At 72.0% G+C, this 54,671-nt stretch carries 57 protein-coding genes (2 of these 57 running past the window's edge); 42 read left to right on the forward strand and 15 right to left on the reverse strand.

The window, feature by feature from the left end; genetic code table 11:
* The 8 genes from dnaK to ACIQ6R_RS21970 form a co-directional block, all read left to right on the forward strand.
* Positions 1-1,181 carry the 3' portion of a molecular chaperone DnaK gene (dnaK, locus tag ACIQ6R_RS21935; protein WP_404173366.1) on the forward strand. It extends 673 nt beyond the left edge of the window, so the window shows 1,181 of its 1,854 coding nt (coding positions 674-1,854); the start codon falls outside the window, past its left edge; the stop codon is at positions 1,179-1,181.
* The gene (gene grpE / locus ACIQ6R_RS21940; RefSeq protein WP_404173369.1) at positions 1,178-1,846 is read left to right on the forward strand and encodes a nucleotide exchange factor GrpE; all 669 of its coding nucleotides are present in this window, start codon (positions 1,178-1,180) and stop codon (positions 1,844-1,846) included. Before dnaK ends, grpE begins: the two co-directional genes overlap by 4 nt.
* A 45-nt stretch (positions 1,847-1,891) precedes the next feature.
* Entirely contained in the window at positions 1,892-3,091 is a 1,200-nt protein-coding gene (dnaJ, locus tag ACIQ6R_RS21945; RefSeq protein WP_404173372.1) for a molecular chaperone DnaJ, read from the forward strand.
* 5 nt (positions 3,092-3,096) lie between these two features.
* Positions 3,097-3,552: a heat shock protein transcriptional repressor HspR gene (locus ACIQ6R_RS21950; protein ID WP_121748168.1), complete on the forward strand. Its 456-nt coding sequence runs from the start codon at positions 3,097-3,099 to the stop codon at positions 3,550-3,552.
* 184 nt (positions 3,553-3,736) lie between these two features.
* Positions 3,737-4,855 (forward strand): sugar ABC transporter substrate-binding protein, encoded by a 1,119-nt coding sequence (locus ACIQ6R_RS21955; protein ID WP_404222930.1) that lies wholly within the window; start codon positions 3,737-3,739, stop codon positions 4,853-4,855.
* 180 nt (positions 4,856-5,035) lie between these two features.
* Entirely contained in the window at positions 5,036-5,416 is a 381-nt protein-coding gene (locus ACIQ6R_RS21960) for a hypothetical protein (protein ID WP_404222932.1), read from the forward strand.
* Positions 5,417-5,535: 119 nt separating this feature from the next.
* The gene (locus ACIQ6R_RS21965; protein WP_404222933.1) at positions 5,536-6,222 is read left to right on the forward strand and encodes an ABC transporter ATP-binding protein; all 687 of its coding nucleotides are present in this window, start codon (positions 5,536-5,538) and stop codon (positions 6,220-6,222) included.
* Positions 6,219-8,384, forward strand: coding sequence for a hypothetical protein (locus ACIQ6R_RS21970; protein WP_404222934.1), 2,166 nt, complete (start codon positions 6,219-6,221; stop codon positions 8,382-8,384). Before ACIQ6R_RS21965 ends, ACIQ6R_RS21970 begins: the two co-directional genes overlap by 4 nt.
* 68 nt (positions 8,385-8,452) lie before the next feature.
* Here ACIQ6R_RS21970 and ACIQ6R_RS21975 read toward each other — a convergent pair whose 3' ends face one another.
* Positions 8,453-8,659, reverse strand: a complete 207-nt coding sequence (locus ACIQ6R_RS21975) for a GntR family transcriptional regulator (RefSeq protein ID WP_404222935.1) — start codon at positions 8,657-8,659, stop codon at positions 8,453-8,455.
* Here ACIQ6R_RS21975 and ACIQ6R_RS21980 point away from each other — a divergent pair.
* Complete coding sequence (locus ACIQ6R_RS21980) at positions 8,642-8,938, forward strand: hypothetical protein (RefSeq protein ID WP_404222936.1); 297 nt, start codon at positions 8,642-8,644, stop codon at positions 8,936-8,938. The two genes, ACIQ6R_RS21975 and ACIQ6R_RS21980, sit on opposite strands and share 18 nt — an antisense overlap.
* Before the next feature lie 62 nt (positions 8,939-9,000).
* On the opposite strand, the gene ACIQ6R_RS21985 is transcribed toward ACIQ6R_RS21980, so the two are convergent.
* Complete coding sequence (locus ACIQ6R_RS21985; protein ID WP_404222937.1) at positions 9,001-9,729, reverse strand: LuxR C-terminal-related transcriptional regulator; 729 nt, start codon at positions 9,727-9,729, stop codon at positions 9,001-9,003.
* A gap of 309 nt (positions 9,730-10,038) precedes the next feature.
* Here ACIQ6R_RS21985 and ACIQ6R_RS21990 point away from each other — a divergent pair, with 309 nt between their 5' ends.
* Positions 10,039-11,085 (forward strand): LuxR C-terminal-related transcriptional regulator, encoded by a 1,047-nt coding sequence (locus tag ACIQ6R_RS21990; protein ID WP_404222938.1) that lies wholly within the window; start codon positions 10,039-10,041, stop codon positions 11,083-11,085.
* On the opposite strand, the gene ACIQ6R_RS21995 is transcribed toward ACIQ6R_RS21990, so the two are convergent.
* Positions 11,036-12,031 carry a LuxR C-terminal-related transcriptional regulator gene (locus ACIQ6R_RS21995; protein ID WP_404222939.1) on the reverse strand — a complete coding sequence of 332 codons (996 nt, stop codon included), beginning with the start codon at positions 12,029-12,031 and terminating at the stop codon, positions 11,036-11,038. The genes ACIQ6R_RS21990 and ACIQ6R_RS21995 overlap by 50 nt on opposite strands.
* Before the next feature lie 21 nt (positions 12,032-12,052).
* On the reverse strand, positions 12,053-13,066 hold the full coding sequence (locus ACIQ6R_RS22000; RefSeq protein ID WP_404222940.1) for a helix-turn-helix transcriptional regulator: 1,014 nt from the start codon (positions 13,064-13,066) through the stop codon (positions 12,053-12,055).
* Between the two features lie 295 nt (positions 13,067-13,361).
* Between ACIQ6R_RS22000 and ACIQ6R_RS22005 the strand changes: the two genes are divergently transcribed.
* Entirely contained in the window at positions 13,362-13,697 is a 336-nt protein-coding gene (locus ACIQ6R_RS22005; protein WP_055419013.1) for a hypothetical protein, read from the forward strand.
* Between the two features lie 299 nt (positions 13,698-13,996).
* Positions 13,997-16,621 (forward strand): ATP-dependent chaperone ClpB, encoded by a 2,625-nt coding sequence (clpB, locus tag ACIQ6R_RS22010; protein WP_404222941.1) that lies wholly within the window; start codon positions 13,997-13,999, stop codon positions 16,619-16,621.
* A 119-nt stretch (positions 16,622-16,740) separates the two neighbouring features.
* Here clpB and ACIQ6R_RS22015 read toward each other — a convergent pair whose 3' ends face one another.
* Entirely contained in the window at positions 16,741-17,268 is a 528-nt protein-coding gene (locus ACIQ6R_RS22015; RefSeq protein ID WP_404222942.1) for a hypothetical protein, read from the reverse strand.
* 137 nt (positions 17,269-17,405) lie between these two features.
* Here ACIQ6R_RS22015 and ACIQ6R_RS22020 point away from each other — a divergent pair, with 137 nt between their 5' ends.
* Positions 17,406-17,942, forward strand: coding sequence for a YbjN domain-containing protein (locus ACIQ6R_RS22020; protein ID WP_404173399.1), 537 nt, complete (start codon positions 17,406-17,408; stop codon positions 17,940-17,942).
* 59 nt (positions 17,943-18,001) lie between these two features.
* Here ACIQ6R_RS22020 and ACIQ6R_RS22025 read toward each other — a convergent pair whose 3' ends face one another.
* Positions 18,002-19,192, reverse strand: coding sequence for a pyridoxal phosphate-dependent aminotransferase (locus ACIQ6R_RS22025; RefSeq protein ID WP_404222943.1), 1,191 nt, complete (start codon positions 19,190-19,192; stop codon positions 18,002-18,004).
* Positions 19,193-20,053: 861 nt separating this feature from the next.
* On the opposite strand from ACIQ6R_RS22025, the gene ACIQ6R_RS22030 reads away from it, so the two are divergent.
* Both ACIQ6R_RS22030 and ACIQ6R_RS22035 read left to right on the forward strand, forming a co-directional pair.
* On the forward strand, positions 20,054-20,590 hold the full coding sequence (locus ACIQ6R_RS22030; RefSeq protein WP_404173413.1) for a DUF2617 family protein: 537 nt from the start codon (positions 20,054-20,056) through the stop codon (positions 20,588-20,590).
* 398 nt (positions 20,591-20,988) lie between these two features.
* Positions 20,989-22,530, forward strand: a complete 1,542-nt coding sequence (locus tag ACIQ6R_RS22035) for a polyamine aminopropyltransferase (protein WP_404223028.1) — start codon at positions 20,989-20,991, stop codon at positions 22,528-22,530.
* Between the two features lie 131 nt (positions 22,531-22,661).
* On the opposite strand, the gene ACIQ6R_RS22040 is transcribed toward ACIQ6R_RS22035, so the two are convergent.
* The gene (locus tag ACIQ6R_RS22040) at positions 22,662-22,925 is read right to left on the reverse strand and encodes a hypothetical protein (protein ID WP_404223034.1); all 264 of its coding nucleotides are present in this window, start codon (positions 22,923-22,925) and stop codon (positions 22,662-22,664) included.
* Between ACIQ6R_RS22040 and ACIQ6R_RS22045 the strand changes: the two genes are divergently transcribed.
* The 16 genes from ACIQ6R_RS22045 (at position 22,863) to ACIQ6R_RS22120 (ending at position 38,800) form a co-directional block, all read left to right on the forward strand.
* On the forward strand, positions 22,863-22,994 hold the full coding sequence (locus ACIQ6R_RS22045; RefSeq protein ID WP_404222944.1) for a hypothetical protein: 132 nt from the start codon (positions 22,863-22,865) through the stop codon (positions 22,992-22,994). The genes ACIQ6R_RS22040 and ACIQ6R_RS22045 overlap by 63 nt on opposite strands.
* 11 nt (positions 22,995-23,005) lie before the next feature.
* Positions 23,006-23,878, forward strand: coding sequence for an SRPBCC domain-containing protein (locus ACIQ6R_RS22050; protein ID WP_404222945.1), 873 nt, complete (start codon positions 23,006-23,008; stop codon positions 23,876-23,878).
* 249 nt (positions 23,879-24,127) lie between these two features.
* A complete protein-coding gene (locus ACIQ6R_RS22055) occupies positions 24,128-24,916 on the forward strand; it encodes an aldose 1-epimerase (protein WP_404222946.1) in 789 nt (262 codons plus the stop codon).
* A gap of 10 nt (positions 24,917-24,926) precedes the next feature.
* The gene (gene pyrE / locus ACIQ6R_RS22060; RefSeq protein ID WP_404222947.1) at positions 24,927-25,499 is read left to right on the forward strand and encodes an orotate phosphoribosyltransferase; all 573 of its coding nucleotides are present in this window, start codon (positions 24,927-24,929) and stop codon (positions 25,497-25,499) included.
* A gap of 134 nt (positions 25,500-25,633) precedes the next feature.
* A complete protein-coding gene (gene fbaA / locus ACIQ6R_RS22065) occupies positions 25,634-26,665 on the forward strand; it encodes a class II fructose-bisphosphate aldolase (RefSeq protein WP_404222948.1) in 1,032 nt (343 codons plus the stop codon).
* Between the two features lie 150 nt (positions 26,666-26,815).
* Complete coding sequence (locus ACIQ6R_RS22070; protein ID WP_404222949.1) at positions 26,816-27,229, forward strand: DUF3151 domain-containing protein; 414 nt, start codon at positions 26,816-26,818, stop codon at positions 27,227-27,229.
* A 153-nt stretch (positions 27,230-27,382) separates the two neighbouring features.
* Positions 27,383-28,198: a tryptophan 2,3-dioxygenase gene (locus ACIQ6R_RS22075; RefSeq protein WP_404173429.1), complete on the forward strand. Its 816-nt coding sequence runs from the start codon at positions 27,383-27,385 to the stop codon at positions 28,196-28,198.
* On the forward strand, positions 28,191-29,477 hold the full coding sequence (gene kynU / locus ACIQ6R_RS22080) for a kynureninase (RefSeq protein WP_404222950.1): 1,287 nt from the start codon (positions 28,191-28,193) through the stop codon (positions 29,475-29,477). The genes ACIQ6R_RS22075 and kynU overlap by 8 nt, the downstream gene beginning before the upstream one ends.
* Positions 29,478-29,626: 149 nt before the next feature.
* Entirely contained in the window at positions 29,627-30,634 is a 1,008-nt protein-coding gene (locus tag ACIQ6R_RS22085) for an alpha/beta hydrolase (RefSeq protein ID WP_404222951.1), read from the forward strand.
* A 195-nt stretch (positions 30,635-30,829) separates the two neighbouring features.
* The gene (locus ACIQ6R_RS22090) at positions 30,830-31,819 is read left to right on the forward strand and encodes an alpha/beta hydrolase (protein ID WP_404222952.1); all 990 of its coding nucleotides are present in this window, start codon (positions 30,830-30,832) and stop codon (positions 31,817-31,819) included.
* Positions 31,812-33,170 carry an acyltransferase gene (locus ACIQ6R_RS22095; protein WP_404222953.1) on the forward strand — a complete coding sequence of 453 codons (1,359 nt, stop codon included), beginning with the start codon at positions 31,812-31,814 and terminating at the stop codon, positions 33,168-33,170. Before ACIQ6R_RS22090 ends, ACIQ6R_RS22095 begins: the two co-directional genes overlap by 8 nt.
* On the forward strand, positions 33,163-34,680 hold the full coding sequence (locus ACIQ6R_RS22100; RefSeq protein WP_404222954.1) for a sensor histidine kinase: 1,518 nt from the start codon (positions 33,163-33,165) through the stop codon (positions 34,678-34,680). Before ACIQ6R_RS22095 ends, ACIQ6R_RS22100 begins: the two co-directional genes overlap by 8 nt.
* Entirely contained in the window at positions 34,677-35,363 is a 687-nt protein-coding gene (locus tag ACIQ6R_RS22105; protein ID WP_404222955.1) for a response regulator, read from the forward strand. Before ACIQ6R_RS22100 ends, ACIQ6R_RS22105 begins: the two co-directional genes overlap by 4 nt.
* A 92-nt stretch (positions 35,364-35,455) precedes the next feature.
* Complete coding sequence (locus tag ACIQ6R_RS22110) at positions 35,456-36,796, forward strand: sensor histidine kinase (protein ID WP_404222956.1); 1,341 nt, start codon at positions 35,456-35,458, stop codon at positions 36,794-36,796.
* Complete coding sequence (locus tag ACIQ6R_RS22115) at positions 36,793-37,458, forward strand: response regulator (protein ID WP_404173448.1); 666 nt, start codon at positions 36,793-36,795, stop codon at positions 37,456-37,458. The genes ACIQ6R_RS22110 and ACIQ6R_RS22115 overlap by 4 nt, the downstream gene beginning before the upstream one ends.
* Positions 37,459-37,579: 121 nt before the next feature.
* Positions 37,580-38,800, forward strand: coding sequence for a cytochrome P450 (locus tag ACIQ6R_RS22120; RefSeq protein ID WP_404222957.1), 1,221 nt, complete (start codon positions 37,580-37,582; stop codon positions 38,798-38,800).
* On the opposite strand, the gene ACIQ6R_RS22125 is transcribed toward ACIQ6R_RS22120, so the two are convergent.
* The 3 genes from ACIQ6R_RS22125 to ACIQ6R_RS22135 form a co-directional block, all read right to left on the reverse strand.
* On the reverse strand, positions 38,783-38,962 hold the full coding sequence (locus tag ACIQ6R_RS22125) for a hypothetical protein (RefSeq protein ID WP_404173454.1): 180 nt from the start codon (positions 38,960-38,962) through the stop codon (positions 38,783-38,785). The two genes, ACIQ6R_RS22120 and ACIQ6R_RS22125, sit on opposite strands and share 18 nt — an antisense overlap.
* A gap of 181 nt (positions 38,963-39,143) precedes the next feature.
* The gene (locus tag ACIQ6R_RS22130) at positions 39,144-40,751 is read right to left on the reverse strand and encodes an ABC transporter permease (protein WP_404222958.1); all 1,608 of its coding nucleotides are present in this window, start codon (positions 40,749-40,751) and stop codon (positions 39,144-39,146) included.
* A complete protein-coding gene (locus tag ACIQ6R_RS22135; RefSeq protein WP_404222959.1) occupies positions 40,748-41,674 on the reverse strand; it encodes an ATP-binding cassette domain-containing protein in 927 nt (308 codons plus the stop codon). The genes ACIQ6R_RS22130 and ACIQ6R_RS22135 overlap by 4 nt, the downstream gene beginning before the upstream one ends.
* A gap of 73 nt (positions 41,675-41,747) precedes the next feature.
* Here ACIQ6R_RS22135 and ACIQ6R_RS22140 point away from each other — a divergent pair, with 73 nt between their 5' ends.
* Positions 41,748-42,263, forward strand: coding sequence for a GbsR/MarR family transcriptional regulator (locus ACIQ6R_RS22140; RefSeq protein WP_404173462.1), 516 nt, complete (start codon positions 41,748-41,750; stop codon positions 42,261-42,263).
* A 40-nt stretch (positions 42,264-42,303) separates the two neighbouring features.
* The gene (locus ACIQ6R_RS22145) at positions 42,304-42,594 is read left to right on the forward strand and encodes a Uma2 family endonuclease (protein ID WP_404222960.1); all 291 of its coding nucleotides are present in this window, start codon (positions 42,304-42,306) and stop codon (positions 42,592-42,594) included.
* Positions 42,595-42,603: 9 nt separating this feature from the next.
* Here the strand turns inward: ACIQ6R_RS22145 and ACIQ6R_RS22150 are convergent, their stop codons facing one another.
* The gene (locus ACIQ6R_RS22150; RefSeq protein ID WP_404222961.1) at positions 42,604-43,557 is read right to left on the reverse strand and encodes a diacylglycerol kinase; all 954 of its coding nucleotides are present in this window, start codon (positions 43,555-43,557) and stop codon (positions 42,604-42,606) included.
* 185 nt (positions 43,558-43,742) lie between these two features.
* Here ACIQ6R_RS22150 and ACIQ6R_RS22155 point away from each other — a divergent pair, with 185 nt between their 5' ends.
* From ACIQ6R_RS22155 to ACIQ6R_RS22175, 5 genes are all read left to right on the forward strand, one after another.
* Positions 43,743-45,026 carry an adenylosuccinate synthase gene (locus ACIQ6R_RS22155; RefSeq protein WP_310872154.1) on the forward strand — a complete coding sequence of 428 codons (1,284 nt, stop codon included), beginning with the start codon at positions 43,743-43,745 and terminating at the stop codon, positions 45,024-45,026.
* A 122-nt stretch (positions 45,027-45,148) separates the two neighbouring features.
* The gene (locus tag ACIQ6R_RS22160; RefSeq protein ID WP_404222962.1) at positions 45,149-45,640 is read left to right on the forward strand and encodes a DUF3515 family protein; all 492 of its coding nucleotides are present in this window, start codon (positions 45,149-45,151) and stop codon (positions 45,638-45,640) included.
* A 54-nt stretch (positions 45,641-45,694) separates the two neighbouring features.
* A complete protein-coding gene (locus tag ACIQ6R_RS22165; protein WP_404173471.1) occupies positions 45,695-45,913 on the forward strand; it encodes a hypothetical protein in 219 nt (72 codons plus the stop codon).
* A gap of 104 nt (positions 45,914-46,017) precedes the next feature.
* Positions 46,018-46,896: a sigma-70 family RNA polymerase sigma factor gene (locus tag ACIQ6R_RS22170; RefSeq protein WP_404223029.1), complete on the forward strand. Its 879-nt coding sequence runs from the start codon at positions 46,018-46,020 to the stop codon at positions 46,894-46,896.
* Positions 46,897-46,934: 38 nt separating this feature from the next.
* Positions 46,935-47,225, forward strand: a complete 291-nt coding sequence (locus ACIQ6R_RS22175) for a hypothetical protein (protein ID WP_404222963.1) — start codon at positions 46,935-46,937, stop codon at positions 47,223-47,225.
* A gap of 11 nt (positions 47,226-47,236) precedes the next feature.
* On the opposite strand, the gene ACIQ6R_RS22180 is transcribed toward ACIQ6R_RS22175, so the two are convergent.
* The 3 genes from ACIQ6R_RS22180 to ACIQ6R_RS22190 form a co-directional block, all read right to left on the reverse strand.
* Positions 47,237-47,887: a hypothetical protein gene (locus ACIQ6R_RS22180; RefSeq protein WP_404173477.1), complete on the reverse strand. Its 651-nt coding sequence runs from the start codon at positions 47,885-47,887 to the stop codon at positions 47,237-47,239.
* 106 nt (positions 47,888-47,993) lie between these two features.
* Complete coding sequence (locus ACIQ6R_RS22185) at positions 47,994-48,695, reverse strand: GntR family transcriptional regulator (RefSeq protein ID WP_404173480.1); 702 nt, start codon at positions 48,693-48,695, stop codon at positions 47,994-47,996.
* Positions 48,696-48,815: 120 nt separating this feature from the next.
* Positions 48,816-50,171: an aspartate aminotransferase family protein gene (locus ACIQ6R_RS22190; RefSeq protein WP_404222964.1), complete on the reverse strand. Its 1,356-nt coding sequence runs from the start codon at positions 50,169-50,171 to the stop codon at positions 48,816-48,818.
* 286 nt (positions 50,172-50,457) lie between these two features.
* On the opposite strand from ACIQ6R_RS22190, the gene ACIQ6R_RS22195 reads away from it, so the two are divergent.
* The 3 genes from ACIQ6R_RS22195 (at position 50,458) to ACIQ6R_RS22205 (ending at position 53,530) form a co-directional block, all read left to right on the forward strand.
* The gene (locus ACIQ6R_RS22195) at positions 50,458-51,069 is read left to right on the forward strand and encodes a DJ-1/PfpI family protein (protein WP_404173486.1); all 612 of its coding nucleotides are present in this window, start codon (positions 50,458-50,460) and stop codon (positions 51,067-51,069) included.
* Positions 51,066-51,551 carry a MarR family winged helix-turn-helix transcriptional regulator gene (locus ACIQ6R_RS22200; RefSeq protein ID WP_404222965.1) on the forward strand — a complete coding sequence of 162 codons (486 nt, stop codon included), beginning with the start codon at positions 51,066-51,068 and terminating at the stop codon, positions 51,549-51,551. The genes ACIQ6R_RS22195 and ACIQ6R_RS22200 overlap by 4 nt, the downstream gene beginning before the upstream one ends.
* 86 nt (positions 51,552-51,637) lie before the next feature.
* Entirely contained in the window at positions 51,638-53,530 is a 1,893-nt protein-coding gene (locus ACIQ6R_RS22205) for a protein kinase (protein WP_404222966.1), read from the forward strand.
* A 102-nt stretch (positions 53,531-53,632) separates the two neighbouring features.
* Here the strand turns inward: ACIQ6R_RS22205 and ACIQ6R_RS22210 are convergent, their stop codons facing one another.
* Positions 53,633-54,388 carry an SLATT domain-containing protein gene (locus ACIQ6R_RS22210; RefSeq protein ID WP_404173495.1) on the reverse strand — a complete coding sequence of 252 codons (756 nt, stop codon included), beginning with the start codon at positions 54,386-54,388 and terminating at the stop codon, positions 53,633-53,635.
* Positions 54,389-54,658: 270 nt separating this feature from the next.
* Between ACIQ6R_RS22210 and ACIQ6R_RS22215 the strand changes: the two genes are divergently transcribed.
* A protein-coding gene (locus ACIQ6R_RS22215) for a YbaB/EbfC family nucleoid-associated protein (RefSeq protein ID WP_121748203.1) crosses the window boundary here: on the forward strand, positions 54,659-54,671 show its start. 332 nt of this gene lie beyond the right edge of the window; only the first 13 of its 345 coding nucleotides appear in the window; its start codon is at positions 54,659-54,661; its stop codon lies beyond the right edge, outside the window.

Here is a 54,671-nt window from a genome sequence, read left to right on the forward strand (position 1 = left end):
ACAAGATGGCCCTCCAGCGCCTGCGCGAGGCCGCCGAGAAGGCCAAGATCGAGCTGTCCTCGTCCACCGAGACCTCGATCAACCTGCCCTACATCACGGCCTCCGCCGAGGGCCCGCTGCACCTGGACGAGAAGCTCACCCGCGCCCAGTTCCAGCAGCTGACGTCCGACCTGCTGGAGCGCTGCAAGACGCCGTTCCACAACGTCATCAAGGACGCCGGCATCCAGCTGTCCGAGATCGACCACGTCGTGCTCGTCGGTGGCTCCACCCGTATGCCCGCCGTCGCCGAGCTCGTCAAGGAGCTGACCGGCGGCAAGGACGCCAACAAGGGCGTCAACCCGGACGAGGTCGTCGCCATCGGCGCCGCCCTGCAGGCCGGTGTCCTCAAGGGCGAGGTCAAGGACGTCCTGCTCCTCGACGTCACCCCGCTGTCCCTCGGTATCGAGACCAAGGGCGGCATCATGACCAAGCTCATCGAGCGGAACACGACGATCCCGACGAAGCGTTCGGAGATCTTCACCACCGCCGAGGACAACCAGCCCTCCGTGCAGATCCAGGTCTACCAGGGCGAGCGCGAGATCGCGGCGTACAACAAGAAGCTCGGTATGTTCGAGCTGACCGGTCTGCCCCCGGCGCCCCGCGGCGTCCCGCAGATCGAGGTCGCCTTCGACATCGACGCCAACGGCATCATGCACGTCACGGCGAAGGACCTCGGCACCGGCAAGGAGCAGAAGATGACCGTCACCGGCGGCTCCTCGCTGCCGAAGGACGAGGTCGACCGGATGCGCCAGGAGGCCGAGAAGTACGCGGAGGAGGACCACGCCCGCCGCGAGGCCGCCGAGTCCCGCAACCAGGGCGAGCAGCTCGTCTACCAGACGGAGAAGTTCCTCAAGGACAACGAGGACAAGGTCCCGGGCGAGATCAAGACGGAGGTCGAGGAGGCCGTCGCCGAGCTGAAGGAGAAGCTCAAGGGCGAGGACACCGCCGAGATCCGCACCGCCACGGAGAAGGTCGCCGCCGTCTCGCAGAAGCTGGGCTCGGCCATGTACGCCGACGCCCAGGGCGCGCAGGCCGCCGGCGGCGAGGCCCCGGGTGCCGGTGCCGACGCCGGTGACAAGGCCGACGACGATGTGGTCGACGCCGAGATCGTCGACGACGAGCGCAAGGACGGTGCCGCGTGACGGAGGAGACCCCGGGTTTCGAGGAGAAGCCCGACGTCCCCTCCGGCGCCACCCCTGACGACGCCGAGCCGAAGGCCGCCGCTCCCTCTTCGGAGGAGGGCGCGGCCCCGGCCGGGGACGCGAGTGAGAACGCGGGCCTGGTGGCCCAGCTGGACCAGGTGCGCACGGCGCTGAACGAGCGCACGGCGGACCTCCAGCGACTCCAGGCCGAGTACCAGAACTACCGCCGCCGCGTCGAGCGGGACCGCGTCGCGGTCAAGGAGGTCGCCGTCGCGAACCTCCTGTCCGAGCTGCTTCCCGTACTCGACGACATCGGCCGCGCGCGGGAGCACGGCGAACTCGTCGGCGGCTTCAAGTCGGTCGCGGAGTCGCTGGAGACGACCATCGCCAAGATGGGCCTCCAGCAGTTCGGCAAGGAGGGCGAGCCCTTCGACCCGACGATCCACGAGGCCCTGATGCACTCGTACGCGCCGGACGTCACCGAGACGACGTGCGTGGCGATTCTGCAGCCGGGGTACCGGATCGGCGAGCGCACCATCCGCCCCGCGCGGGTGGCGGTGGCCGAGCCGCAGCCGGGTGCGCAGGCGGCCAAGCCGGAGGAGAACACCGAGGCGCAGGCCGACTCCGCGGAGAACAAGGAGAGCGGTGGCCCGGAGGAGGGCTGACGTCACGGGTAAGCACACGTACGCAGGAGAGGAGGGACGTCGGGGATGAGCACCAAGGACTTCATCGAGAAGGATTACTACAAGGTCCTCGGCGTCCCCAAGGACGCCACCGAGGCCGAGATCAAGAAGGCGTACCGGAAGCTCGCCCGCGAGTACCACCCGGACGCCAACAAGGGAAACGTCAAGGCGGAGGAGCGCTTCAAGGAGATCTCCGAGGCCAACGACATCCTCGGTGACGCCAAGAAGCGCAAGGAGTACGACGAGGCCCGCAGCCTCTTCGGCAACGGCGGTTTCCGTCCGGGGCCGGGCGCGGGCGGCGGCGGCACCTTCAACTTCGACCTGGGCGACCTCTTCGGAGGCGGTGCCCCGGGCGGCGGCCAGGGAGGGGCCGGCGGCTTCGGCGGCGGGCTCGGCGACGTCTTCGGCGGCCTGTTCAACCGCACCGGCGCCGGCGGCCCCGGCACCGGCACGCGGACCCAGCCGAGGCGCGGCCAGGACATCGAGTCCGAGGTCACCCTGAGCTTCACCGAGGCCATCGAGGGCGCGACGGTCCCGCTGCGGATGTCCTCGCAGGCACCCTGCAAGGCCTGTTCGGGCACCGGCGACAAGAACGGCACACCGCGCGTGTGCCCGACCTGCGTCGGCACCGGGCAGGTCGCCCGGGGCTCGGGCGGTGGCTTCTCGCTCACCGACCCGTGCCCGGACTGCAAGGGCCGCGGCCTGATCGCGGAGGACCCCTGCGACGTCTGCAAGGGCTCCGGGCGGGCCAAGTCCTCCCGGACGATGCAGGTCCGCATCCCGGCCGGGGTGTCGGACGGGCAGCGCATCCGGCTGCGAGGCAAGGGCACGCCGGGTGAGCGGGGCGGTCCGGCGGGCGACCTGTACGTGGTCGTGCACGTCAAGGAACACCCCGTCTTCGGCCGCAAGGGCGACAACCTCACCGTCACCGTCCCGGTGACGTACGCCGAGGCAGCCCTCGGCGGCGAGGTCCGGGTCCCGACGCTGGGCGGCCCGCCCGTCACGCTGAAGCTGCCGGCCGGCACCCCGGGCGGCCGCACCATGCGCGCCAGGGGCAAGGGCGCGGTCCGCAAGGACGGCACCCGCGGCGACCTCCTGGTCACCGTCGAGGTGAGTGTTCCGAAGGACCTGACGGGGAAGGCTCGTGATGCGCTGGAGGCGTATCGCGAGGCGACCGCGGACGAGGATCCGCGGGCGGAGCTGTTCCAGGCCGCGAAGGGAGCTTGACGGAGATGGACGGTCGTCGACGCAATCCGTATGAACTGACCGAGGACACCCCGGTCTACGTCATCTCGGTGGCGGCCCAGCTCTCCGGCCTGCACCCGCAGACCCTGCGCCAGTACGACCGCCTCGGCCTGGTCTCCCCGGACCGCACGGCCGGCCGCGGCCGGCGCTACTCGGCCCGTGACATCGAACTGCTCCGCACGGTGCAGCAGTTGTCGCAGGACGAGGGCATCAACCTGGCCGGAATCAAGCGCATCATCGAACTGGAGAACCAGGTCGCCGCGCTCCAGGCCCGCATGGCGGAGCTGCAGGACGCCCTCGACGGCGCGGCCACGGCGATGCGCCAGCGGGAGGCGGCGGTACACGCCTCGTACCGCCGCGACCTGGTCCCGTACCAGGAGGTACAGCAGACCAGCGCCCTGGTGGTGTGGCGGCCCAAGCGGCACGGCCAGTCCTCGGACTGACCGGCCGCCCCAGGCAGAACGGCGACGACGGGCCCGGAGGTTCCTCCGATTCCACCCGACCCTCCGGGCCGGTTCGCAACGTTGCTGTCTCATTGGTCTAGTACTTCTTGACGATTTCGTGAAGACAGCGTTGGCTTCCCTCACCTGGGTCACCACAACACCCGTGTGTCGGAAGGTAAGCGCAGTGAACAGCCGTGCCCGTCGTATCGCCATATCCGTGGCCGCGTCCATGATGACCTTCTCGCTGGCCTCCTGTGGTGTGCTGGGCGCGTCGGAGAGCAGTGACGAGGCGAGTCCGACCAAGGGCAACGACATCACTGTCGGGCTGCTCCTGCCGGAGAAGGCGAACACGCGCTACGAGCAGTTCGACTACCCCTACTTCAAGGCGAAGGTCGCCGACCTCACGCGCGACCAGGGCAACGTCAAGTACGCCAACGCCGAGGCGAACGCCTCGAAGCAGACCGACCAGATGCAGCAGATGATCGACGACCAGGTCGACGTGATCGTCCTGGACGCGGTCGACGCGAAGTCCATCGGCGACAGCGTGCGGCAGGCCAAGGACGCCGGCATCCCCGTCATCGCCTACGACCGGCTGGCCGAGGGCCCGATCGACGCCTACATCTCCTTCGACAACGAACTGGTCGGCGAGGTCCAGGGCCGCTCCCTCATCGAGGCGCTCGGCGGCGACGCGGACAGCTCCGACAAGATCGTCATGATAAACGGCTCGCCCACCGACCCGAACGCGAAGCAGTTCAAGGCGGGCGCGACGTCCGAGCTGAACGGCAAGGTGACCATCGCCCAGTCCTTCGACACCAAGGACTGGAAGCCGGAGAACGCCGAGGCGAACATGGCCGAGGCGATCGGGAAGATCGGCAAGGACAACATCGCGGGCGTCTACTCCGCCAACGACGGCATGGCGGGCGGCGTCATCAAGGCCCTGGAGGACGCGGGCGTCACCGACCTGCCGCCGATCACCGGCCAGGACGCGGAGCTCGCGGCGGTGCAGCGCATCGTCACCGGCGAGCAGTACATGAGCGTGTACAAGTCCTACCCGCAGGAGGCCGAGAACGCCGCGGAGCTGGCCGTGGCGCGGGTCCAGGGCCGGGACATCCAGTTCGACGCGCTCGCCCGCGACAAGGTCGACAGCCCCACCCACAAGGGCATCCCCGCGCAGCTCGTCCCCGTCGTCGCCCTGACCCAGGACAACATCGAGCAGACCGTCATCGAGGACGGCTTCTACAAGGTCTCCGACATCTGCACGGCCAAGTACGCGGCGGCCTGCGCGGAGATCGGGCTGAAGTAGCCCGGTCCCTCCCCCGACAGGGCGGGGGACGCCGGCATACCCCCCGACGGGTGGATTCTCCGATCGATCGCCCCAGAGCAGTCTTGGAGTCACCGGAACCGCGCAGTTCTCTCCCGCGCGGTTCCCTCCCGGCTGCCCACCGCGGTCCGGGAACTCCGTCAGACGAGGGGACGCAGTTAAGTGAACGTCAGAATCGCACGACGGCTGGGGGTCGGGGCCATCGCCGCTCTGGCCCTGAGCACGGCGACGCCTGCCTTCGCATACGAGATCGGCCCGCACTCCTACAGCGGCGAGCTCCGGTTCTGGACCGAGGGCAACCGGTCGATCATGAACATCAAGGACACGGGTTCGAGCCACTGGGTGAAAGCGGAGTACTACCGCGTGGCCCACTCGGGCACCAAGCTGACGCTGTGGAACAAGAACGGCCCGAACGGCCCGTCCGACAACGACGGCAACAGGGGCACCGTCGAGAGCGGTAAGCACTCAGAGATCTACAAGGCCCGTGGCACGGTCGCGCGCAATAACCTGCCTGACTGGCACACCAGTTGGTACTCCGACTGACGAGATTCGCTCGCGCAGTTCGACCACAGCCTGACCGAGAGGCCCACCGGCCTCTCGGTCAGGCATGCGTTGTCCACGTCGTCCACATCGAGTGATCCCCCCGACCAAGGGAGCTCCGCGTGACCTCAACCCCCGCCCCACCCGTCCTGCGGCTGAGCGAGGTGGTCTACGGCGTGTCAGGCCGAAGCCTGCTCGCCGGTGCCGATCTCACCGTCCCGGCGGGGACTTCCGTCTCCGTGATGGGACCCTCCGGAAGCGGCAAGTCCACCCTCTTGATGTGCGTCATGGGGCTGCTCCGCCCACAGTCGGGGCGCGTCGAGGTCGTGGGACAGGACGTGACCCGGCTGTCCGCGCGGGCCCTCGCCGCCCACCGGCGGCGGCACGTCGGCATGGTCTTCCAGTTCGGCGAGCTCCTCCCCGAGCTCACCCCGGTGGAGAACGTGATGATCGCGAGCCTGCTGGCCGGCGAAGCGGTCGCCGAGGCCCGCTCCCGGGCCGAGTCGCTGCTCACCCGCCTCGGGGTCCCCGGGGCCACTGCCACGGGGGACCTGTCCGGCGGAGAGAGGCAGCGCCTTGCCGTGGGCCGTGCCCTTATCAACACGCCTGAACTACTGCTGGCGGACGAGCCGACAGGAGCACTGGACGGCGAGCAGCGGGAAGCCGTGGCCGACCTGCTGTTCAGCACTCCGCAGGAACACGGGTGCGCCCTGGTGGTGGTGACGCACGACCCGATGGTGGCCGGCCGCGCCGACGTGCGGCTGCATCTGCATGAGGGCCGCTTGGTCCAGTCCCAGGAGGCGCGGTGAACGGCGGCAGCCTGCGGTCGCGGCTCCTGCGCATGGGACGGGCCGCGTCCCGGTCGGCCGAAGCAGGCCGCATCCGCTACTTCGCGTTGTTCACCGCGACCACCGTGGCGGTCCTCGCCGTCTGCGGGTTCCTGCTCGCCGTGTCCTCTTTCGACGGGCGCACCGAGCGCAGTCAGGCCCGTTGGCCGCAAGTCACCGACACCGGCTCCGCCACACTGCTGTGGCGGGCGACGCTGGCGAATGTCGACGACCGCCAGTACGACGTGATTTACATAGAGCCTCTCACCGCTGACGCACCTCTGCCGCCCGGTCTGAGCCAGTGGCCGAGTCCCGGTGAGGCCGTGCTCTCCCCAGCGCTGGAGGCAGTCGGACCTCAGGTGCGCGGCGAGTACGGACGCGCGGTGGGCACCATTGCCCCGGACGGCCTGGAGTCGCCGAGCGAGTACTTCGCGTACGTACGGCCTACGGCCGAACGGCTGGACCCGGAGGGGATGACCAAGGCGTCGGGATTCGGCGTCTCCTGGACGCCGTCGCTCGGGGAGCACATGTACAACTTCGGGCCGAAGGAGTTCCACTGGGCCTACCTGGCGCTGGTGGGTCTCCCGGCCGGACTGTTCGTCGTGATCGCCGCCCGGGTCGGCGCCGCGCCCCGGGACCGCCGGACCGCGATCCTGACCGCGCTGGGCGCATCAGGAGGGGCCCGGGCCTGGTTCACGGTGGGCGAGGCGTTCCTGCCCGTGACCCTCGGCGCGTCGACGGCGGCGGTGGCCGTTGCTCCCGTACTCCTCACCGACGTACCGCTGCCGGTCGTCGACTTCGTGCTGTACGCCCCCGACGCCCGCGCCGCGATCCCCGCCCTCGGGGGCGCCGTGCTGGGCGTACCGCTCGCCGTGCTGGCCGCTGTCGTACTGCTCCAGCCGCGGTACCGACCGGGCACCTCGACCCGGCCGGTGACCGCCAAACGGCGCCGCGAGTGGATGCTGTGGCTGTTTCCCGTGGCTCTCTTCGGCACGGTCCGGGGCACCGACCTGGCGCCGTACGACCTGCGCCTGCCCGTCCTGGCGGCCGGTAGCGTGATCACCATCGCGCTGCTGCCCGGGGTGGCCGGTGCGGTGGTGTCGGCGGCCGGGCCGGCGCTGGCCAGGTTCGGTGCCGCGCGCGGCCGGGTGGGCATGCTGGTCGCGGGTCGACGGCTGGCGGTGGGCGCGCGCCCGGTCGCGCGGCTGGTGGCCGCGGTGGTCGTCGCGGTAGGTCTGGCTGCTCAGGGGCAGATCGCGATCAGTCTGTTCACGGATATGAGTGACCGGGTCCACGCCGTGGAGGACCACATCGGCACCAGCGTGGTACGGGTGTCGACAACCCTGTCCACGGCCAGTGCCGACGTGACGTCCTTCGAACGGGACCTGGGGACGGGAGTGCACGCCCTGGCCGTGACGAGGGATTCCCGATCGGGGCGGACCGACCTCGTCGCGGACTGCCGGGTATGGCAGGACCTGGGCGTCAAGTGCCCGACGGCGTCCCCTGTCGAACTGCGCACCGGGCACGCCGGTCTGGCCCAAGCCGCGGAGTTGGAGCGGTCGGTCGGGGCACGCCTGTACGCCCGCACGGGCAACGTCACCGAGACCGTGCGTACGGCCGAGGAATCGTCCCTGGTGGTGCTGGCGAAGGACGGACGGCAGTTGTCGCTGTCGCGGGTGCACCGAGCCGCCAACGCGCATGTGGCGATGGCGACGAACGTTCAGGTGTTCGCGATGGCCGGCGCCTTCGGCGGCAGCGGTGAGGGCATCGCGGCACAGCGGTGGCTGGAGCTGCTCTCTGTGGCAGGCGTACTGGTGATCGTGGTGGTGGCCGGAATCGGCTCGGTGGCCCAGTTCGTCCGGACGGGCCGTGAACTGGGCCCGGTCTCGGTGCTGAGTGGCAACGGGCGTGTGTACTACGCGGTCTCCGTCTGGTCGCTTCTGGCGCCCACCGCCTTCGCTGTGTGTGCGGCCGTCGCCGTGACCTGGTACGTGACCACGCCGTTGATGGCCGACTCCGCCGACCGGTTGTCCTCGCTGTCGGCGGTGGGCGCGGCCGGGTTGGCGTGCGCCGCGGTGATGGCCTGGTGGGGTGCGCGTTCGGCGTCCGCAGCGGGACTGGTGTGGCGTCCGCGCAACGATTGACGCGAGGCCTATGCCCCGCCGGAGGGGTGTGGACGCGCGGTCCACACCCTGTTGTCACTTCTCCAGTGTCACTTCTCCGCGACGAACGAGCCTTGTCCGAGAACGGTGTAGAGCCGCCCCTCCGTCCGGAGCGCGGCCACGGCCTTCTGCACCGTGCTCGGTGCCGCGTCCAGTTCGGCAGCGAGTCCGTTCACAGCGGGGAAGCGTGTACCGGGCGCGTACTGGCCGGCATCGAGGCGTCGCCGTAGCTCGACGACATGAGCCACACCAGCCACGTCCGCCTACTGCCCTGGAGCGGACCGGAGGGCAAGCGCGCGATCCTGGTCACCGACGGCACGGTCGGCCCGCTCTCTCTACTGGCTGACAGAATCGAGAACCAGCAGATCGAATCGGCGGCCTTCATCGTGGAGCTGGCGCGACCCATGGTCGAGGCCGCGCCTGACCTCACGGCAGATGAACTCCGTTGGGTCACCCGCCGTCTCAGCGAGAGCCTGACGAACGTACTCATCATCGCCGAGAGTCGCGCGCAGCGCATCCTGCCCTACGACGAGTGACGCCTTCGCTCCAGGTGCTGCGCGTCGCGCCGACCGTCTGTGAACGTTGCGACGCGGGGTGCCTACGGCGCCTGCGAACCGTCATCCGCGACGCAGGGACGTATCTCCGGACTCCCCGGCTGAGCGTGGACCTGCGCCTGCCAAACGATCCGGGAAGCCTGGACGCGGTTGTCGACACCGAGCTTCGAGTAGGCCCTGCGGATATGGTCCTTGACCGTGTGAGCGCTGATTCCCAGCGTCTCGGCCATGGCAGGGTTCGAGGCGCCGTCCGCCAGTAGTTGCACGATCTCCCGCTCACGAGAGCTGAGCCTCTCCAGCATCCTGCGCGCGGTGGCCACCGCATCGGCCGCGCGGCCGGGCCGGACGTACTGATCGACCAGGAACTGGGCGGCGACAGGCCCGAGAGCGACCGTGCCTGCGGCTGCTGCCCTTACCGCCCATGGCAGGTGCCGCACGGAGTTGCCGCGCAGCAGGATCCCGCGGGCTCCATAGCGCAGCAGCGTGCGAGTGGTGTGTTCCGACAAGTTGTCGACCAGTACGACGTGTGCCGGAGCGGAGACCTGGGAGCCTGCCCCTCTCGGTGCGGTCGCACTGGGCAACCGGAGGACGTCGAGCGCCTCGTTGGGACTGTGGTGGCTGCTGACCAGGACGTCCAGGCGTACCGCCCGCATCAGGGGTGACTCCGCCTCCGAGACCTCGCCGACGATCCGGATCCGGGCGTCTTCCTCCAGGACGCGCCTGACTCCGGCCCGTTCCAGCGGCTCCCGGCCGAGAATGCCTACGCGTATCACGATCTCTGTCCTCCCCCGACTGCCTACCGACTCGCCGTGTCGGCGCGCTTGGCATGTGCCGACGCCACGACAGCCGACGCCCGGCTTGACAGGCGGAGTCGGTCAGGCCCCGCCGTCACCCAGCATGCACGCTGCGTACATCTCTCCAACACCTTCAGCTTGTTGCAACAAGGGGGAGTGGGGGGTGCGCGTAAGGGCTGATTCCGTCATATGTCCGCTGCCCGTGGGAGAGGAGCCGTGTTGCGGACCCGGTCCCGGCCGCGCATAGTTGCGCTGCGGAAAGAGCCGGAACCGGGGGTGGGATGGGCGATGGCCGGGCACGGGGCGGATGAGCATCCACACGGTGCCGACCGGCTGTGCGCGGCCGGGGACCGCGTGTACTCCCGGGCCGTACGACGCGGCCGGGTGCCTCGCCTGGACGCCGAGCCGGTGCCCTGCCTCCTGGAACTGGCTCTGCTGCACCCCGACCCCGACGACATGGACTGGCTGGTGCCGACCTCGCCGCAGGAGGTCATGACCCGGCTGCTGCGCGGGGTCCACGACGAGGTCAACGCCAGTCAGCGGCGGGTGGGTTCCGCGGTGGAGGCCTTCGAGCGGTACGCGGGTCTCGGCCGCCAACTCCAGACCCCGGCCGGCACGGAGGGCACGGCGATCCGCGTTCTGGACGGCCTGGCCCGCATCCAGGCCGCGATGGACGAGGCGACGCAGGCGTGCACGACCGAGGTGCTCACCGTCCAGCCCGGCGGCATCCGGCGCGAGCACGAACTGTCGGAGGGACTGCACCGGGCGCTGGCGCTGCGCGGGCGCGGGGTGCGGATGCGGGACCTGTACACGCACGTGGCCCGGCACGGCCAGGGCCTGCTCAACTACCTGGAGCTGATGGGCGACGCGGTGGAGGCCCGCACCCTCGACGAGGTCATCGACCGCCTCATCCTCTTCGACCGCACGGTCGCCTTCATCCCCGCCAACACCGACCGCACGATGGCCCTGGAGCTCCGCCATCCCGGCCTGGTCGCCTACCTGGTCACGGTCTTCGAACGCCTCTGGCGCCTCGCGATCCCGCTGACCGCCCCCCTCCCCGACACCGGCATCGAGGGCATCTCCCACCGCGAGCAGTCCATCGCGGCGCTGCTGGCGGAGGGCCACCAGGACGCGGTGATCGCGGAACGCCTGGGCATAAGCGTCCGCACGGCGCGGGCCCACATCGCCCGCCTCTCGGAGACCCTGGGCGCGGCCAGCCGCACGCAGCTGGGGGTGCGCATCGCCCAGGCCGGCCTGGACGGTTCCCCGCGCCTGCCCGCCGCCATCACCCTGCCCGATCAGGCTCCTGGTCGAGAATCCCCGACTGGCCGATGAGATAGCCGAGTTGGGCCCGGCTCTCGCTGCCGAGGGTGGCGGCGAGTTTGGCGATGTGGACACGGGCGGTGCGCACGTTCATGCCGAGGCGGACGGCTATGTCGGCGTCGGTGTGACCTTCGATGAGGAGGGCGGCTATGGCTCGCTGGCGGGGGGTGATGCCGTTGAGGGTGGGTTGCCGGACGGCTTGGGGGTGCATGGGTGTGGCGAGGTGCCAGAGGCGGTCGAAGGTGTTGATGAAGTAGGAGATCAGGGCTGGGTGGCGGACTTCGAGGGCGAGTGAGCGGTCGGCGCTGGCGGGGATGAAGGCGACGGTGCGGTCGACGATGATGAGGCGGTCGGTGACCTCGTCGAGGGTGCGGGCCTCCACATCGCCCGTCAGGCGTTCGTAACGCCCGATGATCAGAGGAGAGTGACGGACGGTGTGTTGGTACAGGGCGCGCACGCGCCCCCCGCCGTCGAGGAACGCCTGGTCCCGTTCCATGGCGGCTTCGTGGTAGTGAAAGGGCCCGGTGATGAGGCCATCGTGCGGTTGGATGGCCAGGAGTTGCTCTCTGCCCTCGGCCATGGCCTCGGCGATGGCCTGGCCTGCTCGCTTCTTGCTGCTGAGGAGTCGGAGCGGCGGAGCGTCCTTGCTCGCATCGGCCGTTCCCTCGAGCCGCATGAGGGGTTCGAAGGCATCGGCGAGTCGTTGCCCGCGTCGACGTTCGCCGACGATGCGCTCCTCCGAGGAGCGAAGCAGTCGTTGTAGGGCGACCGTCGGAGGTACGGGCTCCAGCCTGCTCAGATCCTCGATGGTGGGGTGGAGCATGCCATGGTCGACGAGGCAGGGCGCTGCCGTTGCCTCGTGGCTGGACACATGCCCTTCGCGCAGTGCGCGGGCGTAGAGGTCCAGACCGGCCTCACACAACTCCTCCGGTCCGTGACGGTGTGCCTCGGCGGTCACGCGTGCTTTCCTCCTCGCGGCTCAGTGATCCTTCGTCAAAATCCCGGACTGGGCGATGAGGTAGCCGAGCTGGGCGCGGCTGCCACTGCCGAGGGCCTGTGCGAGTCTCGCGATGTGTGCCCGGCAGGTCCGCACGTTCATTCCCAGACGGCGGGCTATGGCCTCGTCCACGTGGCCCTCGACCAGAAGCTTCGCGATCGAATGCTGGATCTCCGTGATGCCACCCGAGTCTGTTTCGTAGGGGGCGCCGGCACTCAGCGGTACAGCCCGGTTCCAGATGAATTCGAACACCCGCACCAGGTACTGGACGAGGCCGGGATGGCGGAGCTCGAGGGCGACCTGCCGGTCTTCGCGGACGGGAATGAACGCCACGGTCTCGTCACAGATGATGAGCCGTTCCACGAGCTCGTCGATGGTCCGATACTCCACCTTTCCATCCGTGAACTGATCCGCGTAGGCGAGCCGGTCCGGACTGTACCGAGCGGTGTGCTGGTAGAGGGTGCGGATCCGTACACCCCGCTCGATCAGGGGCTTGTCTCGCTCCAACCCCTCCAGTAGCCGCTTCTCGGGGCGCCGGTGGCCGCTGGGCTGAACCGTGAGCACCTCGGTGTGACACTGCGCCGTCGCCAGATCGAGTGCGGCATTGATGCGATCAAGGCCTTCCAGGACCGTTATGGAGTGAGCCGGGCTCGTTTCCTGGGCGCTGATGTCCATGAACGGCTCGAAGAGCTCGGACAGGGCTATGGACTGTCGTCGCTGCTCGGTGATCTGACGTTCGATCGGATTGAGCCGTTGGGCCAGCGCGACGGACGGCGGCACCGGCCGCATCCACTCGTCGTCGTCGGGATCGAGATGGAGCAGTGCCAGGTCAGTCAGGCATGGAACGGATTCGACGTCGGCCCTGAGCACCCGACCAGCCCTGAGGGCATCTGCGTAGAGGCGACGCCCTTCCGTGCACAGCTCGGATGGCGAATGGGGATGCTCCGGATTGGTCCCTTTTATCACTGAATATCCACCCCCCAGGGTCCTGAACATGCAGGAACATGATGCACCGATTGTGTGGCCATGACGTGCCTGAATGAGCCATCGTCTTATCGGACGGGGGAACGAGGGACCATCAAGTGAGGACGAAGCCGACTATGCGTATGAGAATGCTTCGCTCGGTGCTTGTTGCTGCCTTCTCCACCGTTGTGGCCTTCGGCGCGCTGGCCGGCCTCTCTGGTGGGACGAGCGGCGAGCATGAGGCGGGTGGCACTCGCTCTGCGGCGGTTGTGACCATGGGCGACAAGCCCGTAGCTCTTCCGGCCGACACCGTGTGGGACTGATCGCGATGACTACTCCACCCGACGACCGCTCCTTCCGTCGCGAAATGGCCACCGCCTACCGCTCCGGCTGGCACTTCATCGACCTGGTCACCGCGATCCCCCACCCCGGTGACTCCCTGATGGTGACCGTCTTCGGCGAGCCGGTCGTCGTCACGCTGGACGAGGACGGCGACGTACGGGCGTACCGGTGTCTGCGGCGGCCTCGGGGTGCGCCGCAGCCCGTGCGGTGTGCCATTCGGTACGGAATGATCTTTGTGAACCTGGACCAGAGGGACCACCGGCTCGCGCAGCCGGAGATCCCCGAAGTGAGGACCATCTCGGCCACCCCCCGCAGTGCCTGACGCGATTCCCCCGTCGTTACAGATCGCTCAGGTACTTCCCCCCGGCAGCGGCGTCACCGTGACCTGAACACGGTGACGCCGCTGTCGTTTGCGGCGACATTTCGGGGTATCGGCCTGCCTCCAGGCTGGCTGGAAAGGCTCTCGTGCGGGCGGAGTGGGCACCCGGGTGTCACCGGGCGGCAGCCGGAGCCCGTTTCTTCCTTGAGTGGAATAGACTCAACTTTGTGTACGTTGTCTGAGTCAGCACTGGGAGACATGGCCGGACCGCCGACGGCCGACACGAGGAGGAGAGCCAGAACGTGGACGCCGAGCTGACCAACCGGAGCCGGGACGCGATCAACGCGGCCAGCAACCGGGCCGTGACCGAGGGGAACGCCGACCTCACCCCCGCCCACCTGCTTCTGGCTCTGCTCCAGGGGCAGGACAACGAGAACATCACCGACCTGCTCGCCGCCGTCGAGGCCGACCTCGCCGCCGTGCGCACCGGCGCCGAGCGCATCGTCGCCGGGCTGCCCAGCGTGACCGGGTCCACGGTCGCGCCGCCGCAGCCCAGCCGTGAGATGCTCGCCGTGGTCGCCGACGCCCAGGCCCGCGCCAAGGATCTCGGGGACGAGTACCTCTCCACCGAGCACCTGCTCCTCGGCATCGCCGCGAAGGGCGGCGCGGCCGGTGAGGTACTGGAGGGGCAGGGAGCCAGTGCGAAGAAGCTGCAGGAGGCCTTCCGCAAGGCGAGGGGAGGGCGCCGCGTGACCACCGCGGACCCCGAGGGCCAGTACAAGGCGCTGGAGAAGTTCGGCACCGACCTCACCGCTTCCGCCCGGGAGGGCAGGCTCGACCCGGTCATCGGGCGGGACCAGGAGATCCGGCGGGTCGTGCAGGTGCTCAGCCGGCGCACCAAGAACAACCCCGTCCTCATCGGCGAGCCCGGCGTCGGCAAGACCGCCGTCGTGGAAGGGCTCGCCCAGCGGATCGTCAAGGGGGACGTGCCCGAGTCGCTGAAGAACAAGCGGCTGGTCGCGCTGGACCTGGGCGCGATGGTCGCCGGGGCCAAGTACCGGGGCGAGTTCGAGGAGCGGTTGAAGACCGTGCTCGCCGAGATCAAGGACTCCGACGGGCAGATCATCACCTTTATCGACGAGTTGCACACCGTGGTGGGCGCCGGGGCCGGCGGGGACTCCGCCATGGACGCCGGGAACATGCTCAAGCCCATGCTGGCGCGTGGCGAGCTGCGCATGGTGGGCGCCACGACGCTGGACGAGTACCGGGAGCGGATCGAGAAGGACCCGGCGCTGGAGCGCAGGTTCCAGCAGGTGCTGGTCGCCGAGCCGACCGTCGAGGACTCCATCGCGATCCTGCGCGGGCTCAAGGGGCGGTACGAGGCGCACCACAAGGTGCAGATCGCGGACAGCGCGCTGGTGGCCGCCGCCAGTCTCTCCGACCGGTACATCACCTCCCGCTTCCTGCCCGACAAGGCCATCGACCTCGTCGACGAGGCCGCCTCGCGGCTGCGCATGGAGATCGACTCGTCCCCCGTCGAGATCGACGAACTCCAGCGCGCCGTCGACCGGCTGAAGATGGAGGAGCTGGCGATCGGCAGGGAGACGGACGCCGCCTCGCTCGAACGGCTGGAGCGGCTGCGGCGCGACCTCGCCGACAAGGAGGAGGAGCTGCGCGGGCTCACCGCCCGCTGGGAGAAGGAGAAGCAGTCCCTCAACCGGGTCGGTGAGCTGAAGGAGAAGCTCGACGAGTTGCGCGGGCAGGCCGAACGGGCCCAGCGCGACGGTGACTTCGACACCGCCAGCAAGCTGCTGTACGGCGAGATCCCGACCCTCGAAAGGGACCTGGAGGCCGCCTCCGAGGCCGAGGAGGAGGTCGCCCGGGACACCATGGTCAAGGAGGAGGTCGGCGCCGACGACATCGCGGACGTCGTCGCTTCCTGGACCGGCATCCCCGCCGGGCGGCTGCTGGAGGGCGAGACGCAGAAGCTGCTGCGGATGGAGGACGAGCTGGGCAAGCGGCTCATCGGCCAGGGGGAGGCCGTGCGGGCCGTCTCCGACGCCGTACGGCGGAGCAGGGCGGGGATCGCCGATCCCGACCGGCCCACCGGCTCCTTCCTCTTCCTCGGCCCGACCGGTGTCGGCAAGACCGAGCTGGCCAAGGCGCTGGCCGACTTCCTCTTCGACGACGAGCGGGCGATGGTCCGCATCGACATGAGCGAGTACAGCGAGAAGCACAGTGTGGCGCGGCTGGTGGGCGCGCCGCCCGGATACGTCGGGTACGAGGAGGGCGGCCAGCTCACCGAGGCCGTGCGGCGGCGGCCGTACACCGTCGTGCTGCTCGACGAGGTGGAGAAGGCGCACCCCGAGGTCTTCGACATCCTGCTCCAGGTGCTGGACGACGGGCGCCTCACCGACGGGCAGGGCCGCACCGTCGACTTCCGCAACACCATCCTGGTCCTCACCTCCAACCTGGGCAGCCAGTACCTGGTCGACCCGGTCAGCAGCGATATCGAGAAGAAGCAGCAGGTCCTGGAGGTGGTCCGGGCGTCCTTCAAGCCGGAGTTCCTCAACCGGCTCGACGACCTCGTGGTCTTCTCGGCCCTCAGCAAGGACGAGCTGAGCCGGATCGCGCGGCTCCAGATCGGCTCCCTGGCCCGGCGGCTCGCCGAGCGCCGCCTCACCCTGGAGGTCACCGACGAGGCCCTGGCCTGGCTGGCCGACGAGGGCATGGACCCGGCGTACGGCGCGCGCCCGCTGCGCCGCCTCGTGCAGACCGCGATCGGCGACCGGCTCGCCCGGGAGATCCTCTCCGGCGAGATCAAGGACGGCGACTCGGTCCGCGTGGACCGCTTCGGCGACGACCTGATCGTGGGCCCGGCCGGGGGTCCGGCCGGAGGCCCGGCCACGAGCGGCAAGACGCTGTAGGCATTGCGCGACGCGCGGTCGGCCCTCCGGTCCCCGGCGCGACGCGCGGCGGCCCGTCACCCCCGGTGGGTGGCGGGCCGCCGCGCGTCACCTCCGGTGGGTGGTGGGCCGACCGCGCGTCACACGGTGAACGACGCGAACCGCACCCGTGCCGTCCCGGCGTCCTCGTACACGACCCGCACCTGCACGGCATGGGCCTCCGCACCGTCCGGCAGGCCCCGCGCGTGGTCCAGATCCAGACACAGGTCGACGTCGACGCCCGTGCAGGTCTCCGTCGCGGGCGCCGGGGCGTCCGGGTAGGTGTGTGCCGGCCAGTCCTGGACACCCGAGACCGGCATGCGGAAGGTCGCGCTGTAATGAATGTCCTGGAAGCCCTGGATCGTGCACTCCCCGACCGGCCGCGCGTCGTCCGGCAAGGCGGCCCCGCCGAACGCGAGGGCCTCGGAGCAGGGGACGTGGCCGGCGGCCCTGCCGCCGCTCCGGTCGTCCGGTCCGGACCGGACGATGCCCGCGAGGACGATGAGGAAAGGGAGCAGGACCAGCGCCGGAAGCGTCACGAGCGCCGCGAACAGACGCCACCTGGTCCGCCCCCGGGGCACCTCTTGGCCGCCCGCGTGCCCCGCCGCCGCGTTCCGTGTGCGTCCCATGGCCCGCCCCCGTCCGCCCCGCGTCCACCCGACCGGCCGGATCATGTCAGCCCAGGGCTGACAGGGCCCCGGCGGGCTTGCCACGCCCCTCCCCGCATGGGGGAGGATGGCCAGATCCGTACGAAGGGAAATTCACGGTGACCATCGACCCGTCCTCGATTCCGAACTTCGGGGGCAAGCAGCCCGAGCCGCAGCCGCAAGGACCGGCGGGCCCCGTCGTCCCGGATCAGGATCTTGTGAAGCAGCTCCTCGAACAGATGGAGCTGAAGTATGTCGTCGACGACGAGGGTGACCTCGCGGCGCCGTGGGAGCAGTTCCGTACGTACTTCATGTTCCGCGGCGAGGGCGACCAGCAGGTCTTCTCGGTGCGGACGTTCTACGACCGGCCCCACCAGATCGACGAGAAGCCGCAGCTGCTGGAGTCGATCGACGACTGGAACCGGCGCACCCTGTGGCCCAAGGTGTACTCCCACACCCACGACGACGGCACGGTCCGCCTGATCGGCGAGGCCCAGATGCTGATCGGCATGGGCGTCAGCCTGGAGCACTTCGTCTCCTCGACGGTCAGCTGGGTCCGCGCCGCCATCGAGTTCGACCGGTGGCTCGTGGAGCAGCTCGGCCTGGAGCAGGAGGTCAACGAGTCGGAGAAGCCGACGGACGAGGACGGCGCATAGTCCGTCCCGTATGAGGAGAGCCCGGTCCGGCGGTGATGCCGGGGCCGGGCTCTCGCCGTTCACCCCGCCAGCGTCTTCAGCCGCCGCACCGCCTCCTCCAGCACCGAGGTCCGCTTGCAGAACGCGAAGCGGACGAAGGGGGCGCCCGCCTCCCGGTGGTCGTAGAAGACCGCGTTGGGGACGGCGACGACGCCGGCGCGTTCCGGCAGGCCGCGGCAGAAGGCGAAGCCGTCGCTCTCGCCGAGGGGGCGGATGTCGGTGGTGACGAAGTACGTCCCGGCGGGGCGGTAGACGCCGAAGCCCGCCTCCTCCAGGCCCGCCGACAGCAGGTCCCGCTTGGCCCGCATGTCCTCGCGGTAGGCGGCGAAGTACGAGTCGGGCAGCGCGAGGGCCTCGGCGATCGCGTACTGGAAGGGCCCGGAGGCCACGTACGTCAGGTACTGCTTGGCCGAGCGGACCGCCGTGACCAGGGCGGGCGCGGCGGTGATCCAGCCGACCTTCCAGCCCGTGAAGGAGTACGTCTTGCCGGCCGACCCGATGGTCACCGTGCGCTCGCGCATCCCCGGGAAGCTCGCCAGGGGGATGTGCTCGGCCTGGTCGAAGACCAGGTGCTCGTAGACCTCGTCCGTCACCACCAGCAGGTCCCGTTCCACGGCCAGCTCGGCGATGGCCGCCAGTTCGTCGCGGGTCAGGACGGTGCCCGTCGGGTTGTGCGGGGTGTTCAGCAGCAGCAGGCGGGTGCGGTCGGTGACGGCGTCGCGCAGCTCGTCGAGGTCGAGGCGGAACGTGCCGTCGTGGGGGCGCAGGGTCACGGGTACGCGTGTGCCGCCCGCCATCGCGATGCAGGCCGCGTACGAGTCGTAGTACGGCTCCAGCGCGACGACCTCGTCGCCGGGCTCCAGCAGGGCGAGCAGGGAGGCGGCGATGGCCTCCGTGGCGCCGGCGGTGACCAGGACCTCGGAGTCCGGGTCGAAGGACAGGCCGTAGCGGTGCTGCTGGTGGGCGGCGACGGCGGTGCGCAGCTCCGGGACGCCGGGGCCCGGCGGGTACTGGTTGCCGCGCCCGTCGCGCAGTGCCCGTACGGCGGCTTCCCGGATCTCCTCGGGGCCGTCGGTGTCCGGAAAGCCCTGGCCCAGGTTGATCGCCCCGGTCCGCGCGGCCAGGGCGGACATCTCCGCGAAGATCGTCGTCCCGAACTCGGCGAGCCGGCGGTTGAGGAAGGGGCGGGCGCTGGAGCTCATGGAGGTCATGGCGGTCATCCTGCGCCGAAGCTCTGGAGTTCCTCAACTCTGCTTTGGGGCGCGGCGGCGAGGGGCATCTCCCGTTCACGCGACGAGCCACACGGCGTCACGACGAGTTTCACACAGGCAGCGAGGCGCCCGACGGGGGGCTGCTTCGGGGGAACTCCGGGCGAAGGCCCGGGAAGCGGAAGGAGGGTGGCGCCATGGTCATCGGCATCATCCTGATCGTGTTCGGGGCCCTGGTGGTCGCAGGGCTCCTGGCCGGCGCGCGGAGCGGCGGCGGAGGCAACCGCGACCGAGGCCGCGCCCGCGCCCGCCGGAACAGCTGGTGGGCCGGCGACTCGTCCGGCGGGCATCACGCAGGCTCCTCCGGCGGGCACAACACAGGCTCCTCCTGCGGCGGCGGCTCGTCCTGCGGAGGCGGGTCGTCGTCCTGCGGGGGAGGGGGCGGCGGCGGATGCGGTGGAGGCAGCTGACACGGGGCAGCTGAGCTCCCACAGGGGGAACCGCATCCCCGCCAGGGGTCCCGCGCCTGGGGCCGGGCCCCGTGCCCTCGCGAGCGCCCGCCGGGAAACACGCCCGGTGGGCGCTCTCACGCACCGGCGCACGCCGCGCGGGTGGGGTGTGCGCCCTGGTTGAACAGTTGAGCTGGGGAGCCCCCTGAGGGATGGAAACCCCACGAAGTTGGGTAAAAACGCTGTGGCGGCGCCGCAGTTCATGATTCCCTCTCCATCACCAACGCAGCTCCTCGGACGACCTGTTGACCCCCCTCCTGACCGGCCGACTGGGCTGAGCGGGCCGCATCTCCGGCAGTGACGGGATGCGCAGGCCCCACACCTTCCTCTCCTTGTGTGCTTGCGGAGCCGATCCATGCTCACGACCCTGAAAACCGCCTACACCGACACGCGCGCAGCCGACCTCGCCTGGGCCCTGGGGCGCGAGCCGCTGCCAGCGCTCGCCAGTCTCGACCTCGAACTGACGGGCGCGAAAATGCAGTTGAGACTTCTGGGGGCCTCTCATCAAGTCCTGCTCGAGGAGGAGCGGGGAAGCTGTTCGGAGACGGTGGCGTGCATTCCCGGCAGCAGCACCCCCCTTCCGCTGGGCGTCGCCAAGCGGAAGGGCGACTGGGAGTACGAGTTCGCCGCCCGCGTGGAGGTGCTGACGCCGGGCTCCTTCGCCGGACGTGCCCAGGAGCTGCTGGCCCTGGTCGCCGACCATCCGCACGGGCTGGCCGGCGTCTTCCCCGGCAGCCCGCACGCCTTCACCGCGCTGCTGGCCCATCGGCACGAGGGGCAGGTGCACTGGCGGACCTGGCACGCCTATCCGCAGGACGGCCACTTGGTGGCGACCCGGACCCGGGTGGGGGTCCGGGTGCCGACGGCGCAGCTCAGCCCGTCCGGGGTGTGAGCGGGTGCGGGGCGGGACCCGGGCGGGATAAACCTGTGGCGCGTTGCAGAACGTCGGTTTCACACGTGTGGGTGACGAAGGGGAGTGTGGGAGTGACGTAACGTCACCCCGTGATCGAACCGCACGCGCCCGCCCCGCCCGGCTCTCCGCCGTCCTGGGGCGGCCCCGGCGGCTCTCCTCGCACCACCGGTTCCGGTTCCTCCGGCTCTTCCGGCTCTTCCGGGTCCTCTGGGTCATCGGGTTCCGCTGGTTCCTCTGGTTCCTCCGGTTCGTCCGGTTCGTCCGGTTCCTCTGGGCCATCGGGTTCCGCTGGTACCTCCGGTACGTCCGGTTCCTCTGGACCCTCCGGTCCCGGTGGGCCGGCGCGGCTGCCCGTCCGGCCGGCTGTCGGGCGGTTCCTGGTGCTGGCGGGCGTTTTCGTCTGCGCGGCCTGCGGGCTCGTGTACGAACTCGAACTCGTCGCCCTCGCCTCGTATCTGATCGGCGACTCGGTCACCCAGGCGTCCGTCGTCCTGTCCGTCATGGTCTTCGCCATGGGCCTCGGCTCACTCGCCGCCAAACGGCTGCGCAGGTTCGCGGCGGCCGGCTTCGGCGCGGTCGAGGCCGTCCTCGCCCTCGTCGGCGGCTCCAGCGCGATGGTGCTGTACGCCGTCTTCGCCTGGACCGGCGGCTGGGGTGGTCTGTGGGCCGACGGCCCGCACTTCCTCCTGGTCGCCTTCTCGCTCGCCATCGGCGTGCTGATCGGCGCCGAGGTGCCGCTGCTGATGGAGCTGATCCAGCGCGTCCGCCGCCAGGACGCGGGCGGCGCCGTCGCCGACCTGTTCGCCGCGGACTACGTCGGCGCGCTCGTCGGCGGCCTCGCCTTCCCCTTCGTACTGCTGCCCTTCCTCGGCCAGCTGACCGGCGCGCTGCTCACCGGCACCGTCAACGCGTTCGTCGGCGCCGCCCTGGTCCTCGGCCTGTTCCGGCGGGACATGACCCGCCGGGCCCGTTGGCTGCTGCTGGCCGCCAACGCCGTCGTAATCGCCCTCCTGGCCACGGCGACCGTCCTCGCCGACGACTTCGAACGCGCCGCCCGGCACGCCGTGTACGGCCAGGACGTCCGCGTCGCCGTCCAGACCGGCGTGCAGGAGGTCGTCCTCACCGGCGACGCCGACGGGCGGCCCCTCGACCTGTTCCTGGACGGCCGGCTGCGGGTCAGCGGCAGCGACGAGCGGCGGTACCACGAGGCCCTGGTGCGCCCCGTGATGAGCGGCCCGCACGCGCGCGTGCTGATTCTCGGAGGCGGCGACGGCCTCGCCGCGCGGGAGGTGCTGCGCCACCCGGACGTGCGACGCGTCGACGTCGTCGAACTCGACCCCGGGCTCACCCGGCTGGCCCGGCACGACCCCGGCCTGTCCGCACTGAACGAGCACGCCTACGGAGATCCGCGCATCCACGTCACCACGGCGGACGCCTTCCGCCTGCTGCGCTCGACGCCCACCGCGACGTACGACGTGGTGATCTCGGACCTGCCCGACCCGGGCATCACGGCCAGCACGAAGCTGTACTCGCAGGAGTTCTACGGCCTGCTTCGGCGAGTGCTCGCCCCCGACGGGCGGCTGGTCGTGCACGCCGGCCCGCTCACCGCACGCCCGCGGACCTTCTGGACGGTGGACGCGACGCTCCACGCGGCCGGTCTGCGGACCGCCCCCTACCGCGTCGCCGCCCGGGGCGCCGGCTTCGCACCGGGTCCCGACCGCGCGGCCGCCGCCCCGAACGCCCCCCGCGACTGGGGCTTCCTCCTGGCCGCCCGCACGCCCCCCGCCCCGCGCCTCGAACCGACGGCACCCCGCCCGCACACCCTCACGCCCCGGTCCCTGGCCCAGGACGCCCGCGCCGCGTCCCGCACCCGGATCGACGGCCTGCCGCCTTCGACGCTGGTGCATCCGCGGTACTGAGCCCCCCGTCAGCGCGTCAGCGCGTCCGTGCGTCCGTGCCTCCGCGTCTCCGGGCCTCAGCGCCCCGCGCATCCGTGCGAACGAGTTTCACGCGGCGCCCCGGGCGTAGAGCGAGGAGCGGGGGTCTGGATCTACGCCGGGGTGGGCAGCGGCGCCGAGGCGATGGCGCCGGTCGTGGGGCAGGCCGTGGGCTTCCCGCTGGTGCTGTGGCCGTTCGGGTACGGGGCCCACGGGACCGGCGAACTCACCCGGCAGCTACGTGCCGAACAGGCCGTCCGGGCCGGCGTGAGGTCGCCGAGGAACGCGTCCGGATCGCCCGTGAACCGCACGATGTGGTCGCCCACCGCATCGCCGTCATCAACGTCCAGGCCGGACTGGCCCGCTTCGTCTTCCACTCCGACGCCCGCACCGCGCGGCGGGTGACTTTGTGCCGACGGGGGGTGCGTCGGGCGCCCGCTGGGTAGGGTGGCGTGACATGGAGCATGAGGTGTTCGTTCCGGTTCCGGCCGAGCGGCTCAGGGACGTGCTGGCCGACCCCGTCCGGGTCGCCCGGGCGGTTCCGGGGCTCCAGCAGGACGCCGGCGCCGAGCCCGTCGCGGGACGGCTCAAGGTGCGCGTCGGCAGTCACTCCATCACCTACCGGGGCTCCCTGCGGCTGTCCGCGCGGGAGGACGGTGCGTACGCCGTCGAGGGCGACGCCACCGAGTCGCGCGGCACGGGCACGGTGACGCTGTCGCTCACCCTCCGCGTGGCGGACGTGGACGGCGGCTCCACCCTCACGTTCGCCGGGACGGCCACCGCGGACGGGCGCGTCACGGAGCTGCCCGAGGAGTCGGTGACGTCGGCCACGGCCCGGCTGCTGACCCGGTTCGCGGCGAACCTGGGCACGGCGGCGGGGCGCGAACCGGAACAGCCCGAGGCGCGACCCCGGCCGCAGCACACCTCCGTCTTCGACACCGAGGTGCCCCCGCCGTCCCTCGCGGACGAGGGGGAGCAGGGCGAGTCGGGTGAGCGGGACGAGCCCGATGCCCCTGTAACCCCGGCCGCCCCCGAGGCCCCCGCCGCCCGGGAAACCCCCAGCACCCCCGAGGCCCCCGCCGCCCGCGAAACCCCCAGCACCCCTGAAGCCGCCGAGCCGCCCGCCGCCGAGGCCGCGCACGCGCGCCGCACGATGATCGGCCGCAGCGCCGAGGAGGTGGACCACGCTCCGCCACGCGGCCGGTACGCTCCCGTCCCCGCACCTCAGGCGGGCGCGGCGGGTGCTCCCCTGCGCTGGGCCGCCCCGGCGGCGGCGCTGGTCGTGGCGTCGGCGATCGTGGTGGGCCGGGCGCTGCGCAGGCGCCGCTGAAACGCCGCAGCTCAGCTCGGCTCGGCCGCACCTGAGCCGCACCCCAGTCGTCGCAGCCGGACCGCGGCTCGGCCGCCGTAGCCGAGTCGCACCTCAGCCCCCGCAGCCGGACAGCGGCTCAGCTGAGCCGCAACCGCACCGCGCCTCAGCCCCGCAACCGCACCGCGCCTCAGCCGCAACCGAGCCCCCGCCGGACCCTGCCGAGCCGACCGGGTGGGGTGCCCTTGATCGCACCAGTAGGGTCGTGGCGTGAGTAACGAACCCATCACGCTGACCGCGGGTGACGCGGAGGCGACCGTGCTGCCGGGCAACGGCGGCCGGATCGGCGGGCTGCGCGTCGGCGGTACGGAGCTGCTCCGCCAGGGCGAGCGCTACGGCTGCTTCCCGATGGTCCCCTGGTGCGGCCGGATCCGCGAGGGCCGCTTCCGGGACGGCGCCGTCGTCCGCCAGATGCCGCTCAACTCCCCGCCGCACGCCATCCACGGCACCGCCCGCGACGCCGCATGGCGCACCGCCCGCGTCACCGCCGACCAGGCCGTCATCACGTACGACCTCACCGAGCCCTGGCCCTATCCCGGCCGCGTCACCCAGGTGATCGCCCTCGCCGAGGACGCGCTGACGCTGACGATGTCCGTGGAGACGTACGAGTCGTCGTTCCCGGCGCAGATCGGCTGGCACCCGTGGTTCAACCGGACCCTCGACGGGGCGGACGTGGCGATCGCCTTCGACCCCGCCTGGCAGGAGGAGCGCGGTGACGACCACCTGCCCACCGGCAACTGCCTGGACCCGAAACCGGGCCCCTGGGACGACTGCTTCGGCATGCCGGACGGCGTCGACGTCACCCTCACCTGGCCGGAGCGCCTGGAACTGAGGGTGACCAGCCCGGAGCGGTGGGCCGTGGTCTACGACGAGCAGGAGGCCGCCGTCTGCGTGGAGCCGCAGACCGGGCCGCCCAACGGCCTGAACACCCTCCCGCGCCTGGTCACGCCCGTGGAGCCGCTGGAGGCCACGACGACCTGGAGCTGGACCCGGCTCTAAGCTGGTCGGCATGACGGACGTCAACGAAGTAATGCCGCCAGGCACACGCGGCGCGCTGCTGCAGCAGATCAAGGACAAGGCCGTGGTGCACGGCAAGGTGACCCTCTCCTCGGGGCTGGAGGCCGACTACTACGTCGACCTGCGCCGCATCACCCTGGACGGCGAGGCCGCGCCGCTGGTCGGGCAGGTGCTGCTGGACCTGACCGACGGCCTGGAGTTCGACGCGGTGGGCGGGCTGACCATGGGTGCCGACCCGGTCGCCGCGGCCATGCTGCACGCCGCCGCCGCGCGCGGGAAGCGCCTGGACGCGTTCGTCGTCCGCAAGGCCGCCAAGGCGCACGGCCTGCAGCGGCGCGTCGAGGGTCCGGACATCAAGGGCCGCCGCGTCCTGGTCGTCGAGGACACCTCCACCACCGGCGGCTCCCCGCTCACCGCCGTCGAGGCCGTGCGCGAGGCCGGTGCCGAGGTGGTGGCCGTCGCGACGATCGTCGACCGGGCGACGGGCGCCGCCGAGAAGATCCAGGACGGCGCCGGGGTGCCGTACCTGTACGCGTACGACAAGGACGAGCTGGGTCTGGACTGAGGCAGGGCGGACGTCCACTCGGAGTATCCCGCTTCGTCTGGAAAGATGGGGCCGACGATGACGTCGCCCCCCAGTTCTAGGTCAGGGCCTGTAAGCACGTTTCACGCCCACCCGCACATACAAGGAGCGGACAGATGCCCATCGCAACTCCCGAGGTCTACAACGAGATGCTGGACCGGGCGAAGGCAGGAAAGTTCGCCTACCCGGCCATCAACGTGACCTCTTCCCAGACGCTGCACGCGGCCCTGCGCGGTTTCGCGGAGGCGGAGAGCGACGGCATCATCCAGATGTCCACCGGCGGTGCCGAGTTCCTGGGCGGTCAGCACAACAAGGACATGGTGACCGGCGCCGTCGCCCTCGCCGAGTTCGCGCACATCGTGGCCGAGAAGTACGACGTCACCGTCGCCCTGCACACGGACCACTGCCCGAAGGACAAGCTCGACGCGTATGTGCGTCCGCTGCTGGCGGTATCCGAGGAGCGCGTCAAGGCCGGCCGCAACCCGCTGTTCCAGTCCCACATGTGGGACGGCTCCGCGGAGACGCTCGGCGACAACCTCTCCATCGCCACGGAGCTGCTGGAGCGCGCCCGTGCCGCCAAGATCATCCTTGAGGTCGAGATCACCCCGACCGGCGGCGAGGAGGACGGCGTCTCCCACGAGATCAACGACTCCCTCTACACCACGGTCGACGACGCGATCCGCACCGTCGAGGCGCTGGGCCTCGGCGAGAAGGGCCGCTACCTGCTCGCCGCGTCCTTCGGCAACGTGCACGGCGTGTACAAGCCGGGCAACGTCGTGCTCCGCCCCGAGCTGCTCAAGGAGCTGAACGAGGGCGTCGCCGCCAAGTACGGACAGCCGGCCGGCAGCAAGCCGTTCAACTTCGTCTTCCACGGCGGCTCCGGTTCCTCCGCCGAGGAGATCGCGACCGCGCTGGAGAACGGCGTGGTCAAGATGAACATCGACACCGACACCCAGTACGCCTTCACGCGTCCGGTCGCCGACCACATGTTCAGCAACTACGACGGTGTCCTGAAGGTCGACGGCGAGGTCGGCAACAAGAAGACCTACGACCCGCGGACCTGGGGCAAGCTGGCCGAGGCCGGCATGGCCGCGCGCGTCGTCGAGGCCTGCGGCCACCTGCGCTCCGCGGGCCAGAAGATCAAGTAGCGCCACCGCGCGTCGTCCGCGCGCCACCGTGCGCCGTCCGCGCCGTGTCGTCCGTGGCGTGTCGTCCGCGACGGGCCCGGCACCGCCAGGATTCTCCTGCGGTGCCGGGCCCTCGTACGTATGCCGGCGGCATGGCGCAGACTTGTGCCCATGGCCATTCACGAGAACCTCCTCGGGGGACCGCCCCCGACCCACCTCCCCGACGACCCCGGGCCGCGCGAGCTGCTGGCGGGCGGGACCTCGCCCGCCGATGTCGCCGCGAAGTACCCGACGTCCTCGCTGGCCTGGGCCCAGCTGGCCGACGAGGCGTTCGAGCGGGGCAGCGTCGTGGAGTCGTACGCGTACGCCCGTACCGGCTACCACCGCGGCCTGGACGCCCTGCGCCGCAGCGGCTGGAAGGGGCACGGTTCGGTGCCCTGGGAGCACGAGCCGAACCGCGGCTTCCTGCGCGCCCTGCACGCCCTCGCCCGCGCCGCCCAGGCGATCGGCGAGAAGGAGGAGTACGAGCGCTGCAGCCAGTTCCTGAAGGACTCCTCGCCGGCGGCGGCCGAGGTACTGGGCTGAACCGGGGACCGGACACGTCCTGGCCCGCCTGCCGTGCGCAGGCGGGCCTTGCGGTTTGCTGCGACCATTGCGGAGGATGACGTTGGGGACCGGGGCCCCGTGTCGGTAACGGCAGGGCGGACCGCTACCCGTAGTACACAGCAGGAGACAGCAATGTCCCACGAAGCCCCGAATCTCGACTTCGAGGGCAGCACGCCGTACGAGGACTATGTCAAGGCGGACGTGCTCACCCATCTCCAGCACACCCTCTCCGACGATCCCGGAGAGATGGTCTTCCTGGTCACGACCCAGGTCATGGAGCTGTGGTTCACCGTCATCGTCCACGAGTGGGAGACCGCGGCGCGCGCCCTGCGCGAGGACCGGACCGACGTGGCGAGGGACGCGCTGAAGCGTTCCGTGCGGGAACTGGAGGCGCTGAACGCCTCCTGGACGCCGCTCGCGGGTCTCACCCCCGCCCAGTTCAACTCGTACCGCAGCGCCCTCGGCGAGGGTTCCGGCTTCCAGTCGGCGATGTACCGCCGCCTGGAGTTCCTGCTCGGCGACAAGTCGGCGTCCATGCTCGTCCCGCACCGGGGCGCCCCGCGCGTCCACGCCGAGCTGGAGAAGGCGCTGCACGAGCCGAGCCTGTACGACGAGGTGGTCCGGCTGCTCGCCCGGCGCGGGTACGACATCCCGGACGCCGTCCTCCAGCGCGACGTCACCCGGAAGTACGAGCCGGCGCCCGAGGTGGAGGCCGCCTGGACGGCCGTCTACGCGGGCGACCAGAACGGCGAACTGGCCCGCCTCGGCGAGGCGCTCACCGACGTCGCCGAACTGGTGTGGCGATGGCGCAACGACCATCTGGTCGCCACCCGCCGCGCGATGGGCTCCAAGACCGGCACGGGTGGCTCCGCCGGAGTGGCCTGGCTGGAGAAGCGGGCCCGGAACAACGTGTTCCCCGAACTGTGGACGGCGCGGTCGTATGTCTGAGCCCCGAGAGCGCGAGCGCTTCGAACCGGCGGGTGCGGCCGAGGAGCTGGACGCCGCCGATGACCTGGCGGGTGCGGCCGGGAAGCTGGATGCCGCCGACGACCTGGCGGGTGCGGCCGGGAAGCTGGACGCCGCCGACGAACTGGCGGCGCTGCGCGAGCGGTTCGTCCTGGACGACGTCGTCTACCTGGACGGCAACTCGCTCGGCGCTCTCCCGGCCGGTGTCCCCGCGCGCGTGGAGGACGTGGTACGCCGTCAGTGGGGCGAACTGCGCATCCGGTCCTGGGAGGAGAGCGGCTGGTGGACCGCGCCCGAGCGGATCGGCGACCGGATCGCCCCGCTGGTCGGGGCGGCGGCCGGGCAGATCGTGGTGGGCGACTCCACCAGCGTCAACGTCTTCAAGGCGCTCGTCGCCGCCGTGCGGATGGCGGACGTGGGCCGGGACGAGATCCTCGTCGACGCCACCACCTTCCCCACGGACGGGTACATCGCCGAGTCGGCGGCCCGGATGACGGGCCGCACCCTGCGCCCGGTGACCCCGGCCGAGGTGCCGTCGGCGCTCGGCGACCGTACCGCCGCCGTCCTGCTCAACCACGTCGACTACCGCACGGGCCGGCTGCACGACCTCCCCGCGCTCACGGCGGCGGTGCACGCGGCGGGGGCGTACGTCGTCTGGGACCTGTGCCACAGCGCGGGCGCGCTGCCGGTCGGGCTCGACGAGCACGGCGTCGACCTGGCGGTCGGCTGTACCTACAAGTACCTCAACGGCGGACCCGGTTCGCCCGCGTACCTGTACGTGCGCCGCGACCTCCAGGACCGTTTCGACTCCCCGCTGCCGGGCTGGAACTCGCACGCCGAGCCCTTCGGCATGCGGTCCGCGTACGCCCCGGCGTCCGGCGCGGTGCGCGGCCGGGTCGGCACGCCGGACATCCTCTCCCTGCTCGCCCTGGAGGCGGCCCTGGAGGTGTGGGACGGGGTGTCGGTGGATGCGGTGCGGGCCAAGTCCCTGGCGCTGACGGACTTTTTCCTGCGCTGTGTCGGGGAGTACGTCCCGGACGGCCTGGTGGAGTCGGTGACCCCGGCGGCGCACGCCGAGCGGGGCAGCCAGGTCGCACTGCGCTGCGACGACGCGGGGGACGTGATGAAGCGCCTGATCGAGCGCGGGGTGGTGGGAGACTTCCGCGCCCCGGACATCCTGCGCTTCGGCTTCACCCCGCTGTACGTCGGCTTCGCGGACGTGGAGCGGGCGGCGCGGGTGCTGGCGGAGACGCTGGGGTGACGGGCGGGTGAGGACCGGGCGGATCGCCTGGCCCTCACCCAGCGTTACATCCCCATGTCCGCGCACGTCACCGGCCTGATACCGTCCGGCCAACGGCCGATTTCGTTCCCCCGGTCCGCCAACACCGTTTCGCCGCTGAGAGGTTGAGCATGCCGGACGCCGCCGCAGAACCGGGCACCGCTGCCGCGAGGGAAGCCGCGGAGGCCGCGGAGGAGAAATCGGCCTTCTCGCACCCGGCGGTCGACCCCGACAGCACCGCTGTGTACGGCGACCATCCCGACCAGGTGATCGACTTCTACGTCCCGCGCGGGGCGGGGGGACCGGGCGGCGCCGCTCCCGTCGTGGTCGTCCTGCACGGAGGTTCGTGGCGGGCACCGTACGACCGCCGCCATGTCAGCCCGTTCGCCGGCTTCCTCGCCGCGCGCGGCCTCGCCGTGGCCAGTGTGGAGTACCGGCGTGGTGCGGAGGGCGCGGATGGCGGCGCGGGCGGCGCGGATGGTGGCGCGGGCGGGGCGGATAGGGGCATGGGTGCCGGTGCCGGTGCCAGTGCCGGCGCCGGCGCCGGTGCGGAGGGCGGGGGTGCGGGGGATCTCGTCGCGGGGCGCTGGCCCGACACCTTCGACGATGTGGCCGCCGCGCTGGACACCATGCCCGCGCTGGTACGGCAGCACCTTCCGCAGGCCGACGCGCGCCGTGTCGTGCTCACCGGCCACTCCGCCGGCGGCCACCTCGCCCTGTGGGCGGCGGCCCGGCACCTGCTGCCCGCGGACGCCCGTTGGCGCCTCGACCGCCCGGCGCCCCTGCGCGGTGTGGTCGCCCTCGCGCCGATCGCCGACTTCGAGGTCGCCGACAAGCTCGACGTGTGCGGCGGTGCGACGCGGCAACTCCTCGGCGGGGAAGCGCGCTTCGCCGAACGCCGGCCCTACGCGGACCCGGCCCTGCTGCTGCCCACCGGCATCGCGACGACCCTTGTGCAGGGCCGTGCCGACGTGGACGTTCCGCAGGCGGTCGCCGAGGCGTACGCCGACGCGGCGGCCAAGGCGGGGGAGGTGGTGGGCGTGACGCTGCTTGAGGACGTCGGCCACTATCCGCTGATCGACCCGGCGGCGGACGCGTGCGCGGTGGTGGCGGAGGAGATCGCGCAGCTGGCCTGGTGAGTCCCGGCTGGACCGGTGAGCCCTGGCTGGGGCTGGTGAGTCCCGGTTGGGCTTGCGAGGCCTTGCGGTCGTACCCGTAGTACCTGAGAGCTACCCCGCGGGTGAGCTCCCCGGCGGGACGCGGGTTACCCGGCGCGATTCATAACTTCCCCTACAGACAAGCCCGATGGTCGGGCGAGCTGGAGGGGAGAGGCCATGGGGCCCGGGACGGCTGAACGTTGGCGGCGGCGCGTGGGCAGATGGCGTCGGGCTGTCCTCGCCGCGCTCATCTGCGGCGCCGTGGTCCTTCCCCTCTCTGGTGCCGCACGCCCCGAGATCCCCGCCCCGGACCCCGCCGTGCTCGCGGCACCGACGGCCGACACGCTGGAGGACGCCTACGCCGCCAACCGGGGCAACGCCGCCGAGGCGTCCCGGATGGCCGCAGCTCACGGCGACCGCCACCGCGCGGCGGTGGACCGGTCGATGGCCGACCCGTCCCGGCGTCTGCTCGCCTTCGACGGCCGGGGCGCCGGACTGGCCACGGAGGTCTTCGGCGACCTCGCCCGCGCCGACCGCGTCGCCGTCCTGGTCCCGGGCTCCGACACGAGTCTCGACACGTACGGCCGGTTCCGTGCCGCCGCCCTCGCCCTGCACCGGCAGCTCGCCGCCGAGGCACCCGGGGGCATACGCACGGCGGTCGTGGCCTGGCTGGGCTACGAGACGCCGGGCACCGTCAGCACCACGGTCGCCACCACCGGCCGCGCCGACCGGGCCGCCCCGAAGCTGCGCGCCCTGGTCGACGACCTGCGCGGCATCGCAGGCCCCGACGCCCTCCTCACCCTCCTCTGCCACTCCTACGGCTCGGTGGTCTGCGCCCGCGCCGCCGACGGCCTGGACGTCACCGACCTCGTCCTGGTCGGCAGCCCCGGCACCGGCGCCGACTCCGCCGCGGGCCTGCGCGCGAGCGCCAGGGTCTGGGCGGCCCGGGGCGCCGACGACTGGGTGGAGCACGTGCCGCACCTCAGCGCCGACCTCTTCGGCGCCACCGTCGGCTTCGGTACCGACCCGGTCTCCCCGGACTTCGGCGCCCGGGTCTTCGCGGCCGGCGACGGCGGCCACAGCGACTACTTCGACACCGGGTCCGTCTCCCTGACGAACCTGGCCCGGATCGCCCTGGGCGAGACCACGGAGGTGACCCATGACTGAGGTGACCCGAGCGACACGACCGAGTCCTCCGCTCACCGCACCGAACCGGGGGCGCGGGGCCGCCACCCGGCAAGAGCTTCACCGCGCCGCCGACCGGGAGGGCCCTCGCCGCACCGCCGCCCGGGAGGGCCCTCGCCGTACCGCCGCCCGGCAGGGAACTCGCCTGACCGCCCCCCGGCAGGGGCTGCGCCGTGCCGCCGCCCGGGTCGACGCCGCGACGCCCGCGTCGCGGGACCGTGCCGTCGACGCCCTGCGTGCCGTCGCCATCCTCGGTGTGGTCCTCGGCCACTGGCTGGTGACGGCCCTGGTCGCCGACGGCGACAGCCTGCACGCGGCCAGTCCGCTGCGGGACATGCCCTGGTTGTCCCCGATCTCCTGGGTCTTCCAGACACTCGCCGTGTTCTTCCTGGTCGGCGGTCACGTCGCCACCCGGGGTTACGCCTCGGCCCGAGCCCGCGGCACCTCCTACAGCCGCTGGTTGTCCGCCCGGCTGTCCCGGCTGTTCCGCCCGGTCGCGGCCGTCCTCACCCTGTGGACGGTGACCGCGGCGCTGTTGCTCCTGACGGGCGCGGAGTTCGTGACCGTCCACACCCTGGTGAAGCTGGCCCTGTCCCCGCTGTGGTTCCTCCTGGTCTTCGCCGCGCTGACGGCGGCGACTCCGCTGCTGACCCGGCTGCATCCGCTGTGGCCGCTGGTCGTCGTCCTCCACGTCGACCTGCTGCGCTTCGGGTTCGGCGCTCCCTCCTGGCTCGGCTGGATCAACCTCGCCGCCGGCTGGCTGGTCCCCTACACCCTCGGCGCCGCCTGGACCCGCGGCGAGCTGGACCGCCGCCGCGCGGGCTGGCTCCTGCTCACCGGCGGTGCGGCGGTGACCGCGCTGCTCGTGGCCCGGGCGGGCTACCCGGCGGCGATGGTCGGCGTGCCCGGCGCCGAGGTGTCGAACCTCAACCCGCCGACGCTGGCCGCCGTCACCTTCGGCCTGGCGCAGTGCGGCCTCGCGCTGCTGCTGCGCGAGCGGCTGCGCCGCGCGATGCGGCGGCCCGCGGCGTGGGCGGCGGTCGCGCTGGTCAACCTCTCGGCGATGACGATCTTCCTGTGGCACCAGACCGCGTTGATGGCGACCACGGCCACCGGCCTCCTGGTCGGCCGCCTGCCCGGCCTGCACACGCTTCCCGACGGCCTGGGCTGGGTCGCGGCCCGGCTCGCCTGGCTGCCGGTGTTCGCGCTCGTCCTGGCCGGCTGCTGGGCCGCCTTTCGTTCCTGCGAGCGCGGCGGCCGGCGCCGCTCCCGGGTCGTCCGGACGCATCGCGCGCCGGGCCGGGCAGGAACGGCGGGTGTACGCCATGTCTAGGGTGGGCCGAGTGATGCGATGGGGGAGCAGGCAGATGACCAGGGGAGGCAGGGTCGAGCGTGTGCTGCGGGTGCTGCACGACGACCTGTGGACCTGGCGGGCGGACCCGCTGCCGCCGTCGGTGTGGCTGCGCTGGTTCCCGCACGGGGTCGTCTGTCTGGCCGCCCTCGGCGTGCTGCTCGGTGACGCGGCCCAGCTCGACGACAACGGCGGGGTCGACCCCGGGTTCGCCTTCCTGATCGCACTCGCCCAGGCCGGCGCGATGGTGTTCGCGCTGTGGCGGCCGGTCGCGGCGTGGTGGCTGTCGATGGCGGCCATGCTGGTGGGGGCCTTCGCCCTGCGGGCCGAAATGGTCACGGACGACTACAAGTTCACCTGGCCCTGGACGGTCGCCGGGATCATCGGGCACTTGTTCGTCCTGCTGCTGCTCGCCCTGCGGGTCCGCACCCGGGTGTCCGCGGAGGCGCTGGCCCTGACCGCACTCGCCACCTACGTCATGCAGGGCCTGGTGGGCGGGCTGAGCTACCAGCCGACCGGTGAGCTCGCCCTCATCCTGTTCGCGGTCGTCGTCGTGCTCGGCACCGCCCTGCGCGGCCTGCGCGAGGCCCGCACGGAACTCGCGCAGCAGACCTCGCTGACCGCCGAGGAGAGAGCCCGGCGCACCCTGCTGGAGGAGCGCGGCCGCATCGCGCGGGAGCTGCACGACGTGGTCGCCCACCACATGTCGGTGATCTCCATCCAGGCCCAGGTCGCCCCCCTCCTCGTCGAGAACCCGCCGGACGAGCTGAAGGAGAACCTCGCGGGCATCCGGCAGAACGCGCTGGAGGCCCTCACCGAGCTGCGCCGGGTGCTGGGCGTGCTGCGCTCCGAGCACCCCGACGCACCGGCGGCGCCCGACGGGAGCACCACCGCCCCGCACGCCCCGCAGCCCACCCTCGACCGGCTCGACGCGCTGGTGGAGAACATCCGGGCCGCCGGGCTGACCGTCACCACCGAGACGAGCGGGACGCGCACACCACTGCCGCCCGGTGTGGAGCTGTCGGCGTACCGGATCGTGCAGGAGGCCCTGAGCAACGTCCTGCGGCACGCGCCGGGCGCGAGGGCCCGGGTCCACCTCACGCATCTCCCGATCGGACTGCGCGTGGACGTGACCAACACCCGCCCGGAGCGGGCCCCGGCGCCGTCCCAGGGGGCGGGGCACGGGCTGCTCGGCATGCGGGAGCGGGTGGCGATGCTCGACGGCACCCTGACGGCGCAGCCGCTGCCGGGCGGCGGCTACCAGGTGGCCGCGTTCCTGCCGACCGACGGCCCGGGCGGCCTCGATGGCCCGGGCGGTCCCGACGGCCCGGGCAGCCCCGACGGCCCAGGCGGTCCCGGCGGCCCGGGCGGTCCCGGCAACCGGAACGGCCGGGACGGCCGGGACGGCCGGGACGGTCCCCTCAGTCCCTCCACCCCTCCCCCCGCCCCTCCGCCCCCACCCCACTCCACCACCGAGGACGACACCCCATGACGACCAGCAGCAACGGCCGCGTGATCCGCGTGCTGATCGCCGACGACCAGCAGATGGTCCGGCAGGGTTTCACCGTGCTGCTCAACACCCAGCCCGACATCGAGGTGATCGGGCAGGCGGTGGACGGCCTGGACGCCGTGGCCAAGGTCGCCGAGATGGCCCCGGACGTCGTCCTGATGGACATCCGCATGCCCGAGCTGGGCGGCATCGAGGCAACCCGCCGCGTCACCGGGGCGAGCGCGGAGATACGGGTGCTGGTGCTGACCACCTTCGACCTCGACGAGTACGTGTACGAGGCGCTGCGGGCCGGCGCGTCCGGGTTCCTGCTGAAGGACGCCTCCGCCGACCAGCTCGCGGAGGCGGTCAGAGTGGTGGCGGACGGGGACGCACTGCTCGCGCCCGGCATCACCCGGCGGCTGATCACCGAGTTCTCCCGGCTGGACGACCGGCCGCGCGGCCCGCTGAAGGCCCGCGTCGGCGAGCTGACCGAGCGGGAGACCGAGGTGCTCGCCCTGATCGCGCAGGGACTGTCGAACGCGGAGATCGCCCAGCGGTTGGTGGTCGCCGAGCAGACGGTGAAGACGCATGTGGGCCGGATCCTGGTGAAGCTGGGCCTCAGGGACCGGACACAGGCGGCGGTGTTCGCGTACGAGTCGGGGCTGGTGCGGCCCTCCGGGTACTGAGCGGGGCGGGCCCGTAGTACCTGAGACGGATACCGAAGAACCCCTCTCGCTGGTGACGACCGCGGCCCCCGGCGGCGCCTACCGTTGCGAACGTGACCGAGACGACCCAGACGCGGACCGCCCCTCCCGGGGACGGCGAGCGCAGCCCCGAGTTCCGGCTGGCCATGGATGCCCTGAGCGGGCTGCGCCAGGACCTGTTCCACGATGCCTTCGCCTACCGTCCGCTGCCGCTCATGGCGACGGACGGCCCGCTGACCCGTCGGCTCTCCGGCAAGCCGCGGTCGTACGCCGCCCGCCTGCCGCACGCCGTGGTGGTGGTCCTCGCCGCGATCGCGTTGTTCGGCGGCTCCGTCGCCGCGGGCACCATGGGCGGGCCGGTGGCCCTGCTGAGCGGGCTGGTGTGTGCGGCGCCGGTGCTGGCCACGCTGGTCCGGCCGGTCGGCGCCTTCTGGATGTCGATGGCGGCGACACCGCTGGTCGCGGTGCTGGACGGCAGCCTGGGGGAGTGGCCGTGGCAGCCCGGCGTCTTCATCTGCCACCTGACGGTGCTGGTGGTCGTGGCGATACGCACCCGGCCCCGCACGGCCGCGTGGATGTGGGCCCTCACCGCCGCCTACGCCTTCCTCGTGGAGACCGCGATCGGCGACGGTGAGTACAACACCTCCGCGCCCATGCTGTTCCTCTCCGCCCTGGCCCTGCTGATGGTCGCGGTCCGGCACGTCCGCCGCGAGGCGCGGCAGGAGGTCACCGCCCAGCAGACGGTCACCGCGCACGAGCGGTCCCGGCGCACCCTGCTGGAGGAGCGCACCACCATCGCCCGCGAGCTGCACGACGTGGTGGCCCACCACATGTCGGTCGTCGCGATCCAGGCGGAGGCGGCCCCCTACCGGGTGGAGAACCCGCCCCCGGAGCTGGAGCGCGCCTTCGCCACCATCCGGGAGAACGCGGTGGCCGCCCTCACCGAGCTGCGCCGCGTCCTCGGTGTCGTCCGCGCCGAGGACTACGAGGCCCCCGATGCCCCGCAGCCCACCCTCGCCGACCTGGACGCCCTGCTCGCCAACGTCCGCGACGCCGGCCTGAGCGTGGAGAAGGCGGTGACCGGCGCGGTGCGCGAGCTGCCGCCCGGCGTGGAGCTGTCGGCCTACCGGATCGTGCAGGAGGCGTTGAGCAACACCCTGCGGCACGCGCCCGGCGCGACGGCCCGGGTGGAGGTCTCCTACGTCCTGGGCGGGCTGGGCCTGCGCATCGTCAACGGTCCGATCCCGGAACTCACCCTCGTGAAGCCCTCGCCCGGCGCGGGCCACGGCGTCACCGGCATGCGGGAGCGCGTCTCGATGCTGAACGGCGAGATGACGGCCGGCCCCACCGACGACGGGGGCTACGAGGTAGCGGTGTTCCTGCCGGTCACGGCACCGACCGAAGGTGAAGCATGACGATCCGCGTCCTGATCGCCGACGACCAGATGATGGTGCGCGAGGGCTTCTCGGTCCTGCTGAACGCGATGCCGGACATCGAGGTCGCCGGCGAGGCGGTCAACGGCCGGGAGGCCGTGGCGAAGGTCCGCGAACTGGCCCCGGACGTCGTCCTGATGGACATCCGCATGCCCGAGCTCAACGGCATCGAGGCGACGCGGGAGATCGTCGCGGCGGACGGCACGTCGAAGGTGCTGGTCCTCACCACCTTCGACCTCGACGAGTACGTGTACCAGGCGCTGCGCGCGGGCGCCTCCGGCTTCCTCCTCAAGGACGCCTCCGCCCGTCAGCTCGCCGACGGTGTCCGGGTGGTGGCCGCGGGCGAGGCGCTGCTCGCGCCCTCCATCACCAAGCGCCTGATCACCGAGTTCTCCAAGCTGTCCGACAGCCCGCGTCTGATGTCCCCGGCGCACGGGGCGTACGGCGACCTGACCGAGCGGGAGACGGAGGTGCTGGTCCTGATCGCGCAGGGCCTGTCCAACTCGGAGATAGCCGAGCGCCTGGTGGTCGCCGAGTCGACGATCAAGACGCACGTCAGCCGGATCCTGGTGAAGCTGGGCCTCAGAGACCGCACCCAGGCGGCGGTCTTCGCCTATGAGGCGCGGCTGGTCACGCCGGGCTGACCGGGGCCGCGGCAGTCGCCGTGCACGGGCGGGCCGTAGATCTGGTCGATTTGGCCGACCTGGCGATCGCGTTCTTCGGTTCCCCTTTCGCGGGTGGCTCGTCGTTTCCTATCGTCCGTCCATGACGGCTGAATCCGACCTCGCGTTCGATCCGTGGGACCCGGCGTTCGTCGCCGACCCCTACCCCGCCTTCGCCGAGCTGCGGAGCCGGGGGCGGGTGCTCTACTACGAGCCGAGCGACCAGTGGCTGGTGCCGCACCACGCGGACGTCTCGGCGCTGCTGCGGGATCGTCGGCTGGGCCGGACCTACCAGCACCGTTTCACGCACGAGGAGTTCGGCCGTACCGCGCCCCCGCCGGAGCAGGAGCCCTTCCACACGCTCAACGACCACGGGATGCTGGATCTGGAGCCGCCGGACCACACCCGTATCCGGCGTCTGGTGTCGAAGGCGTTCACGCCGCGCACGGTGGAGCGGCTGAAGCCGTACGTGCACGGGCTGGCGGACGACCTGGTGGCCCGGCTGGTGGCGGCGGGCGGCGGCGACCTGCTGCGGGACGTGGCCGAGCCGCTCCCGGTCGCCGTGATCGCCGAGATGCTGGGCATCCCGGAGTCCGACCGTGCCCCGCTGCGTCCCTGGTCGGCGGAGATCTGCGGGATGTACGAGCTGAACCCGTCCGAGGAGACGGCGGCGAAGGCGGTCCGCGCGTCGGTCGAGTTCTCCGAGTACCTGCGCGCACTGATCGCGGCCCGCCGCGAGGAACCGGGCGACGACCTGATCTCGGGGCTGATCGCGGCCCACGACGAGGACGACGACCGCCTCACCGAGCAGGAGATGATCTCGACCTGCGTCCTGCTCCTGAACGCGGGCCACGAGGCCACGGTGAACGCCACCACCAACGGCTGGCTGGCCCTGTTCCGCAATCCGGACCAGTTGGCGGCCCTGCGCGCCGACCACTCCCTCGTCCCGTCCGCCGTGGAGGAGCTGATGCGCTACGACACCCCGCTCCAGCTCTTCGAACGCTGGGTGCTGGACGAGATCGAGATCGACGGGACGACGATCCCGCGGGGCGCGGAGGTGGCGATGCTGTTCGGCTCGGCCAACCACGACCCGGCGGTCTTCACCGCCCCGGACCGCCTCGACCTCACCCGTCGGGACAACCCGCACATCTCCTTCAGCGCAGGCATCCACTACTGCATCGGCGCCCCACTGGCCCGCATCGAACTGGCGGCGTCCACGAGGTCCCTGCTGGAGCGGGCCCCGGCGCTGCGCCTGGCGAAGGAACCGGAACGGAAGCCCAACTTCGTGATGAGGGGGCTGACGGAGCTACGCGTGGAGGTCTGAACGCCGGCGCCGGCCCAGCAGCCAGGCGCCCAGCGCCCAGAGCACGGCGGGTACGACGGCTCCGGCGAGCAGGACGAAGGGCAGTTCGGTGAAGAGGACGCCGAGGTCCATGCCGTTGTTCTCGAACTCGTTGCCGAGGTGCCGCTGGGTACGGTCCGACATCCCCCAGACGGACACGGCCCCCACGGCACCCACCGCCGAAACCCCACAGCCTCCACAGGTCACCGCATCCCGATTCATACCTGCGGTGACGCCGCCACCCCGCCGCCGGGTTCCCCGGCAGCGGCACCGGCAGCGGCAGCGGCACTGGCACCGGCGCCAGCAGCCGGCAGCCGCCCCCGGGTCACGTCGTCATGTCCCGCCGCCGCAGCCCGGCCAGCCCCGCCCCCACCAGCACCACCGCGATCGACGTGAGCACCAGCACCGGCGACCAGCTCATCTCCCCGCCCGGCAACTTCGGCAGATGCCCGAACGGCGACACGTCCAGCACCCTCTCCGGCACATCCAGCGCCGGCCCGACCCACCCGAGCAGCAGCACCGCGCCCGCGACTCCCCACGCGGCCACCGCACCCCGGGGCAGCACCCCGTGCAGCAGTACCGCCGCCCCGCCGATCACCCACACCGCCGGCAACTGCACCAGACACGCGCCCAGGATCGCCCCGGCGTCCTGGCCGTACCCGGCCGCGAAACCGGCCCCGGCGAGCAGCATGATGAGCGCCGCGCCGCCGAAGGCGATCACCAGGTGCCCCGCGGCCCACCGCAGCCGTCCCACCGCGCCCGCGAGCACCGGCTCCGCCCGTCCGGACGCCTCCTCGCCGTTCAGCCGCAGTACCGACGCGACGACGTACAGCGCGGCGATCAGCCCGAGCATGCCGACCATCGCCGACACGAACGCGTCGGTCAGCCCGGCCTGCCCGCCCATCCGCGCGATGATCTCGCGGGCCTGCTCGTTGTCCCCGACCAGATCGGCCGCGCCCTCGGTCATCCCGCCGTAGACGACCCCGGCGAGGAAGAAGCCGATGCTCCAGCCGAGCACACTGCCCCGCTGCAACCGCCAGGCCAGCGCACCGGCCGTACGCAGGCGCCCGGCGGCCGGTCCCGGCCGGGTGGGCAGGAAGCTCATGCCGAGGTCCCGGCGACCGGCCAGCTCGTAGGCCACCACGCCCTGCACCACCGCCGCGCCGGCGATCAGCGGCAGCACCCACCACCGCTCGGCCGCGAAGGCGCGCAGGTTCTCCAGCCAGCCGAGCGGCGACAGCCACGTCAGTACGGACGAGCCGTCGACGGTCGCCGAGTCGCCCGCGGCGCGCAGTACGAAGGCGCCGCCCAGCACGGCCGCCGTCAGCCCCCGGGCCAGCCGCGCGCTCTCGGTCAGCTGGGCGACGATCGCCGCCATCGTGGCGAAGAGCATCCCGACGCCCGCGATCCCGAGGCCGAGGGCCAGCGCGCCGGCCGCCCCCTGCCCGGCCAGTCCGCCGGCGACCAGCAGCGCGAGGACGCCGTTGGCGACCGCCGCCGTGAGCAGGGCCGCCGTCAGCGAGGCCCGGCGGCCGACCATCCCGGAGGCGACCACTTCCTGCCGTCCGCTCTCCTCCTCGTCGCGGGTGTGCCGTACGACGATCAGCAGGCTCATCACGGCGGCGAGCGCGGCCGCGTACACGCCGACGCGCCAGGCCGTGAGCGCGCCGAGGCTGTCGTCGAAGACGGGGCCGACCATCGCGCGCAGCGAGGAGTTGGTCTCCATCTGCCGCATCAGGTCCGCGCGTTCGGCGGCGGTGCCGTACAGGCCCTTGATGGTGCCGGGCATGGAGAGGACCATGAGCGCGTTCACCGCCACCCAGACCGGGATCATCACCCGGTCGCGGCGCAGGGCGAAGCGCAGCAGCGTGCCGGTACCGGCGAGTTGGCGCGCGCCGCCGGACCGTACCCCGAAGGCGGTCGTGGCGGTCATCGTGACGTCACCGCCTCGGCGTCCTCGGCCGCGTCGGCGGTCTCGGCCTGGTAGTGCCGCATGAACAGCTCCTCCAGCGTCGGCGGCGTCGACGTCAGCGACCGCACGCCCGACTCGCTCAGCGACCTGAGCACGGCGTCCAGCTTGTCGGTGTCGACCTGGAGCCGGACCCGGCGGCCCTGGACGTCGAGGTCGTGCACGCCCGGCAGCAGCGCCAGCCCGCCCGGGGGGCCCGCGAGTTCGGCGGTCACGCTGGTCCGCGTCAGATGGCGCAGGTCGGCGAGCGAGCCGCTCTCGACGGTCCGCCCCTTGCGGATGATGCTGACCCGGTCGCACAGCTCCTCGACCTCGCTGAGGATGTGGGAGGAGAGCAGGATCGTCCGGCCGCGCTCGCGCTCCTCGGCCACGCACCGTTGGAAGACCCCCTCCATCAGCGGATCCAGGCCGGAGGTCGGCTCGTCGAGGATCAGCAGGTCGACGTCCGAGGCGAAGGCGGCCACCAGGGCCACCTTCTGCCGGTTGCCCTTGGAGTACGTGCGGCCCTTTTTGGTGGGGTCCAGTTCGAACCGCTCGACCAGTTCCGCACGCCGCCCGGCGTCCAGCCCGCCGCGCAGCTGGCCGTAGAGGTCGATGACCTCGCCCCCGGAGAGGTTGCGCCACAGCGTCACGTCGCCGGGGACGTACGCGATCCGGCGGTGCGCCTCCACCGCGTCCGTCCACGGGTCGCGGCCGAGCACCTGCGAGGCGCCCGAGTCGGCGCGCAGCAGGCCGAGCAGGACGCGGATGGTGGTGGACTTGCCGGCGCCGTTGGGGCCGAGGAAGCCGTGGACCTCGCCGGCCTCGACCTCCAGGTCGAGACCGTCCAGCGCGTGCGTCCGGCCGAACGACTTGTGGAGTCCGGAGACGCTGATTGCCTTCGTCATGATTCCGAAAGTACGCTTCCTTCAGAAATTTGTGAAGTTAAGGAAGCGTCAGGATGTGAGGGATGATCGAAGGATGAGGGAAGCAGCGGAGTCGACGGAATCGACGGGACGGGGCCGTGACCCCGAGGCGGTGTCGAAGTTCGTGGAGGGCTTCGCCGCCCAGCTCGTCGAGGCCGGGATGCAGCGGATGCCGGCCCGGGTCTTCACCGCGCTGCTTGCCTCCGACTCGGGGTCGCTGACCTCCGCGGAACTCGGTGAACGGCTCCAGGTCAGTCCGGCCGCCGTCTCGGGTGCCGTGCGCTACCTCTCGCAGCAGCACATGGTCTCGCGCGAGCGCGAACCCGGCTCGCGCCGGGAGCGGTACCGGGTGCACAGCAACCAGTGGTACGAGGCGCTCACCAACCGCGAGGCGATCCTCAAGCGCTGGGAGAGCGCGCTGAGCGAGGGCGTCGCCAGCCTCGGCGCCGAGACCCCGGCGGGCCGCCGTATGGCCGAGACGCTGGCGTTCTTCGAGTTCGTCGACGGGGAGATCGCCGCCATGATGGAGCGCTGGCGCGTGCACCGGGAGGAGCGGTTCGGGCGGGGCTGAGCGGGCGTACGGACCCGACATCCACGTCGCACCCGGGCAGGTGTTCGAGACGACCGGCAACCGGTCGGACGGCGAGGCCCTGTCCTTCGTCGCCGAGCTGACTTCCCCCGGCACCCGGGACGACGACCTGACCGAGAAGGTGGAGGTCCACGGCAGGGCGGGTGTCCCCGTCCATCTGCTCCTCGACATGCGGGAGGAGCGGGCCACGGTCCTGTGGACGCCGCCCGCCAAGGGGTACGAGTCGCGCGTCACCCGGCCGTTCGGCGCGAAGCTCCCCGTCCCGGCTCCGCTCGACTGCCTGCTGGACACCGCTGGTTTCCAGGCCCCCTGACCCGCAGTCCTACGCCGCCGGCAGCGTCAGCCCCCAGGCCCCCTCCCGCACCGTCCACGTCCGCGTCCCCACCGGCCCCGACACCACCGCGTCGGCCCGGTACCGGAAGTGCGCCCCCGACACGGTCACCGTCCGTCCGCTCGCCGTCAGCGGCGCCGCCTCCGCGCCCACCGACAGCGGCCGCACCTCCACCACGGCCACCCCGCCGGCGCCCGGCATCACCGAGACCCCCGCGACCGGCTGGTCCAGGTCGATCAGCGTCACCCCGTCGACCTCCACCCGCAGCCGCGCCGGACCGGCCCCTCCCGAAGGCGCCCCGATCCGGGCCGGCCGCGAGGAAGCCAGCGTCCGTACGAGGGACTGGCAGGTCCGCAGCCAGGGATGCGCCGAACCCGAACCCGAGCCCGTACCCGAGCCCGAGCCCGAGCCCGTACCCGAGCCCGTACCCGAAGCGGAAGCCGACGCGCCCGCCCCGGGCCCCGTCTCCGCACCGTCGTGAGCCGTGACCGGCGGAATCCCCACCGCCCCCAGCACCACCCCGTCACTGTCGTCGACGAGCAGGTCGAGGCGGCGTTCCGTCCCGTCCAGCACCGCCCGCGCCGCCGCCACCGCGCCCGACGGCAGCCCGAGCGCCCGGGTGAGGCCCAGCACCGGCCCCACCGGCACCACCGCCAGCGAGCAGCCCGACAGCTCCCGCTGCCGGTGCAGCAGGCCGACGGCCCGCAGCAGCGCGCGGTCGTCGCCGATCACGACGGGCCGCCGTGAACCCCTTCGCCGCAGGGCCCGGGCGAATTCCTCCGGACCGTCCGGCAGACACACCTTCGTGCTCGCCGCACCCGCGCTGAGCACGTCTTTCGCGATCCGGACGGACTCGCCGTCCGCTCGCCGGGCGACCGGATCGATGACCACCAGAAGCTGATCGGGCGTCGCGGATGATCTCGCGGAAGTCGCCACCTCGGCCATGCCTCGCTTCCTCGGGTAGCATCTTTGTGCAAGAGCCCCTTGCGCTATTGCGCCAGGGGCTTCGTCTATTCCGGGGCATCCGGTCCGACGGTTGGCGGCCAACGACGGTCGCGGTGTACGTGGCGGAAACCCACCGCGTACGCCCTCGACCATGGACATGCCCCGCCCGGAAGGGGTGTACGCGCGTGCCCGCACTTGTGCTGCTCGGTGCTCAGTGGGGTGACGAAGGCAAGGGAAAGGCGACGGACCTGCTCGGTGGTTCCGTCGACTATGTGGTGCGCTACCAGGGCGGCAACAACGCCGGCCACACGGTAGTCGTGGGCGATCAGAAGTACGCCCTCCACCTGCTCCCTTCCGGAATCCTGTCTCCCGGCTGTACGCCGGTCATCGGTAACGGTGTCGTTGTCGACCCGTCGGTCCTGTTCTCCGAGCTGAGCGGGCTGAACGAGCGCGGCGTCGACACGTCCAAGCTCCTGATCAGCGGTAACGCGCACATCATCACGCCGTACAACGTGACCGTCGACAAGGTGACGGAACGCTTCCTCGGCAAGCGCAAGATCGGCACCACCGGTCGCGGCATCGGCCCGACCTACGCCGACAAGATCAACCGCGTGGGCATCCGCGTCCAGGACCTCTACGACGAGTCGATCCTCACCCAGAAGGTCGAGGCGGCGCTCGACGCCAAGAACCAGATGCTCACCAAGCTCTACAACCGCCGTGCGATCGCCACCGGCCAGGTCGTCGAGGAGCTGCTGGGCTACGCGGACAAGCTCGCGCCGTACGTCGCCGACACCGTCCTGGTCCTGAACCAGGCCCTCGACGACGACAAGGTGGTCCTCTTCGAGGGCGGCCAGGGCACGCTCCTGGACATCGACCACGGCACGTACCCCTTCGTCACCTCGTCGAACCCGACCGCGGGCGGCGCCTGCACCGGCGCCGGCGTCGGCCCGACGAAGATCAGCCGGGTCATCGGCATCCTGAAGGCGTACACGACCCGCGTCGGCGCCGGTCCGTTCCCGACCGAGCTGTTCGACGAGGACGGCGAGGCGCTGCGCCGCATCGGCGGCGAGCGGGGCGTGACCACGGGCCGCGACCGCCGCTGCGGCTGGTTCGACGCGGTGATCGCCCGTTACGCGACCCGGGTCAACGGCCTGACGGACTTCTTCCTCACCAAGCTCGACGTCCTCACCGGCTGGGAGCAGATCCCGGTCTGCGTGGCCTACGAGATCGACGGCAAGCGCGTCGAGGAGCTGCCGTACTCGCAGTCCGACTTCCACCACGCGAAGCCGGTCTACGAGATGCTGCCGGGCTGGAGCGAGGACATCAGCAAGGCGAAGACCTTCGCCGAGCTGCCGAAGAACGCCCAGGCGTACGTCAAGGCGCTGGAGGAGATGTCCGGCGCCCCGATCTCCGCGATCGGCGTGGGTCCGGGCCGGGACGAGACGATCGAGATCAACTCGTTCCTGTAGGCGAATGCCGAACGCCGACGGCCGGGACCCCGCACGGGGCCCCGGCCGTCGGCGTTCGGCCTACGGATACGCTGGCCGGTGCCAGCAGTGGACGGAACGGACAGCGCGGAGCGGATCGGAACATGCGGAAGCCCACCACCCGGATGTGGATCTGGCTGACCGTTTCGGTCGTCGCTGTGACGGGAGGCCTCCTCTACGTCGACAGCCACCGCGTCTCCGCCGCACCGCACGCCGACGACGCCAAGTGCGACAAGGTGGTCTCCCGCCTTCCGGACGACATACCCGGCGCGTCGCGCGACTGGGCCCTCGGTGACGGCGTCGCGTCCTGGGGCGGCCGGCAGGCCGTGTTCCGCTGCGGCGCCGAGGAACTGCCGCCGAACATCAACCTCTGCGTCACGGCCGACGGCGTGGACTGGGTCCTGGACGAGGAGCGGCTCAAGAGCGACGGCGTGAGCGTCCTGCGGACGTACGGCCGCTCACCGGCCGTGGAGCTCACGTACTCCGGTCCGCGCGAGGAGGTGGGCGGCATTCTCGCCGCGCTGGACCCGGCCGTGAAGTGGATCCCGCAGGAGCGGAAGTGCGTCGGCCTGGACGACGCCGACGTCCTCGGCTAGCCGTTCGGCCCCCTTTGCCGGGCGTCGGCGCGGAGCCTGGTGTCGGATCGGGGCATGACCGACCGTGAGAGCGGGGGCATGACCGGCCGCGCCGCTTCCTGTCAGGGCCCGTACGGGGGTGAGACCGGCCCCGGGGGCTGCGGTGACCCGGCCCGCTTCGAGGTCGCCAGGCATCTGCGGGCGCCGCTGCGGGTGTGCCCCGTGCATCTGGGGCCGTCCCTGCTGCTGGCGGACGGGGTGCTGTGGCCGCCGGGGATCTGCCTGATCCGCTGAGGACGCGGGCCACCGGAGTGGTTCACTTGGGTGACTCGGCCGGATCGGACCGAGGTCCCGAGGACGGGGAAGGAAGCCGTACGGTGCCTGGGCGATCCGATGCGATGGCGGAGCGTTTCGAGCTGGACCGCCCCCGGCTGCGGGCGGTCGCGTACCGGATCCTCGGCTCCCTCGGCGAGGCAGACGACGCTCTTCAGGACGCGTGGCTGCGCGCCGACCGGGCGGACACCTCCGGGGTGGAGAACCCCTCCGGCTGGCTCACCACGGTCGTGGCCCGGGTCTGCCTGAACATGCTCCGCGCCCGGGACACGCGCCGTGAGGAGTCCCTGGACGACCGGACGGACCGCGCACCGGCCGCCGTCGCCCCGCTCCCCGGCGGGCCCGCCGCCGATCCGGCCGAGGAGGCGCTGCTCGCCGACGAGGTCGGCATCGCGCTGCTGATCGTCCTGGACACCCTGGGCCCGGCCGAGCGGCTCGCGTTCGTCCTGCACGACATGTTCGACGTGCCCTTCGACGACATCGCCGCGATGCTCGACAAGACGTCCGCGGCCACCCGCCAGCTGGCCAGCCGCGCCCGCCGCCGGGTGCGGGGCGTGCCCGCGCCCGATGCCGACCTGCCCCGCAGGCGCCGCGCGGTCGACGCGTACCTGGCGGCCACGCGCGGCGGCGACTTCGACGCGCTGGTCTCCCTGCTCCACCCGGACGTCGTCCTGCGCGCCGACGCGGCGGTCGTACCGACGCCCGAGCCCATCGCCGTCGCCGGTGTGGAGCAGGTGGCCAGGGGGGCGATGGCCTCGATGGGCCGGGCCAGGTCCGCCGGTGTCGTCCTGGTCGACGGCCGGGTGGGCATGGCGATGGCCGAGTACGGCAGGCTGCGCGTGGTCCTCCGCTTCACCTTCGCGGACGACGGCCTCATCACCGGCATCGATGTGATCGCGGAGCCGGACCAGCTGAACAATCTCCTCATTTCGGGCATAGGCTGAGGTTGTACACGTCGCGTCGGCAGAAGAAGGTGAGTGCGATGCGCGTGCTGCTCAAGGCCACGTTGGACACGGAGAAGTCGAACGAACTCGTCCGCAGCGGCAAGATGGCGGACATGATGCGGGAGACCCTCGACCACCTCAAGCCGGAGGCCGCCTACTTCGGCGCCCTCGGCGGTCGGCGGACGGCCCTGCTGGTCCTCGACATGCAGGACAGCTCGGAGATGCCCCGCCTCGGTGAGCCGTTCCTCATGCAGATGAACGCCGAGGTCGAGGTCTGCCCGATCATGAACGGCGAGGACCTCGCGAAGGGCCTCTCCCAGCTCCGCTGACCGGCCCGAGGTCAGCTGAAGACGATCATCGACCCCTGCGCCAGGCTCCGCGTGGCCGCCGCGTGCAGCCCCAGCCACACATGACGCTCACGGGCGAAGGGACTGGAGTCGTACGGCGCGGGCACGGCCGGCTCCTCCAGCTCCGTCGGGGCGAGCGGCGGCCGCGGCGGTGCCGGGGGGTTGGCCGGATCGATGCCCAGGGACGGGGCGACGGCCTCCAGTTCCCGCAGGAGGGTGTGCGAGGAGCACAACGGGCCGCCCCCCGCCAGGAGTTCGTCACTGGAGAGCGGGTGCGGGAACTCGACGGGGACGTAGGCGCCCGCGTGGTCGTAGTGCCAGACCAGGTGCGACTGCTGGGCCGTCGTCTCGAACATCTCCAGCAACTGCTCGTAGTCACCGCCGAGTTCGTCCACCGGCGTCACCGGCAGCCCGCACACCTGGAGCAGGTACGCCCGGCGCAGGAAGTGCAGGGCGTCGTAGTCGAAGCCGGCCACCGGGGCGACCTCGCCGGACAGTCCCGGCATGTACTGGTACACCGGCACCGGCGGCAGCCCGGCCTCGGCCAGCACCTTGTCGTATTGCGCGAGTTCCTCGGCGAACGGGTTGTCCGGCGTGTGGCACAAGACGTCGACGAGCGGTACCAGCCACAGGTCACAGGCCAAAAGAGGGCTCCTCACACAGCACGGTGGTCAAGGAAGCGTAGTCGGTGCGCGTTGCGTGCAGGTCCCATACCCATCTGGGGCCGGACCACGACACGTCAGGGGGTGGTCATCCTCCGGCGAGCCGCTCGATGAGGGCGAGCGAGTGGGCGTTGTACGCCTCGACGAGCGAGCGCGCCCCCGGGGCGTCGCGGCGGGCGAGGGCGTCGACCAGTTCGGTGTGCCCGGACCACAGCGTGCCGCGCAGGTCGCTGAGCCGGCGCAGGTGCTGCACCGTGCACACCCAACTCTGCACGCGCAGCCGGTGCAGGAAGTCGGCGAGGTAGGGGTTGCCGAACAGGACGGCCAGTTCGCGCCAGTACCGCAGGTCGTAGCCGATGAGGATGGTCAGGTCGCCGGCCGTCGCGGCGCGCTGTGCCTCCTCGCCGCGCCGGCGGACCCCGGCGAGGGCGGCGGCGATCCGCGGGTCGTGGGGGTCCGGGCCGCCCCGGCGGTCGTCGACGAGGACGAGGAACATCCCGTCGGTGACGAGGCTGCGGGCCTCGATCATGCCGCGGAAGTCGTCGACCGAGTACTCGTGCACGCGGAAGCCGCGGTGGTGGTCGGCGTCGAGGAGTCCCTGCGCGGACAGGTCGACCAGGGCCTCGCGCACGGGCGTCGCGGAGACCCCGTACTGCTCGGCGATCTCCTTGACCGTGAACTCCTGCCCCGGCTGGAGCCGCCCGGCCAGCACCTCGTCACGGAGCGCGTCGGCGATCTGCTGCCGCAGGGTGCTGCGCGTGACGGCACCGGTGCCGCTGGGGCCGGGCATGGTCGGGCGGTCTCCTTGTCGCGTACGGGGGAGGGGACGTACTCGCACACATGTCTACCGTGCACGAGCACGCCACCTTACGCGCTCGGATCCCGTTCCTGCCCGCAAGCGGGCAGGGCCCTACTCGGTGTACCCGTCCGCCACGGACAGTGCCGTGTCCAGGGCCGCCAGGCCCTCCTTCAGCTCGGCCTCGGAGACGTTGCACGGCGGCACGACGTGGGTCCGGTTCATGTTCACGAACGGCCACACGCCGTGGGCCTTGGCGGAGGCGGCGAACGCGGACATCGGGGTGGCGGCCTGGCCGGTCGCGTTGTACGGCACCAGCGGTTCCCGGGTCTCGCGGTTCTTCACCAGCTCCAGCGCCCAGAACATGCCGACCCCGCGCACGTCGCCCACGCTCGGGTGCCGCTCGGCCAGTTCCCGCAGCGCGGGCTCGACGACCTCGGCACCGAGCCGGGCGGCGTGCTCGACGACGCCCTCCTCCTCCATCACGTTGATCGTGGCGACGGCGGCGGCGCAGGCCAGCGGGTGCCCGGAGTAGGTGAGCCCGCCGGGGTAGGGCCGCTCGGCGAAGGTCTCGGCGATCCTCGCGGAGATCGCGACGCCGCCCAGCGGCACGTAGCCCGAGTTCACGCCCTTGGCGAAGGTCATCAGGTCGGGCACGACGTCGTACAGGTCCGCCGCGAACCAGGTACCGGTCCGCCCGAAGCCGGCCATGACCTCGTCCAGGACGAAGACGATCCCGTACTTGTCGCAGATCTCGCGGACCCCGGCCAGGTATCCGGGCGGCGGCATCATGATCCCCGCCGTGCCCGGGACCGTCTCCAGGATGATCGCGGCGACGGTCCCCGGACCCTCGAAGGCGATCGTCGTCTCCAGGTGCTCCAGCGCCCGCGCGCACTCCTGCTCCTCGGTCTCGGCGTAGAAGCGCGAGCGGTACAGGAACGGCGCCCAGAAGTGTACGGCACCGGCGGTGCCGCTGTCCGAGGCCCAGCGGCGCGGGTCGCCGGTGAGGTTGATCGCCTGCTGGGTGCCGCCGTGGTAGGAGCGGTACGCCGACAGCACCTTCGGCCGCCCCGTGTGCAGCCGCGCCATGCGCACGGCGTGCTCCACGGCGTCCGCGCCGCCGTTGGTGAAGAAGATCTTGTCCAGGTCGCCGGGCGTCCGCTCGGCGATCAGCCGCGCCGCCTCCGAGCGCGCCTCGACGGCGAACGCGGGCGCGAAGGTCGTCATCCGCGCCGCCTGCTCCTGGATCGCGGCGACGACCTTGGGGTGCTGGTAGCCGATGTTGGTGTAGACGAGCCCGCTGGAGAGGTCGAGGTAGCGCTTCCCTTCGTAGTCCCAGAAGTACGACCCCTCGGCGCCGGCGACGGCGAGCGGGTCGATGAGCTCCTGCGCGGACCAGGAGTGGAAGACGTGCGCGCGGTCCGCGGCCTTCACGGCGGCGCCGGCCTGGGGATGGGGCTGAGGGGTCATGCGGCCGAGGGTAGATGTCCGCGATGCGGAAACGGAATCGGCGTCCTGTCTGCGGTCGGGGGCTTTACGCGACAGGTTGTCGACGCGTCGGGTGCCACCGGTCGTTCGTCACCGGCCACCGGCCACCGGCCACCGGCCACCGGCCACCGGCCACCGGCCACCGGCTACCGGCTACCGGCCATCGGCTACCGGCTACCGGCCACCGGCCACGCTCCAGTCATTGACAGCGTTCTGTCGAGATGACAGCCTTCTGTCATAAGGTTCCCGTGTACCCGTTGGAGGAGACATGAACGGCACCCGCAAGCCCGTCCATCTCGCCGTGTACGACACCCTGGCCGACTGGGAGGCCGGCCACGCGACGGCCCACCTCGCCCGCGCCGGGTACCCGGTCCGCACCGTCGGCCCCACCACCGCGCCCGTCACGAGCATCGGCGGCCTGCGGATCCAGCCCGACCTGGCCCTGGCCGACGTACGCCCCGAGGACAGCTCCCTGCTGATCCTCCCGGGCGCCGACCTCTGGGACACCACGGACGGCCTCGCCCCCTTCGCCCGCACCGCCCGCGCCTTCCTGGACGCCGGCGTGCCGGTCGCCGCCATCTGCGGCGCCACCGCCGGACTGGCCCGCGAGGGCCTGCTCGACGACCGCGCGCACACCAGCGCCGTCTCCTTCTACCTGGCGGCGACCGGCTACGCGGGCGGCGGGCGGTACGTGGAGGCCGACGCGGTCACCGACCGCGGCCTGACCACCGCCGGCCCCACCGAGCCGGTCGCCTTCGCCCGCGAGATCCTCGGCCTGCTCGGGGCGTACGAGGGTGAGGTGCTGGACGCCTGGTACCGGCTGTTCCACGACTCCGACCCGGAGGCCTACGCCGTACTGGAGAAGGCGGGCGCCGCGTGAGCGGCCGGGAGCGGCAGGACCTGCTCAGCGGCGCCGCGCTCGGCGTCTTCCGGCTCAACGGCCAGTTCCTCGCGGTCGCCGAGGAACTGGCCCGCCCCGCCGGACTCACCGCCGCCTGGTGGCAGGTGCTCGGCGCGGTGCTGCGCGAGCCGCTGCCCGTCTCCGGCGTCGCGCGGGCGATGGGCATCACCCGGCAGAGCGTGCAGCGCATCGCCGACCTGCTGGTGGAGCGGGGGCTCGCCGAGTACCGGCCCAACCCGGCCCACCGCCGCGCCAAGCTCCTCGCGCCGACGGAGGCGGGCTTCGCGGCCGTCTCCCGCATCGACCCCGGCCACGCGGCCTTCGCCGACCGGCTGGCGCAGGCGTACGGGTCCGAGGCGGAGCTGGCGGAGGCGGTGGCGGCCCTCGAACGGCTGTCGAAGGCGCTGGGCGCGCTCGGCGGACCGTCCACCGCGGACGGCCCGCCTGTTACGGAACCGTAGACCGGACCGGCTCACCACACGGCCGCCCCCCACTATCCTCTGTCTGTTGCTCACGTGGATTCACGTGCGGGGGAAGGCGGCGCGACATGGACAAGCTCGGGGACGGGGACCCGCGGCACATCGGCGATTACCGGCTGCTGGGGCGACTCGGTGCGGGCGGTATGGGCCACGTGTACCTGGCCCGCTCGGACCGCGGACGCACGGTCGCCGTCAAGCTGGTGCGCGAGGAACTGGCCGCGCAGGAGGAGTTCCGGGAGCGGTTCCGGCAGGAGGTCGAGTCCGCGAGGCGGGTTGGCGGCCACTGGACGGCGCCCGTGCTGGACGCCGACACCGAGGCCGCCGTGCCGTGGGTCGCCACCGGGTACGTCGCGGGCCCCAGCCTCCAGCAGGTCGTGGGGCACGACCACGGGGCCCTGCCCGAGCGTTCGGTACGCACGCTGGCGGCCGGTCTCGCCCACGCCCTCCAGGACATCCACGCTGCCGGGATCATCCACCGCGACCTCAAGCCGTCCAACATCCTCGTCACCATCGACGGCCCCCGCGTCATCGACTTCGGTATCGCGCGCGCCCTGCAGACGATGACCGACGGCGGGCTCACCCGCACCGGCGCGCTGGTCGGCTCGCCCGGTTTCATGGCGCCCGAGCAGGTGCGGGGCGACCGCATCACGCCCGCCTGCGACGTCTTCTGCCTCGGTTCCGTCGTCGCCTATGCCGCCACCGGCGAGCTGCCCTTCGGCACCGCCAACAGCGGCGTGCACGCCCTGATGTTCCGCATCGCCCAGGAGGAACCCGACCTGGACGGCGTGCCCGAGAGCATCGCCGACCTCGTACGCGACTGCCTGAAGAAGGACCCCGCCGCGCGCCCCTCCCTCGCCGAGGTCCTGGAGCGCACGGGCGCGCAGGACACGCTCGCCGACGGCCGCTCCCGCGACCCCTGGCTGCCCAGCGCGCTGGTGGCGCAGCTCGGCCGGCACGCGGTGCGGCTGCTGGACACGGAGAACCCGGAGGCGCCGGGAGCGGCCGGTGCCGCCGCGGCGGCCGCCCAGGACCCGAACCCGAAACCGGACGCGCCGTCCCCGTCCCCGTCCCCGTCGCCGGAGCGGGAGCCGTCCGCCGCGACGCCCGACGGTCCGCCCCCACCGCGCGAGCCGGGCAGCGGGGGTGCCCCGCTGAACCACCTCCCCACACTGGTCGCCGGCCAGAGCCCTCCGACGCCCCCGCCCGCCTACGGCCACCCTCAGCGGCCCCAGCCCCAGCCCCAGCCCCAGCCCCCCGCCCACGGCTACGCCCCGCCCTACGGCGCGCCTCCCGGGTACCACCCGTACGGCGGCGGTCTGGGCTCGACCCCGCCCTACGGGCCTCCGCCGCCGTACGGTCCGCCGCGGGAACCGTCCCGAAGAGGCCGCTCCACCGCCCTGCTGATCGCGGTCGCCCTGGTCGTCGCGCTGGGCGCCGGAGGCTCGGTCTACGCCCTGATGAGCGGCGACGACGGCGGCAACCGGGCCGGCGACGACCCCACACACACCGCGACGGCCGGAGCGTCCCCGAACCCGGGCCCCAGTACGGACGGCTCGGCCCCGACGAGCGAGGCGGGCCGGCCGGCCACGCCCACGTCGTCGCCCCGGGACGGCGCGATCCCGACGGCGTACCTGGGCACGTGGGCCACGACCATCGACAACGCCTCCGGCGTCCACCCCAGGCGGCTGACCATCCAGCAGGGCGACGTGGGCGACACGGTCATGTCACTCGTCGCGGACGGCCCCGCGGGCAACGGCACCTACCACTGCGTCTTCGAGGCCGACCTCAGGAACGCCCCGGGATCCGACGGCCCACTGAACCTCGGCCCCTCCACGGTGACGGTCGGCCCCGCCGCCACCTGCACCCCGGGCGAACCCACCCAGGTCACCCTCCTGCCGAACGGCACCCTGGAACGCACCAACACCAGCACCGGCGAGACACTGACGTACCGACGTCAGTAACGCGTCACCGCGGACAGGCGGGTGTCCGCGTGTGTCCGCGGGCAGTCGTGCCGCAGGACGGCGCGGCGCGGGTACTACCCCGCGGTCCGCCCGCCGGGCCCGTCACCGCGGCTCCGGCGGCCGCTGCCGGGGCATGTTCGGCCGGGCCCCGTTCGCCGGCGCCGAGAACCGTCCCGGCACTCCCACCGCCCCCGCTTCCGCCCGCGCCCCGCCCGCGGACACCGCCTGCAACCCCAGCGGGGCCGACCCGGTCCGGAAATCCACCATCCAGTCCGCCGTCTCCGTCCGCACCAGCTCCGTCACGTCCTCCGAGAACCGCCGCAGCACCAGCAGACACCGCTCGGCCGCCTCACTCGCCGTCCCGTCCGCCGGACCCAGCACCTCACGCACGCTCTCCGACGCCCAGTCGAACTGGAGTACCTGCAGTCGCCGCTGCACGGCCTGTGCCGTGGCGACGTCCCGCATCCACCCGGACGTGACCCCGAAGTACCGGTCCCCGGCCACGCACGCCACCCCGAACAGCAGCGCCAGATACCCCCAGGGGGCGACCCCGCCCACCACCCCTGACATGTCCAGCAGCGGCAGCGCCGCCCCGGCGACCGCCCCCGCCGCGGCCCCGCCCCGCAGCGCCATGGCGCCCCGGCGCTTCCACACCCGGTCCGCCAGATACCAGCCCGCCGTGTCCAGCGCGCCCCGCTCCACCCACCGGTACAGCTCGTCCAGCCGCTCCGCGGGCAGCGCCCAGTCCCCGAGCGGAAACGCCCGCCCGGTGAGGTCGCCCGGCCGCAGCCCGGCCGCCCCCTCACCGCCCCGCCCGTCGTGCGGCGGCCCCTCGGGCTGCATCTCCGGCTGACCCACCCGGCACTCCCTACTGCTCACCGTCCGTGAAGACCTGAGACCTGAAGACCTGAAGACCTCATGCGCCAGCACCTTCCTACCGCCCAATGGGTGGCGAAGCCCTGGGTTCCGCCGTTTTTCCGCCCGTAAGTGGTCGTTGATCAGGTATAGGGCTCCCTCGACGTCACTCGAAAGAGTGCTGGAGCGAGGGCCGCGCGGACCACGTAGGCTCGTGCCGAACGGCAAAAACCCGCGGTGACCCCGCGGCGACAGCGGCGACAGGAGCTGAACGTGATCCCCGGTG

It is taken from the genome of Streptomyces sp. NPDC096048 (assembly GCF_044763415.1).
Taxonomy (GTDB): domain Bacteria; phylum Actinomycetota; class Actinomycetes; order Streptomycetales; family Streptomycetaceae; genus Streptomyces.

Excerpts from the sequence above, each read along its gene's own strand:
- dnaJ (WP_404173372.1), top strand. The coding sequence starts at position 1,892 with ATGAGCACCAAGGACTTCATCGAGAAGGATTACTACAAGGTCCTCGGC.
- ACIQ6R_RS21950 (WP_121748168.1), top strand. The coding sequence starts at position 3,097 with ATGGACGGTCGTCGACGCAATCCGTATGAACTGACCGAGGACACCCCG.
- ACIQ6R_RS21980 (WP_404222936.1), top strand. The coding sequence starts at position 8,642 with ATGAGCCACACCAGCCACGTCCGCCTACTGCCCTGGAGCGGACCGGAG.
- ACIQ6R_RS21990 (WP_404222938.1), top strand. The coding sequence starts at position 10,039 with ATGGCCGGGCACGGGGCGGATGAGCATCCACACGGTGCCGACCGGCTG.
- ACIQ6R_RS22000 (WP_404222940.1), bottom strand. The coding sequence starts at position 13,066 with ATGTTCAGGACCCTGGGGGGTGGATATTCAGTGATAAAAGGGACCAAT.
- ACIQ6R_RS22005 (WP_055419013.1), top strand. The coding sequence starts at position 13,362 with ATGACTACTCCACCCGACGACCGCTCCTTCCGTCGCGAAATGGCCACC.
- ACIQ6R_RS22015 (WP_404222942.1), bottom strand. The coding sequence starts at position 17,268 with ATGGGACGCACACGGAACGCGGCGGCGGGGCACGCGGGCGGCCAAGAG.
- ACIQ6R_RS22025 (WP_404222943.1), bottom strand. The coding sequence starts at position 19,192 with ATGACCTCCATGAGCTCCAGCGCCCGCCCCTTCCTCAACCGCCGGCTC.
- ACIQ6R_RS22030 (WP_404173413.1), top strand. The coding sequence starts at position 20,054 with ATGCTCACGACCCTGAAAACCGCCTACACCGACACGCGCGCAGCCGAC.
- ACIQ6R_RS22050 (WP_404222945.1), top strand. The coding sequence starts at position 23,006 with ATGGAGCATGAGGTGTTCGTTCCGGTTCCGGCCGAGCGGCTCAGGGAC.
- pyrE (WP_404222947.1), top strand. The coding sequence starts at position 24,927 with ATGACGGACGTCAACGAAGTAATGCCGCCAGGCACACGCGGCGCGCTG.
- fbaA (WP_404222948.1), top strand. The coding sequence starts at position 25,634 with ATGCCCATCGCAACTCCCGAGGTCTACAACGAGATGCTGGACCGGGCG.
- ACIQ6R_RS22070 (WP_404222949.1), top strand. The coding sequence starts at position 26,816 with ATGGCCATTCACGAGAACCTCCTCGGGGGACCGCCCCCGACCCACCTC.
- ACIQ6R_RS22075 (WP_404173429.1), top strand. The coding sequence starts at position 27,383 with ATGTCCCACGAAGCCCCGAATCTCGACTTCGAGGGCAGCACGCCGTAC.
- kynU (WP_404222950.1), top strand. The coding sequence starts at position 28,191 with ATGTCTGAGCCCCGAGAGCGCGAGCGCTTCGAACCGGCGGGTGCGGCC.
- ACIQ6R_RS22085 (WP_404222951.1), top strand. The coding sequence starts at position 29,627 with ATGCCGGACGCCGCCGCAGAACCGGGCACCGCTGCCGCGAGGGAAGCC.
- ACIQ6R_RS22090 (WP_404222952.1), top strand. The coding sequence starts at position 30,830 with ATGGGGCCCGGGACGGCTGAACGTTGGCGGCGGCGCGTGGGCAGATGG.
- ACIQ6R_RS22095 (WP_404222953.1), top strand. The coding sequence starts at position 31,812 with ATGACTGAGGTGACCCGAGCGACACGACCGAGTCCTCCGCTCACCGCA.
- ACIQ6R_RS22100 (WP_404222954.1), top strand. The coding sequence starts at position 33,163 with ATGTCTAGGGTGGGCCGAGTGATGCGATGGGGGAGCAGGCAGATGACC.
- ACIQ6R_RS22105 (WP_404222955.1), top strand. The coding sequence starts at position 34,677 with ATGACGACCAGCAGCAACGGCCGCGTGATCCGCGTGCTGATCGCCGAC.
- ACIQ6R_RS22115 (WP_404173448.1), top strand. The coding sequence starts at position 36,793 with ATGACGATCCGCGTCCTGATCGCCGACGACCAGATGATGGTGCGCGAG.
- ACIQ6R_RS22120 (WP_404222957.1), top strand. The coding sequence starts at position 37,580 with ATGACGGCTGAATCCGACCTCGCGTTCGATCCGTGGGACCCGGCGTTC.
- ACIQ6R_RS22125 (WP_404173454.1), bottom strand. The coding sequence starts at position 38,962 with ATGTCGGACCGTACCCAGCGGCACCTCGGCAACGAGTTCGAGAACAAC.
- ACIQ6R_RS22130 (WP_404222958.1), bottom strand. The coding sequence starts at position 40,751 with ATGACCGCCACGACCGCCTTCGGGGTACGGTCCGGCGGCGCGCGCCAA.
- ACIQ6R_RS22135 (WP_404222959.1), bottom strand. The coding sequence starts at position 41,674 with ATGACGAAGGCAATCAGCGTCTCCGGACTCCACAAGTCGTTCGGCCGG.
- ACIQ6R_RS22140 (WP_404173462.1), top strand. The coding sequence starts at position 41,748 with ATGAGGGAAGCAGCGGAGTCGACGGAATCGACGGGACGGGGCCGTGAC.
- ACIQ6R_RS22150 (WP_404222961.1), bottom strand. The coding sequence starts at position 43,557 with ATGGCCGAGGTGGCGACTTCCGCGAGATCATCCGCGACGCCCGATCAG.
- ACIQ6R_RS22160 (WP_404222962.1), top strand. The coding sequence starts at position 45,149 with ATGCGGAAGCCCACCACCCGGATGTGGATCTGGCTGACCGTTTCGGTC.
- ACIQ6R_RS22165 (WP_404173471.1), top strand. The coding sequence starts at position 45,695 with ATGACCGACCGTGAGAGCGGGGGCATGACCGGCCGCGCCGCTTCCTGT.
- ACIQ6R_RS22170 (WP_404223029.1), top strand. The coding sequence starts at position 46,018 with ATGGCGGAGCGTTTCGAGCTGGACCGCCCCCGGCTGCGGGCGGTCGCG.
- ACIQ6R_RS22175 (WP_404222963.1), top strand. The coding sequence starts at position 46,935 with ATGCGCGTGCTGCTCAAGGCCACGTTGGACACGGAGAAGTCGAACGAA.
- ACIQ6R_RS22185 (WP_404173480.1), bottom strand. The coding sequence starts at position 48,695 with ATGCCCGGCCCCAGCGGCACCGGTGCCGTCACGCGCAGCACCCTGCGG.
- ACIQ6R_RS22190 (WP_404222964.1), bottom strand. The coding sequence starts at position 50,171 with ATGACCCCTCAGCCCCATCCCCAGGCCGGCGCCGCCGTGAAGGCCGCG.
- ACIQ6R_RS22195 (WP_404173486.1), top strand. The coding sequence starts at position 50,458 with ATGAACGGCACCCGCAAGCCCGTCCATCTCGCCGTGTACGACACCCTG.
- ACIQ6R_RS22205 (WP_404222966.1), top strand. The coding sequence starts at position 51,638 with ATGGACAAGCTCGGGGACGGGGACCCGCGGCACATCGGCGATTACCGG.